Below are 57671 nucleotides of genomic sequence, written 5' to 3'. Positions count from 1 at the left end.
CCACGGGGCATCATTTTTGCAAACATTTTCTCCAGGAATCCTTTTTTTAATGAAACCGGCTCATCCTTCCTTAAGGCATTCAATCCCCAGAATGTATGGAAGATGGTCACTTCATGATCGTAAGCCGCCGCCCCATTTGCAATGATATAAGCAGCCATTGCCTTATCATAATCACCACTAAATAAAACGATCGTCGTTCTTTTCTTTTCAGTCATTATGTTTTCCCCCTGATCGATATTTCCATTCCCTTATACCCTACGGGGTATATATTATGCTAAAAAATATAGTTCGTCAACCTACTTCACTAAAAAAAATGAATGGAATAGGTTTTTCTTTATTTAATTGGTCCATGATTGATGGAAGTCAAACCTTCATTCACTTCGAATATTTTTCCATTAACCTTCTCGATACCAAACCCTTTTAACCGAGCTGTATGCATAGTCAAGTACTTACTTGCGGATGCCTTCGATTCAAACAGATAAATGCCACCAGCTTGCTTTGCCTCATTGTCTTCGGTCCAAATCTTCCAGATCAATCCTTCTTCATCATTAATGCTTTTTGCTAAATCAGTAAATTCTTTTACCATTTCGTGGCCAAATGGTCCCTCCATTTTAAAATCCACTTGTAAAATATAAGTCATGAATAACACTCCTTTTTCTAAAGGTCAGGTCAAATTCCATTACCTGCTTTTTATCAGTAAATTAACCGCTTCCTTGACTAGATGATCTGTGCCTTCGCCTTTCACAACGTTTTCCCGAACGCATTGTTCGAGATTTTCACTTACAATAACACCCATTGTCCTATCGATAGCATTACGTGCAGCCGACAACTGAGTGACGATTTCCCTGCAATCCTTTCCTTGCTCCATCATTCCAAGTACACCCTTGATTTGTCCTTCAATCCGCTTTAAGCGATTAATGACACTTTTATCATACTCCATACTCTGCCCACCCATCTATTTACAAATGCAATTACAAACCTCAACTGATTATCTTATTTCCTTTTCCGATTATGAAGCAAAGCCCTAAGTTCAATTAGACATACTGAATATGCAAAACCTCTTAATCAATATTCTCAACCTAATGAGCCTTTGTGCTTTACTCGTGAATTTGCGTATTTTACTCGTAAGTTCAAGCATTTTTCTCGTGAATTTGCAAACTTAACTTGTGAGTTCATATTATACCTATAGGGGTATATTGTCAAGCCGTTTCATTCAAACTTTTATTAAAAAATAAAAGCCACCATATCCGGCAGCTTTTGCGTTTTTATTTTAATTTTTTGCCAAGATTCGATTGAAAGATCCTGAAACAATTTTCCCTTTATGCATAACCGCAAAGCGACTTGAACGTCTTGCGACTGCTTTCGCTGAACAGCTAGCTTCCGCAAAAACAGCATCCGCTATATCCCCAATGGTCGGCCAAACTCGTTCCCCCTCTGAATTAAGAGGTATTTACTTCTATTAATAAAACCAAAGTCCCGTCTTAAAGACCACTGCACAATCAATCCAAGCGAAACGTTCAGCCATCAGATTAGCTTTGTAAAGCACGTCCCTGTGCCAAATGTGTCCCAATGATCCGTTATGCTGTCATTTACAAGCGAGACATCTATACCTTTTCATGAAGCAATGGGATTGAAATTGTGGAAATATCGATAGGTACAGTAGAGGCAATTGAAATACCCGCTTGAGCTAAAGTTTCCGTCAAGGTAGAACATAAAAATCACCTCGTGAAAGCCAAAAATAAAAACGTGCCTATATATGGGCACGTTTTTATTATGAAGGGAAAATTCATTGGTCCTTCCTGTATCTTAATTCGCATACAAGCGATATTGGTCGCTTAATGTATCCCCATTACCGTAAATATAAGCTTTAGAGCCGGATGTATAGGAAGAATTGTCGTACTTCCATTTAATTCTTAGTCCCATGTTTCCGCCTGCCCCATAGGTTTCATTGCCATACTTCTTAATATATTGCGAGAAGCTATCCCACGTCCGGGGGCCAACCACACCATCCACTTTCAAGTTGTTTTCTTTTTGATATTTCTTTACACCCGCTTCGGTTTTTGGTCCAAAAATTCCATCTACGTCAACCACTGCTGAATCCGTATAAAAACCCATGACATTCAGGATATACTGCATATTCCTGATTTCCACCCCATGAGAGTCCTTCCGCAAAATAGAGTTTTTATCCCAGCTTTCGGGATGGTGAAATCCTCCAGCTGACGCTGAAGCAGTGGAAAAAGATATCCCAAGGGCCATTGCTAATACTACCAAACCAGTAAGTAATTTCTTCATAGCTCCATCTCCCTTTTTTTTGTGCATCCGAACTACCTTACCATTTCCCTTCAGATTTTAAATTTCCCTTCCGACCAATGTCCTGTTTTGGATATTATAAATAGAATTTAAAAAGGATAAGTGCCATTACAACAAGTGCAACAATAATAAATAAGTTGAAAAATAAACGACTTGCGATTTCCATTTTACTTCTCCCAGTTATGACTATTAAGGTTAATTTACTAAAACCTGAATTTCTTTATATGTTCCAAATGGTTTTTAACAATACGCAAGTACATAATTTCTAATAGACAAAGCCAAAATATAGGGAAAGAAATGAAGAAATCGAAATGGTCTTAGGAGGGAATAATTTGAAGGCATCTGATTTGTTTATAAGATGTTTGGAGAATGAAGGGGTTCAGTATATTTTTGGGATACCTGGAGAGGAAAATACGGATCTTATCGATTCTCTAATAAGCTCTAATATTAAATTCATCTTGGTTCATCATGAACAAGCTGCAGCTTTCATGGCAGACATCTATGGCCGGCTAACTGGAAAGCCTGGCGTCTGCTTAGGTACATTGGGACCTGGTGCAACCAATTTATTGACAGGGATAGGAAGCGCTTATCTGGATTATTCCCCTGTTGTCGCGATCACAGGTCAGGCCGGCCTTGATCGAATTCATAAGGAGTCGCATCAATATGTCGACATTATTGGGGTTTTTAAGGAAGTAACGAAATGGAATCAACAAATCAAGGTGCCGCATACGATTCCGGAAATTATCCGTAAAGCATTTAAAACCGCAGTCATAGAAAAGCCGGGAGCTGTTCATATCGAACTCCCCGAAGATGTGGCGATGATGGATACTGAGGGTGAACCTCTTCCGGTTACACCAATGCCTAGATCCCGCCCTGCAGAGGAAGAAATCAAAAAAGCCGTCGAATTAATAAATCGCGCAAAAAAGCCTATTATTCTAGCTGGTAATGGCGTAGTCCGCGATGAAGCTGCTGAGTCATTACGGAAATTTGCAGAAGAGAAGCAAATTCCCGTTGTGAATTCGTTCATGGCCAAAGGAGTTTTACCTTCCAACCATCCATTGACCCTTTTTACAGTAGGGATGCAAGCAAGGGATTATGTTCTTTGCGGGTTTGATTTGGCCGATCTTATTATCACCGTCGGCTATGACTTCGTCGAGTATTTGCCAAAGTATTGGAACGATAAGGCAATGAATCCGATTATTCATATTGATGCTCGACCGGCTGAGATTGATGCTTATTACCCCGTTCAAGCCGAATTGGTCGGGAACGTTACGGAGGGACTTGAAGCCTTGTCAACTGGTGTAGTAGAAAAAGAGCTTTGGCCTGAAGTGAAAAAGCTAAGATCTCAAATCATAGAAAAACTTCATTCTTCGGATGATGTATCAGGAAGCCCTATCATCCCTCAGCGAATTATCGCTGATTTGAAAAGGGCGGAAAAGGGCAATGCCATTGTCATTTCGGATGTGGGAGCCCATAAATTATGGATGGCCCGGATGTATCAGCCGGAAATGCCAAATCACACTATCATTTCTAATGGCTTTGCATCGATGGGAATTGCTATTCCCGGCGCAATTGCAGCCAAACTGGCTAAACCTGATAAACCTGTCATTGCGGTTACAGGGGATGGCGGATTTCTGATGAATGGGGTTGAATTGGCAACTGCAAAACGGCTAGGTCTTGCCTTCGTGATAGTCATTTTCCATGATTCAAAATACGGCCTAATTGAGTGGAAGCAATTGAATAAATTTGACCGTACGAATGCGATTGAATTTACAGACCCAGACTTCTTAGGCTTCGCAAAAAGTTTTGGGGTCAAAGGAGTGAAAGTAACCCACTCCGATGAATTGCTTCATGCATTGGAAGAAGCGGTTTCGAGTCAGGAAATTGTCTTGATTGATGTGGATGTCGATTATTCGGAAAATGTAAAGCTCTCGAAAACACTAGGTGATTATATTTGTAAATTATAAAGGCAGATATTATTGGAGGGATTTCAGATGAAGAAAAAGTGGCAATTGTGGATTGGTGGTAAATGGCGGGAGGCTAAATCATATGAGCCATTATATAATCCCCATTCAAACGAAGAAATTGCACAAATCGGACAGGCTGAACCAGCGGATGCCGTTGAAGCGATTGTCGAAGCAAATGCAGCTTTTCAGAAATACCGAACCTACCCGGCTCATGCACGAGCAGAAATTTTATTTAAAGCTGCCGCAATCATGGAAGAACGCAGTGAAGAACTTGCGAAAACCATTTCTCTAGAGGCTGCGAAAACGATTCGAAATGCTCGTGAAGAAATGAATCGTACGGTTCAGACCTATCGTTTTGCTGCAGAAGCGGCAAAGAATAATTATGGAGAACAAATCCCGATGGATGCTGCAGTGGGTGGGGTAAACCGTTTTGGATTCACGGTTCGCACCCCGATTGGCGTCGTTACCGCGATTACCCCATTTAACTTTCCATTTAACCTGGTCGCCCATAAAGTTGGTCCAGCTATTGCCGCTGGAAATTCGATTGTGTTAAAACCTGCCGAACAAACCCCGTTGAGTGCACTGGTTCTGGCCGATATTTTTAAAGAAGCAGGGTTGCCTGATGGAGTATTGAACATCATACCGGGCAAAGGGGATGTTTTAAGCGAAGCGTTGACGACCCATCCACATGTAAAAAAAGTGACTTTCACAGGCAGTGTAGAGGTCGGACACCTTATCCAGCAGCAGGCAGGCTTCCGTAAGCTTACACTTGAACTCGGATCCAATTCGCCTTTCATCATTGATGAAGGTGTCGACATCGATAAAATCATTCAACGAAGTGTGATGGGTTCATTTACGAATAATGGGCAGGTGTGCATCTCGATTCAACGAATTTATGTCCACAAATCACTATACCAACAATTTTTAGATCGATTCGTCAGTGCAACAAAACAGCTTGTCATCGGTTCCCCTCTGGAGGAAAATACAAATATTACAGCGGTTATTTCAAAAAAATCAATCAAACGGTTACAAAGTTGGATTGACGAAGCAGTACAAGAAGGAGCAAAAATTGAGTGTGGAGGTACAGTGGAAGGCAATGTCCTATTGCCTACCGTCTTAACCAATGTAAATCGTGACTCAAAGGTATTTCGTTTCGAAGTATTTGGTCCAATTGTCTGCATTTTCCCATTCGACACGCTGGATGATGCGATCAATGATGCAAATGATTCGCGTTACGGATTGAACTCAGGAGTGATGACACCGAGTATAGAACGAGCTTTTTATGCGGCGGAACGCTTGGAAACAGGCGGAGTCGTAATCAATGATATTCCAACTTACCGAATTGATAATATGCCTTATGGCGGCTGGAAGGACAGCGGTGTTGGCCGGGAAGGCATCAAATATGCGATGCAAGAAATGATGGAGCAGAAGTTTATCAGCTTTAAAATAAGCGACGAATGAACATAGGGAAATTATAAACCATAGTAAAAGAGACGGCGAAATCTTAAAGATTTCGCCATCTTGTTTTGTAATGTTTATTGTTGCAGCTTCTGTTCTTAATTATTAATGGGCACAATCAGAAACTATAAGTTTCCTTAACGTTGTAAATTCGGTTTTTCCTGACTGTCCCCTATAGGGTTAACTTATTAATTGGCTACATTTCAGCTGTCCGAGAATACATTAGCAGCGTATCCCATCTAATAACATTATTAGATATGAATTGATCACGGAATGGATGCATGAGAAAAAAGCAGTAAAAGTTTTATCCAATTCATGCCTGGTGAGGGAACACAAGGATTTATGTCTGTAATAGATAATCAGGTGAAGAAAAGAATATAGTGCAATTAGGAAGAAATCTACCCCTTTTTGGTTCACCAAATTTAAACCGTCTATTTTAGATAGACGGTTTTGTTATTCCTCGTTTATATTTACTATTTATTATTAGGCATATCAATTTCAACTTTAATACTTATTTCAGATGTTTCTGTAGGTAAATCAGGTTTTTTCTTTTAAAAAAATTCTTACTACTTCTCTTAATTTAAAGGAGGATTTTTCCTTTACGCATCATAAATTGATTCTTACAAATTGGTCATTTATTCACATAAGATGTTTTGTGTGTTCGAATATTATTATGTGTTTTTCTAAAATCTGTCCCATCACAGAAAAGCGCTGATTGCGGTAGATCATTTATTAAATCTTTTACGTGTTAAGCCCTCGAATATTGATAAAATAATAATTTTCCTACACTTCCAAAAAATAGTTTTATTTATCCTTTTTAATACTCTGAAAATATATATGACAATGCGCAACGAAAGCCTTTGAAATTTTTGTAGGGTATAAATAACGATGCTTTAATAAGCCAATAGTACGTGTAAACTTCTCATTTTCAATTTTTAAGTGCTTTATTTTATCATCATAAAGATTAACAGATGTTTCGGGTGTAAACGCTGCCCCTCGTCCATTCTTTACAAGTTGTAAAATCGTTGTTGCTTCTTCTACTTCTACTTGATAAATCGGTGTATATCCTACTGATTTACAAAATTGATCTGTAAATTGACGAAAACTGTACTGATTTGTTAAGCCTATAAATGGCAGGTTATCTAACTCCATCAAGTCAATTGTTCCTGTTTTCATTTCTTTGAATGATTTTGGTACAGTTAAAAATATTTCTTCTTCAAATAATGGCACCCACTCGACATTCGGATGTACCATTTTCTCTGTGGTAATACACACATCATACTTTCCATTTTCAGTAAACTGTTGCAAGTTTTCTTTCGATAACGGAACTTGCCGACATTTCACATATGGGTATTCATTAAAAAATGAATCTATGATATTTGTAAATGTATATGGAAGTGTTGTTACAATCGATAAATCACCACTCCCTTCACCTCGTCTCTCCTCCAATCCACGCTCTAAATGATGTACTTCCGAGAAAATACGCTCTGCTCGTTTAAATAAAAAAGTGCCATTTTCATTTAATGAAATGCGCTTACCACTACGGAAAAATAGATCCATTTCTAGTTCAGCCTCAAGGTTTGCAATCGCCTTACTTAACGCTGGTTGCGAAATCAATAGCTCTTTAGCGGCAAGTGAAACATTTTCCAATTTTGCTGTTGTATAAAAGTATCTTAATTTAATTAGGTCCATAATTAACCTCTCTTCTTTATAACCCGAAGTTATAACAAAATAATTAATTGGTATTTTTCATTATATCAAAATAAGTATAAAATGTAATCGTCACTGAAATGTGAACAAATTGCGAACAAAATATGGGGGGTTCCAAAATGAGATTGAAAGACAAAGTAGCGGTCATTACAGGGGCAGCATCTGGTATGGGGCAAGGGGAAGCTATTCGTTTTGCGAAAGAAGGCGCAAAAGTAGTCGTAGCAGACTTAAATTTAGAAGGTGCACAAGCCGTTGCTGAAGGAATTAAAGCATTTGGCGGAGAAGCCATCGCTGTAGCAGTAAATGTTATGAATACCGAAGATATTATAAATTGCGTCAAAGTAACAGAAAAAACATTCGGTCCAGTTGATGTATTAGTAAATAATGCAGGTGTATTTGATAAATATGAAAAATCATTAGATACGACATTAGACCAATGGAATTTCTTCTTAAATATTAACTTAACAAGTGTATTTGAATTTTCAAATGCTGTATTACCAAGCATGATCGAACGTGGTACTGGTTCAATCGTTAACATTGCTTCTGTTGCAGGTCTAGTTGCAGGTAAAGGCGGAGCTGCTTATACAGCTACTAAACATGGAGTAATTGGATATACCAAGCACTTATCTTCCGAATATGCACGCTATGGTATTAAAATTAACGCAATTTGTCCAGGAACAATCGAAACACCTTTAGTTAAAGATGTTTTAGCTGGTATTCCTAAAGATTTAATACCAACTCGTACATTCGGACAAGTAGAACAAGTGGCTGATTTAGCTGTATTTTTAGCATCGGATGAAGCGAAATTCATAAGTGGTGCAGCTGTACCAATCGATGGTGGATTCACAATCCAATAAAATTTCATAATTTGAGCAGCTTAACTACCAAAAATTACAAAATGGAGGAGCAATAGTACTTGCTTCTCCTTTTTATTACGAGGTGGAAATATGAAAAAGCAAGGTAAAATTCACTATGCTTGGTGGATCATGGTGGCTAGTGCTGCGATTTATGCAGCAAGCGTCGGAATTATCGTTAGCTGTGCTGGTTTACTATACCGTGCAGTAGCAGAAGACTTTAATGTTGGGGTTTCTGAAATTAGCTTATATACATCATTAATGTACTTTACAATCACGATTTTACTACCTTTTGCAGGGAAAGTATTAAATAAGTTTGATATTCGTTATATTTTAACGATTGCTGGTATTATTAACGCGCTAGCATTTGGATTAATGGGTACTTATCATTCTGTTTTCCCATTTTATATTTCTGGGATTGCATTAGGGATTGGTAGTACTTTCTTAATTTACGGTTCAATTCCCTTAATCATGAACAACTGGTTTAAAGTAAAAGTTGGTACTTCTTTAGGTATCGCTATGGCGTTCATGGGGGTTGGTGGCGCGATTTTCGCTCTAATTACAGGCGGTTTGATTGAGTCGATTGGTTGGCGGTCAACATATATGGTATTAGGTGTAATCGTTGCAATTCTAATCTTACCATTCTCTATTTTTGTTATTCGTTCAAAGCCGGAACAACTAAATATGACCGCTTATGGTGCGGATGAAGTAGATACTAATGCTTCTAATGTGCCAAAAACACCTGAAACAGGTATTTTGAAAAGTGCTGCGATGAAAACTTCAGCATTCTATTTGGTTATGTTATTCACAGGGCTTTTCGGTCTGGCTTCAACAGTTAGTTTCCACGTACCAAACTTTGTACAATCAGTAGGGTTCACAGCTACGATGGCTGCTACAGGTGTAACTTGTGTAACGATTGGTCAAACAGGTGGTAAATTCTTACTTGGTGCAATTAATGATAAATTTGGTATTAAAGCAGCTCTATTTGCTGGTATCGGCGGAGGTATGCTTGGTGTAGTCGCATTACTTATTTCTGATTCATTCGGAATTGGTATGCTTTATGCTGGTGCTTTATTATTTGGGATAGGATTCTCTGGATCTACCTTACTTCCACCAGTAGTAATCCGCGAAGTATTTGGCGGACGTGATTACGCATCAATTTATACGACAATTATGTCAGCATCTACCTTAGGTGTAGCATTCGGTACAACATTATTCAGTTACATTTACGATTCAACGGGTTCTTACTTTACCGTATTTATTATTGTAATTGTACTCTTTATTATCACGATTTCTTCTAGTTTAATCTCTTTAAACTGGAAGAAAAAATTAAATTATTAACCAATAAAACAACCTACAAGATTCCTTGAGATCTTGTAGGTTGTTTTATTACTTGGTAGGAATAATATAACTTATAGGATTCACTCTTTATCATTTGGATAATCTACTCGCCAAGAATCGTTACAAGGTAAAGCTTTTTTAGAATATTGACTTTTCAAGTATTTCAACAATATCCAACGTGGGTACTTTTTCTTCTAGTTCTTTTACTTTTGTTCCATCACTAATCATTGTTAAACAATAAGGACAGCCTGTACTGATGATGGTGGGATTTGTTTCGAGTAGTTGTTCCGTTCTCGCTATGTTGATACGGGTTCCTTTATCCTCCTCCATCCACATCAAGCCGCCGCCGGCTCCACAGCACATCGAATTTGCTCGTTTCCGCTCTGGTTCTACAGCCTTTACACCAGGAATGGCTTTTAAAATGGCACGTGGGGCATCGTATACCTCATTGTAGCGTCCTAAATAACATGAATCATGGTACGTAATTACTTCATTTACAGTATTGGCTGGCTTTAATTTTCCTTCTTTTATTAAGTTCGCCAGCAATTCTGTATGGTGGTAGACCTTTCCTTCTAAACCAAATTCAGGATATTCGTTTTTTAAGGTGTTATAAGCGTGAGGATCTATCGTCACAATTTTTTTCACATCATACTTTTTAAAGGTATCAATATTGGCATTCGCTAATTCTTGGAATAAAAATTCATTTCCAAGACGTCTTGGAGTATCGCCGGAGTTCTTCTCTTCGTTCCCGAGGATTGCCATCTTCAATCCCGCATGATGCATCAAGCGTGTAAGAGAGCGGGTAATTTTCTGACTGCGGGTATCATAAGAGCCCATCGAACCAACAAAGAATAGAAAATCAAATTCTACGCCTGATTTTTTCAAGTCTTTGGCTGTTGGAATCATCACATCTTCTACATCACGCCAATTTGCTCGTTCTTTACGATTCATCCCCCAGGGATTTCCTTGACGTTCAATATTCGTCATTGCACGCTGTGCATCTGGATTCAATTTACCTTCTGTTAGTACAAGGTAACGGCGTAAATCAATAATTTTATCGACATGCTCATTCATTACTGGACATTGATCCTCACAGTTACGGCAGGTTGTACAGGCCCAAATCTCGTCTTCTGTCACGACATCTCCTATTAAACGCACATTTTCGTTGGTTGCTGCTACTTCTTGAGAACTACTTCCCGCAAGTGCTAATTGATTCCCACTTTTGTTTTTAAAAGCAATCGAGGGCGCCCAAGGCTGTCTTGAGCTCACCGCTGCTCCTTTCTCTGTCAAATGATCTCGCATCTTAACAATGAGATCCATCGGAGATAACGTTTTTCCGGTTCCCGAAGCTGGGCACATATTTGTGCATCGTCCACATTCTGCACAAGCATACAGATCAATCAACTGAGCTTGAGTAAAATCTTCGATTTTTCCGACACCGAATTCTTCAGCTGTCTCATCCTCAAAATCAATCTTTCTTAATTTCCCCACAGGACCGCTTTTCTTAAAGAAGATATTGACCATGGCAAATAACTCATGAAATTGCTTTGACTGTGGTACAAATACCAAAAATGAGAATACAGTCAACATATGAACCCACCAAAATACATAGAACAACAATGTTCCTGCCGTTGTTCCGATGCCAGAGAACAACAATGCAATGGCACCTGAGAATGGAGCATATTCAAGATTTGGTTCATGACTTAGCATAATTGCTTCGAAGCCCAATGTAAGCAGGATTGAAGAGGTTAAAGTACATAAGGCCATATAGACAAAAGCCGTTTTGCCATCACGCTTCCATTGCAACCGCTTTAACTTTTCCCCATAACGGCGGTAGAATCCATATACGACAGCCAACAGCATAAGGAACGTAGCCCACTCCTGCAGCAGACTGAAATATTTATGCCCTTCACCAAAAGGAAATTCATAGTCTTTAATAAATCCTTTTATGATGAGTTCTAAAAGCCCAATTTGAATGATAAAGAAGGTATAAAATAATATTAAATGCATAAAGCCGCTTTTCTTGTCTTTGAATAATTTTGACTGACCGAAGCCGTTGATTAAAATCAGGTTGAAGCGTTCTTTCAGTTTTGGTTCAAACTCAGCTTTTTTGCCAAGCTTTATGAACAAATACCGAGTATATACTAGATTGACAAACAAATAGACTGCATATCCAGCCACTGCTAGGAAAGCAAGTAAATTCAGCAATGATAACATCCTTTTCCATCCTCTCAATGACGAATATGGGAGGAGTTAACTACTCCCATATAACATTAAACACCGGTACCAATTGTAATTTTTTCAAATTCCTCCGTTAGCATTGGCACTATCTCGAACAGATCACCTATAATTCCGTAATCAGCTACATGGAAAATCTGAGCTTCTGGATCTTTATTAATCGCTACTATTATTTTGGAGTTGGACATACCTGCTACATGTTGAATGGCTCCGGATATTCCGCAGGCAATATAAAGATCAGGCGTTACCACTTTTCCGGTTTGACCAATTTGTAAGGAATAGTCACTGTATCCAGCATCGCAGGCACCACGAGAAGCTCCTACTGCACCGCCTAACACATTTGCCAATGCCATTAATATATTAAATCCTTCTTTGCTCTTCACTCCCCGACCTCCAGAAACAATGATTTTTGCTTCGGATAGATCTACCCCGCCTGCTGTTTTACGAATAACTTCTTTTACAATAGTACGTAAATCTTTTATTTCAACGTTTACTGTTGATACCTCTCCTGCACGCGATTCATCTTTGTCGAGAGAATCAATATTATTCGGACGGATCGTAGCAAAAATCATTCCCTCCTTGATTACTTTTTTCTCAAAAGCTTTACCTGAATAAATCGGACGAGTAAAGACGACCTCATCCCCTTTCATTTCAATATTAACAGCATCAGAAATTAGGCCTGCTTTCAACTTTGCAGCGATTCGTGGTGAAATATCTTTTCCGATGGAAGTATGTCCGAGAATGAAGCCTTCAGGTTTTTCTGATTCCAATACCTGCATAATCGCTTGAGTGTACCCATCTGTTGTATAGTCCCGTAAATCAGGATGTTCAGCAATTAAAATACGATCAGCCCCATATTGAATCATGGTATTGGCAAGACTAGTAACCTCACTACCTAGTAATAAACCAACTACCTCGCCGCCGTCTGCAAATGTTTTTGCTGCAGCAATAGCTTCAAACGAAACTTGACGCAACTCTCCCTTACGTAACTCCCCTAACACTAAAACTTTTTTTGACATATAGCTCACTCCCCCTAATTTGTCCTATTGACAATTCCTATACCAAAGTCCATTAAATGACTTTCGCTTCTGATTGTAATAACGATGCAAGCTCTTTTACTTGTTGTTCCATATCTCCTTCTATAATCTTCCCTGCTCCTTTTACTGGCGGTAAGAAACGTTCTACAACTTTTGTTTTTGATTGGACTTCGTCTTCATCCAAATCTAAATCATCTAATCCAATTCTTTCTAGCGGCTTTTTCTTAGCCTTCATAATACCAGGCAGCGAAGGGTAACGAGGTTCATTTAACCCTTGTTGGCAAGTTACAAGCATCGGAAGCTTTGTTTCATGGATTTCAACATCTCCTTCCATATCACGTTCAATCACAACTTTGTTCCCCTCAATCATAAGGTCCGTAATCGTTATTACAGCAGAAATTCCCAATTCTTCAGCAAGCCTAGGACCAACTTGTCCAGAACCACCATCTACTGTTACGTTTCCTGCTAAAATAATGTCTACTGCTTTATCTCTAAAAAAAGCGCTTAAAATAGCAGCAGTAGAGAATTCATCTCCTTCTTCAACATCTTCATCATCAATTAACACAGCTTTATCTGCACCCATAGCAAGAGCTGTTCTAAGTTCTTTTTCCGCTTCCTCCTCACCCAAGGTGACAACGGTGATTTCCCCGCCATGTTCATCACTTAATTTTAGGGCTTCTTCAATTGCATACTCGTCATAAGGATTAATAATATATTCTGTGCTGTCCTCAATGATTTTTCCTTCCTTAATCGAAATCTTTTCTTCTGTATCAAAAGTACGTTTCAACAAAACATAAATATTCATGTATCTTCCTCCTTTACCAAGCTTCTTATTTTATTTTCCGAAAAGTTCTAATCCTGAGGGAAACTTTGTAATCTTCAAATTCTCTTGTGAACTTGATAGTTAAAAGTTGGTTAGTTTTATCGTTAATAAAGGATTGTCAATTGAATTTAAATGACCCCTTGGAAAAGTATATTTTAAATCCTAATAGATAGAGGCCCAGCAACAATAAGCCTTCGCTCATGTTGCTGGGCCTCCATCTATTAGTTAAGAAAGAATGTTAGGACTTTCCCCATAGATAACCAGCATTTCTTATTTATAAGCGTAAATTGCTGCCTTCGACTCTTTGTATCGATCCCAAGCCGATCTGATAGATTGAATGACAGCGCCTTGTGAAGGTATTAATACACGACTTCGAAGGATATCAATTAAAGGATTTATTCCATTCTTTAAATCATATCCTCTTAAAAGAGTGGTTAAATAATAGTTTGTTAAGTCTGCACTAAATGTAAACTCTGCATCTTCAATAATTTCTGTTTCAACATTTATAACTAACACGACAGTTATTGTTTTATATCTCTCATACAAAGTTGTTTCTTTTGGAAGCTGGGCAAATCCAGTTACTAAAACATTAGTATTTTCAGTCACTTTATATAACCTCCTTGTTATCCATAATGTTATTTTATACCTTTTTAGGTTATTAGTACAACGGTTTTTTAAAAATATTCTGATTTTTCCTGAATTTGAATAGAGAAACAAACTAAAGCAGAGACAACTCATTGGAATCGATCTTAAATGATTTGTGAAGTGAATCGTTTTGAAAATCCAATCCATAGCTGGAGGATCAATGTTCCCATGTATAGCAAAAAAAAGAACAGGTCATGGCTTCTTTAAGAATGCAATATAACAAGTGATCGACTACGCAGGTTTTGTTCAAAAGATATCGTGATAGAAAAGTTAAACTTTTCAGGAAGGGAAAAAGAATTGAGAGAAAGGGGTTTAAATTATGCCCGCATGCTTTCAGGTTTAACGTATTCTTCCTTTCAAAAACCATTCAATGCAAGAGCCAAAAAGTCAAGGGTAATAATAAGGAGAATAAATCCCGCATTCACAAGTCAAATTGGGCTGATGAAATTTATGGCTCGTTACGGGATAAGTTCTTATGGAACAGCAGCTTGAATGATTGCAAGAAGAGGCAATTGTTTTAAAGCGGAGAAGCTAAGATATGATATGGGCCTCTCCATGCTAAAAAAGTTTATCCAATAACTATCCAATTTAAGTAAGTGGCGTACCCTCTCCTACTTTTTAAAAAGGAGTATTCATTTCAGGATAAGATTAAAATATTAAAAGCTGACCGTTAAGTAGCATAAAAAAATTGGAGCAACGCTTCCTATTAAACTTATGGATAGGACCACGTACTCCAATTTGCATTTTTTCACCCCAACATTACTAACAGATATACTGAGATGTGATTTGTTCGTAAAAACAAAATCACATCACCAAAGCGGAAATGATAAAGTCAATTTCTGTTGAAAGAATTAACGTGAAGGTATCTGCCGATAGGAATCTAGGCTTCTCCCTTTGGCCACCTTGCTTGGGAGTTCGCGTCCGAGAATCCTTTCCGCTTCCTGGGTTACCTCTATAAGCTTTTCCAAGTCAATTCCGGTGGTGATACCCAGTTCGTGGCACATGTGAACAAGCTCTTCCGTTGCAATGTTTCCTGCAGCACCCTTGGATCCACCGAATGGGCATCCTCCTAACCCTCCTACTGAGGCATCAAAATGACTGACTCCCATCTTTAATCCAACATAGGCGTTGGCCAATCCCATCCCTCGGGTATCATGCAAATGTAAGACAATGGTTTTTTCTGGCCATCTATTTTGCACTTGACCCACGAGGTACTCGGTGGAAACCGGATTTGCCCATCCAACAGTATCACCAAGGAGGATACGATCTGGATCAATACCCTGTGCGTTTGCTTTTTCTATTGTTCTAGAAATCAATCTAACCACATGTTGCGGATCGACATCCCCTTCATAGTTACAACCAAAAGCTGTCATAACTGCAATTGTGCTGATCGGAACATTAAACTCACGTAGCACGGCAATGCGTTCATCCATTTCATCGAAAGTCTCTTCGATGGACCGATTTGTGTTCTTTCTGGAAAATGTTTCACTTGCAATTATACTAAGAACACCTTCCAAATCAAATTTCCCAGTGGCTTTGGCTCTCTCAATCCCCTTCGAATTCAGGTATATGCATTGGTACTCTGTACCTGGATTCCTTTTAAAGCCTTCAGCAATCAATTCCGCATCTGCCATCTGCGGCACCCATTTCGGACTCACAAATGAAGTAACTTCAATGACAGGAAAATTGCATTCAGAAAGCAAATCAACTATTTTAACCTTATCTTCAGTAGACACTGATGTCTTTTCAATTTGCATGCCTTCCCTAGGCCCTACTTCGCGTATCGTTACCTTCTTCGGAAATGCCAATCTTATCCCTCCAAAATAATCTAGTTATTGACCTTTGCCATACTTTCAACGGAAATTTTGTACAATGAGAGACGCCTGCAGCGTCCCCTCTCCAAAACCCATAATATTGTTTTAATCAATATTAATGTGATATAGTTTACCGTTATCTTCCTGATAAATTATTAGCTATCTAAGTTGACAACAATGTTTCTTGGGTTCCGCGAAGTAATAAATACAATTGGCTCTGTATCACTCATGTTTCTTTCAATATGCGGCAGATTTGGAGGTACATTAACAAAGTCTCCAGGCCCTAGTTCGACGAATTCTTCATAGTTCTCGCCAAAATAAATTCGTGTATGTCCACTGAGTATATACCCTCCGGTCTGGGCTTCCCCATGATGGTGTGCACCCGAATCTTTTCCCGGCGCACCGACAACGCGGCCCATCCATATGTTCGGCGCATTCACTCCCGTCATCCTTGGCAAATTTTCTGTTTGATTCGTAGCCTCATTCAATTCATTCGCTCTTACTACTACGATTTTTTCATCCGTTTTGGAAAAGACAGACGTGTCCTTTTCGTCCAGATTGACAACAATATTCGCCTTGGTTCTAGCGGTAATGAAAACCACCGGTTCCGTCTCGCTCAGTGTTTCCTCAATATGCGGAACAAACGGTGGAACATACAAAAAGTCACCCGGTCCTAAATCAACATACTCCTTATAATTCTCACCAAAGTAGATTCTTGTGCGGCCGCTCAGAATATATCCCGCTGTCTCTGCTTCCCCATGATGATGGGCCCCCGATACCTTGCCTGCTTCTCCTATTACTCGACCCATCCAAAGATCCGGTGAATCAACCCCCGTGGCTCTTGGCAGGTTTTTGGATTGGGCTGTCTCCTTCGAAAGATCAGCCACTTTAACCGCAATGACTTTACCGTTGCTTTTGCTTGTACTTTTCATAACCATAATTGCACCCCATTTTAGAAATTTAATAGATTCATAAGACAGTCAAGCTTCCAGCTTTTTTGTTTCATCAACAGTTACAATCCCATTTTTAATACTGCCAAGCCCAGATATAGATACTTCGACAACATCCCCTGACCCTAAAAATAACGGGGGATTCCGTTTGGAGCCGATACCGCTGGGTGTTCCGGTAAGGATAATATCCCCCGGAAGAAGCGTCATCCCCTTTGAAAGCTCCGAAATAATACGGTTGACAGAAAACATCATTAAATTTGTATGACTGGACTGAACCGTATTTCCGTTTACTTTGCAGGTAATCTCCAAGTTCTGAACATCTTCTATTTCATCCCTTGTGACCAGCCAAGGGCCCACAGGACACGATTTATCCATACTTTTACCCATAAACCATTGACCACCATGAGATTGCTGCACATCCCTTGCAGATATATCATTCGCACACATATATCCGAAAATATAATCGGCTGCTTCTTCTGCAGAAATATTTTTCCCTTTACGTCCAATGACAACAGCCAGCTCTGCTTCATAGTCTAACTTTTTTGTAAAGTTTTCCGGCAAAGGAATCTCCTCATACGGACCAGCTATAGTCCCTGTGGCTTTTGTAAAGACTGTTGGTTTAGTCGGTAGATTAATATCTTGCCGGAAACGTTCGTTAAAATGTTCTAAGTAATTCCATCCCACACACATAACGTTACGTTCTAATTTAGGTATTGGTGGTAATATATGCTCACTTTTTAAGGTTCTTCGTTCAACGCCAGCACTTATGATCCTATTAATTTCATTGATCCCATTTCGTCCTGCTTTTATGATTGATAAGACATCGGGAAATTCATCACTAACATCAATCACTGTATTATCTTGAACTATACCGACACTAATTTGATTTTTATTAAGATAAGAAATTATCTTCATTAAGAAATATCCCTCCTTCATTATCATAAATCTCACATATAACGTAGATCTTCTTAGAAGCTACCAAGGTAGGTTATTTAAACAGTATTATTTTCACTTTTTTATAACCCAATAGTTATCCATGTTTTAACTTTTCGCTACCATAGGTTATCAATACGGCAAAAATTTTTAATTTCTAAATCTTGAACACTAAGGGTAATAACTCCATTATTTCAGTATATGGTCGTTATCAATAATGGCTATTTCGAATAACCCAATTCCTATAAACACTCGTCACTTACCGTCCATTCCATATTGCCTCTCTTTTTTCTAGAAAAGCAGTCATACCTTCCTTTGAATCTTCGGTTTCACCTAAAATAAGTACTTGATCACGTAGGTAATTCAATGATTTTTCATAATCCATTCCTTGAATCATTTGCATAGCCTCTCTGCCTAACGTTAAGGCAGTTGGATTTCGTTTGGCCAGCTGACGGGCAAATTGCGTTACTTCTCCCATTAATTCACTATCCGGATAAACTGCGTTTACAAGCCCCATCTCTTTTGCTTCTAAAGCATTGACTTTTTTTCCTGTATAAAATAATTCATAGGTTTTTTTGGAACCAATCGTTTGAAATAATGGTGCACTTATCATCATCCCCCAGAGACCTACATTAATCTCCGGTGCTCCAAACAAAGCCCTTTCATTGGCAAAGGTGATGTCACATACAGCAGCGAGTCCTAATCCTCCTGCCAAGGCATAGCCATTTACTGCGGCAATAATAGGCTTTTTCAATTGATGAATGGCCAACAAACAACTTTTATACTTCGTGACATGAGCCTTATAGTTTAAAATGTGTTGTTCATTATTTTCACTCATTCCACCAAGGTCGGCTCCAGAACAAAAGGATTTTTCTCCTGCCCCAGTTAATAACAAGACACGAACATCGGAGCTATTATTCATTTCATTAAGAATCGAAACAAAGTCCTCCATCATTTCGCCAGTTAAAGCGTTATGTTTGTCCGGTCTATTTAAAATAATGGTCGCCACATGATCCTTTATCGAAGCTAGAATATGATTCTCCCTCACATAAACACCTTCTTTCTACTTAAAAATGAGTATCGACAATTAAGCCACTCCCTGGTCCCCGTTGCTGCTATTTAATTCACCTTAGTGGTTTTTAAGTAGCTGTCAATGAAATTTGTTGTTGTGTTGCCAGAAATGTATTCCGGATGACTTACTATTCTCTTTAATGTTGGAATATTTGTTTTAATTCCTTCTACTATATATTGATCCAATACTTCACTAATATTTTTTATCGCTTCATTGCGAGTGAGTCCCTTTACAATTAGTTTTGCAATCATCGGATCATAAAATGGAGTTACATCAGATCCTTGTCTTACAGCTAACTCGTGTCGAATATTTTCCCCTTTCGGTATACTTAGACTTGTAATTGTTCCTGGGGAAGGAAAAAACGTATTTGGATCTTCTGCATAAATCCTTACCTCAATCGCATGCCCGTTTAAGTGAACGTCTTCTTGACTGATTGACAGCATTTCACCATTTGCGATCCTAATCTGCTGTTCTACTAAGTCTAAACCAGTAACCTCTTCCGTAACTGGATGTTCAACCTGCAATCGAGTATTGACTTCTAGGAAGTAAAAGTCCTTATTTTCATCCATGATGAATTCTACTGTCCCGGCATTTTCATACCCGATTGCTTTGGCTGCGCGGACAGCTGCTCCGCCCATCTCTTTTCTTGTCGTTTCATCAATAAATGGTGAAGGAGCTTCTTCGACTACTTTTTGATGTCTCCTCTGAATAGAGCATTCTCTTTCCCCTAAATAAATGGTATTTCCCTCTTTATCAGCCAATAATTGAATTTCGATATGGCGCGGATTTAAAATTAGTTTTTCTAGAAACATGGCGCCATCTCCAAAAAAGTCTTTTGCCCGTTTTTGATTCCCTTGAAAAGCCTTTCTCAGCGCTTCTTCATCATCAACCCTTTGCATTCCAATGCCTCCGCCTCCAGCGGAAGCTTTTAACATGATCGGATATCCGATATGATTTGCTTCACGAATCGCCTCTTCCACATCTACTAAAGGTGCATCCGTACCGGGAACAATTGGAATTCCCGCATGGCTCATTAATTTTCTAGCCTCAATTTTGCTCCCCATTTGTGATATGGTTGTAGGTGATGGCCCAATAAATACAATCTTATTTTCAGTGCAACGCTTAGAGAATTCATAATTTTCAGATAGCAAACCATATCCAGGATGAATAGCCTCAACGTTTGCTTTTACTGCAACCTCTAAAATTTTCTCCATATTTAAGTAACTCTCATTAACCCTTGGAGGTCCGATTAAATAACTTTCATCTGCCATTTCTACATGAGGAGAATTTTGATCAGCTTGAGAGTATATCGCGACTGTATTAATCCCCATTTTTTTACACGTTCTAATGATACGGGCTGCAATTTCGCCTCTATTTGCTATTAAGATTTTATTAAACAATTTTTTCTCCTCCTAATTTAGTTATTTCAATTTGATGACCACATCACCGTCATTTACAAAATCTCCTTCGTTAACGATAATTTCATCGACAATACCGCTAACCTCTGAACTAACTGGGATTTCCATCTTCATCGATTCCAAAATCACTACGTCCTGACCTTCACTTACTTGTTCACCTTGCTTCACCGTGATTTTCCATACGTTACCTGCCATATTTGTTAATACTTCCATTTCCATTCACCTCATTTGTTGTTTTAAATTAAAGATTCTACTTTTACTTTTTCACTCTCATAACATTCTTTTAATCTAAATTTTTGTACCTTACCTGTTTGATTCAACGGTAACTCGCCATGCTCAACAAACTTAATATATTTTGGTAATTTAAAGCGTGCCAATCTAGACGCTAAATAATCTAAAATCTCTTCTTTTGGTAAAGATGCACCTGGTTCAAGAACAATCCAAGCCATTCCAACTTCACCCATTACAGGATCTGGTACTCCAATGACGTAGGCCTGGTTTACACTTGAATGACTCGTAATGACATCTTCAATTTCTTTCGGCGCCACATTTTCAGCACCCATTCTATAAATCTCCTTTAAACGCCCCGTTAAAGAAATATAGCCATTTTCATGAATGAATGCTAAATCACCGGTTCTAAACCAACCATCTTCTGTAAACGCTTCTGCCGTTTCTTTCGGTTTATCATAGTAGCCCTTTGTTACCAATGGTCCTCTACAGATGAGCTCTCCTCCTCTATTTGCGCTAAAGCATTCACCTGTTTCTGGATCCCTAATTTTAAATTCAATATTGTTACCATTTAATTCATTTAAGCCAATATGACCACCCGGAATGGTTTTACCAACATAATCGGTTAAATAAGATAATTCATCATTCGGGTCTGTCTGGAGTACTCCCGCTGCTAATTCCGTCATTCCATAACCTGTGATCAGCTCATCTATCTGCAATTCATCCTTCAGTTCATTCCACAATGTTACTGAAACTTCTGAACCTGCACAGTACATGGCCTTCAGTCTTGAAAGATCGCGAGGATTTTTCCGCTGCGCTTCTACTAATTTCAAAGCAATAGTTGGGACACAGTCTACATCATTCACTTTGAATTTTTCAATGAGGAATACAGCCTCATCTCCATTAAATTCCAACTGAGGAATAACTGCCCCTCCTATAAACATCGAAGCTAATACCCCCTCTACAAGTCCAAAAGTGTGATAAAATGGAATCGGTATAAAAGTCCTTCTTCCTTCTTGAAAACCTCTATTCAAGCAGCTGCCATAAGTACTTCGCCATAGCATATCATGAGTGACTAATACACCTTTCGGCAACGATGTCGTCCCTGACGTGTACATGATGTCAGTAATATCATTTACATCAATGTTTCTTTCATGTTGAATTGCAGTAATAAGTGGTAGTGCTTCCTGTTTGTCACTCGATGACATTAATTCATCTAAGTCCAAGGTCCCTTCATATTTTGTTCCATTAGGTGAAAACACAATAATTTTTTTCAAATTTGGAAAGACATCAGAAGGTTTTCCTCTAAATATTTCTGGACTTAATTCTTCAATGGCATCAATGAAATTATAAGAATTCCATTCATCAATGACAATTAGATAAGATGATTTTGATTGATTAATCAAATATTTTAGTTCCTCTTGCTTTAGTTTATAATTTAACGGAACTGTAACTGCACCAATCGCGGAACAAGCCAGCTTTGAAATAATGAATTCTGGGAAATTAGGAAAAATAAGAGCTACATGATCGTTTTTCTTTATTCCAAGTTCATATAAACTTAAGGCTAATTTCAGCACTTCATCATGAGTTTCTCGATAACTCCATGTTTTTCTTTCTGTTACAATATAATCACTGCTTTGATATCGATCTGCCATCGCAAAGAAGAACTGATGAATAGGCTTTGGAGTCCAATCAACACTTTTTTGAACGAATGATTGTCTCCGTTCATTTAATACATCCATTTTTACCTTCCTCCTATAGACGGTTATTATCCTCTTCTAACAACTGTTTTCTTATGTGCAATACCCTCTAAAATGTCCCTGTTTTGGCTGTATAAACCAAACCTTTGAATCAGATCCTTACGTAAGCGGTCGCCCGGTACAACATCATCAATATAAAGCTCTGATGCAGGACTCCATACATTAATGTCATCATTGTATTTGTCACGCTGTTCTTGAATGAATTTTTGACGTTCAGCAGGATCCTCAATTGATTGAATCTTATTAAAATACATGGCATTGACAGCAGCCTCAGGACCCATAATAGCAGGCTGTGCTTGCGGTAAAGCGATACACGCATCCGGCTGCATGGACGCACCTGACATGACAACATAGCCAGCACCATAAGCCTTTCGAACAATTAATGCAATTCTTGGAACAGTCGCGTTTGCAACGGTTGAAAGCATTCTTGCACCTCTTCTAATAATGGCTTCCTTTTCAACCTTACTTCCCACCATAAAGCCAGGTAAATCGACAAGGAACAGTAATGGAATATTATAAGCATCGCAAAGCGAGATAAAATGCGCTGCTTTTTCGGCAGATTCTGGAAAAATAACACCACCTTTAACCTTTGATTGATTCGCTACGATTCCAATTGATCTGCCTCCAATTCTACAAAAACCTGTTATCATTTCTTTGGCATACAGCTTTTTGAATTCGAAAAAGGAATCCATATCAATAATTCTCTCAATGACTGGATACATATCCATCGGAATACGTTGATTTTCTGGTACTAATTCTTCGATTTTTTTACCTTCAATCGGAAGTTTTACTTCGATAATGGCTGGGGTTTCCAACCAATTTTGTGGAAGATAGCTTAAGTATTTTTTAGCAGCCTCAAGTGCTTCATTCTCATTTTCTACTAACATATCACCTAATCCGCTTACTGTATTATGCATACGGGCTCCGCCCATTTCTTCCATTGAAACCTTTTCCCCTGTAGCCATCTCCGCCATTCTTGGAGAACCTAAGTAAACGCTGGCATTTTTATTAACCATCACGACAAAATCACAAAGTGCAGGTAAATAAGCACTTCCAGCAGGAGATGGTCCAAATACCAAAGCGATTTGCGGTATTAAACCTGACATTCTTGCCGTATTATAAAAAATCTTTCCTGCATGGCTGCGGTCTGTAAAGGTTTCAAATTGTTCATTAAGCCTTGAACCAGCTGAATCAATCATATAAATGAGCGGGATCTTTCTTTTTTCAGCAAGCTCTTGCATCCGAATGATTTTTTCAATCGTTTTCTTTCCCCATGTCCCAGCTTTAATCGTCAAATCATTCGCGATGATCGCCACTTGTTTGCCATTTATTTTTGCCACTAACGTAACAACAGCATCACCTGGAAGAAAGTCTTCATCCCTACAGCGGGCGAAAAGGCCATCTTCAACTTCAAAACTATCTTCATCTACCAAGTACTTAATCTTATCCCGAACAAACATCTTGCCAATATCCTTCATTTTGACGTAATACGGACGATTTGATGATGTTTTTATTTCATGAATCTTTTCATATACTGTTTTATCAATGCCCTTTTCTTTCGTTAAAGTACTATTGATTTCTTCCATCACAGTAACCTCCTAATATAGTTCACTTATTGTTTATATTTAACATAGTAGATAGCAGAGTCTGTACCTACTATGATATTGCTTTCGTCTATTATTGATTTCAGAATTCAGTTCTCCCCAAAGGTGATCTGTTTTACTTTCACCTTATCCACTCCTAGGTTGTGTTCATACTACAGTTAATTAGGGTGCCATTTTTCTAATACTGGAAATGCCTCTTCCCATGCTTTCGAATACTGTCCTGGTCCCGTCAATTCAATCCCTAATTCTATAGCAGCTTTGAGTGGCCAATAAGGGTTACGTAATAATTCTCTGGCGATAAAAATTAGATCTGCCCGATTATTTTTTAATATTTCTTCTGCATGAAGAGGGCTGGTTATTAAACCCACAGCACCTGTTGCAATCCCAGCTTCTTGCCTGATTTTTTCGGCAAGAGGAACCTGATATCCAGGAAAAACATCAATTCGTGCAGGTACAATCGCTCCAGAACTACAATCGATCAGAGCTACCCCCTGCTCTTTTAACCTTCTGGAAAAATAGACAATGTCATCAAGGCTATTTCCCTCAGGATGGTATTCATTTACGGATAAACGTACTAACAACGGTCCATCCCAAACCTCATTTATTTCATCAATCATCTCCTTTAGAAAACGGTATCGATTTTCTATTGTCCCCCCATACTTGTCATTTCTATAGTTCGATAATGGAGATAAAAATTCATTAATTAAATAGCCATGTGCTCCATGAAGCTCGATCACATCAAATCCTGCCGTTTTTGCTCTTCTGGCTGCTTCCTTAAATTGACCAATCGTTTCCTCTACTTGGGATATGGATAACTCTAATGGTATCTTTTGATCATTTCGATATGGTACAGGGGATGGAGCGTAAGTTTCTCCTTCAATATCTGCCTTCCTTCCAGCATGTGAAAGCTGAATTCCTGCCTTACTACCGTATCTATGAATCTCTTGGACAAGTTCACTTAACCCTTCAATATGATGTCCATCCCAAATCCCCAAGTCTTTCATGGATATTCTTCCCTGCGGATGAACGGCTGTTGATTCAAGCATAATCAATCCAACTTGACCAATTGCCCTACTAACATAATGCATATGATGAAATTTGCTTACTTGCCCATCTCTTTTAAATGAAGAATACATACACATGGGTGACATGACGATTCTATTTTTTAACACTACTTCTTTTACCGAAAATGGAGAAAATAATTTAACCATTTATCTTCCCCTCCCTTCTCAGTTATATCAATACTAAAAACCCAGAGACTAGATTTAGATTAAAAATCAGGACTGTTATTCCAGAGGGTTTGACCACCAGAGCATAGTTGACATTTCTCCCTCTTGACAAAGCTTCCCATCTGAATTTAGAACTCTGTAAACCATAGTAACAACGCAACGGTCAGGCTTAGATGTGGATCGTTTAACGTTGCCCACTTCCATTACACAGTGTATTGTATCTCCAACCAATACAGGAGCTAAATATTTCCATTTAGTGTCAAGTGCTGCCACTGCAGTCCCATCCATCTTTTGAGTTCTGCAAAACAGTCCTACTGCTACAGATGAAACCAACATACCATGAGCAATCCTACTACCAAATTGATTTTTTTTTCCGAATTCTTCATCTGTATGCAGGGGATTATTATCCCCAGTCATCCCAGCAAACAACATTACATCACCCTCAGTAATCGTTCGTGACGGTGTTAAAAATTTGGTACCGACAACATACTCCTCACCATACATTCCCATGTTTAACAACCCCTAATATTAAACTATCTTTTAATTAATGCATTATAACTTCGGGATATCGAGCTAGGTAAATGGAAGAATCTCTTTCATACATAAATACATTCAACTTACTTCTGCCTGAATTATTCATACTAAAAAACCCAGAGACTAGATCCATAAAAACATATACATCGGATCTACCGCTGAGCTATATCCACTAATTAAGAATTAAAAGTATGAGTTTTATTTCCCAATAGATATTCAGCATATGATCGTTCACTTTCTATAGTGAAACGCTTTCATTAATAACGATTTCAATAATTTATCATTAAGATGAACGATTTATAAATCCATCTCTTTAGCAATAATTTCTTTTTGAACTTCGTCAGTACCCCCGCCGATTCTCATTAAACGGGCATCACGCCATTCTCTGGAGATTGGATATTCATCCATATATCCATAACCACCGTGAATTTGCAGAGCTCTATCCGCCACTTCATAATAAACTTTAGAAGCAAACAGTTTTGTCATTGATATTTCTTTTACCAGCACTTCTCCTTGATTATATTGAGCTGCCGTATTATATAAAAGAGCACGAGCCGATTCAACTTCGGTTTGCATTTCAGCCAAGTAATGTCTGATAACCTGGTTTTTTGACAGGGACAGGCCAAATTGTTCACGTTCTCTGGCATATTGTACAGCCAAATCCAAACATCTTTGGGCACCCGCAACACAGGCAGTAGCTTGAATCAAACGCTCTCCGTTCAATTGCCACATGAGCTGCTTAAATCCTTCTCCTTCTTTACCCAACAAGGCATCATCCGGAACGAAGACATTTTCCAGGAAGATTTCTGCAGTATCTGATGCGTGCATGCCTATCTTTTCTAACTTACGGCCTACCGTATAACCTTCTAAATTACTATCCACTAAAAAGATACTAAATAATTGCCTGCCATTTTTTTCTCCCGTCTTCGCTATTAAAATTTGATAATCAGCCCTTATCCCATTTGTAATAAAAACCTTGGATCCATTGATAATCCATCCGCCATCTGTTTTTTTAGCCGTAGTACGTAGTCCTGCCACATCTGATCCGGCAGAAGGCTCGGTAATACCAAGAGCAGCAATTTTTTCTCCAGCTATTGAAGGCACAAGATAGTTTTGTTTCTGTTCTTCTGTACCGAATTTTAAAATCGGGTTTGTTGCCATTAAAGCCTGCACATTAAATGCCATCCCTAAGCCTGCACAGCCTGATGAAGCTATTTCCTCTGTTACAGTCATGGCTGCAAAGTAATCCAAGTTACTGCCGCCATATTCTTCTGGATAGCGTACTCCAAATAACCCCATTTGCCCCATTTTTCTAAAAATCTCATTTGGAAATCCATTCTTTTCCCATTCTTCAATATTAGGAACAATTTCTTTTTGTACAAATTTACGAACTGTTTTTCTTAACTCCTGATGAATCTCCATTACTTCATATTTCATTTGTATTCCCATCCTTTACCTTTTCATAATTTTGCTAGATTATGATTCATTTTCATTGACTAATACTCAATTGAAATTAACCACCTTTTATCTTTCACAAAATAAAAAACCCAGCAAAAAATAGCATATCGCTTTTTTTTGCTGGGCTTATTTACGAATAAAGATTGGCTTTTTTGAAAACACAATCCAAATAAATAACAGCTTTTATTTAATTATTAGTCCTTATTTTATAAATTAAGTAATTTATTGTCAAGTACAAATATTCGGAAAATATTAAAAATGATTTATTTTATACAAATAGAAAATACATGCTTAATTGTTTGTTGAATGATTGGCTTATTTAAAATAAAGATACACTCTTATGATTCCAAAATCAAAATTTATCAACAAACTAATAAATTATAACGCGTGTTTCTTCTTATAATCATTTCTTTTTTCTAATCTATTAATCTTCTGTATGTTATTGACATCCGCTTTTATTTATCATAAGATTCTGATATCTTAATAAAAATGTAAGCGCTGTTATTTACAGGGGTAAACAAAAATTTATCTCTTTTAGTGAATAAGTCCAGCATAAAGTTCTCTATTTACTTTATGCTGGACTTATTTTTTTGGTAGTAAGAACAATTGTTCCATCCCCTGTTGGGATGTCACAATATAAAGCGTTTGTCCAAGGAATGGACACATGCAGGAATTTACTGATTAAAGGAGGAGATTTGCAAGTTTCTATTAATGAAAAACATATTTTTAAAAAGGGGTTGGGCTATAGTGTCAAAAAAGGGTGAAAAACTACACTATGCATGGTGGATAGCAATTGCCTGCTGTGCTATTTATGCAGGCAGCGTCGGAATTATTGTTAGTTGTGCCGGATTATTTTATAAATCTGTGAGTACTGAATTGGGAGTCGGTACAGCTGATATTGTTTTTTATACAACACTTATGTATTTAGTGATAACCATTACCCTTCCTTTTGCAGGAAAAATCTTTTCGAAATTTAATATTCGCCTAATATTATCTGTCGCTGCACTAACAGATGCCCTTGCATTTGGATTAATGGGCACATATACATCTGTTTACCAATTTTACGTTTCTGGAGTGTTACTTGGTATCAGCAACTCCTTCTTAATTTATGCAGCAGTACCATTGATTATTAACAACTGGTTTAAGGTTAAAATGGGAACTGTTCTTGGGCTATCCATGACATTTATGGGTATAGGTGGGGCTATATTTGCTCCCATTTCCGGATATCTAATTGAAACGATTGGATGGAGAAGCTCATATATGGTACTTGGCGTGCTCGTTGCTGTCTTAACACTTCCTTTTACGATCTTTGTCATCCGAAAGGATCCAAAAGAAAAAAACATGACTGCTTATGGATCGGAAATTGCTGAAGAATCTACCAAAAAGGTTGTTGATGAAACAGGTACTCCTCTAAAACAGGCAATTAGATCAGTTTCCTTTTACGCTGTATTTATTTTTACAGGACTTTTAGGTCTAGTGGTAACGGTAAGTTTTCATATTCCGAATCATCTTTTGTCTGAAGGATTCTCTACTACATTAGCTGCAAGTGTCGTTACGTGTGTCATGATTGGGCAAACATCCGGGAAATTCCTTTTAGGCTGGTTAAACGATAAAGCAGGAATAAATATTACGAATTTCGTTGGAATCGGTTCAGGTATGACAGGAATCCTGCTTATTTTATTTAGTGGAAGTATAGGGGTTATTTCTCTATATATTGGAGGACTTGCTTTTGGTATTGGTTATTCCTGTAGTACTCTGTTACCGCCATTCATGATCAAAGCTGTTTTTGGAAACAGAGATTATGCAGCCATCTATACCATTGTCATGTCATCGGCTACTTTAGCGATTGCCGTTGGAACAACTATTTTTGGATTTGTTTATGATATAACCGGATCCTATTATGCTGTATTCCTCGGCGTATTAGCTATCCAAGTTTTCGCCATACTTTTAGGTCTCATTACGCTAAGAAGAAAAGCTATAGAAGCCAATAAAAACACCGTTTTGGCTGTTAATGAGAATTAATCGATTTTGGAATTAAGATAATAGAATCACAAGTTTTTTCGATTAGACTATGAAGAGGATGATTTTATATGTTATTAAAAGATAAAGTTGCAGTAATAACAGGCGGAGCTTCCGGGATGGGGAAAGCCGAGGCTCTAGCCTTTGCAGAAAAGGGTGCAAAGGTTGTAATTGCTGATATTAACTATGAAGGCGCACAAAAAGTGGTCAATGAAATCATCGTAAACGGTGGATCGGCATTAGCTTTACAGGTCAATATGACCAATTCAGCTAAGATTAATGATATGGTACAGGTTATATTAAGTGAATTGGGCCAAATTGATATTTTAGTAAATAATGCAGGAGTCTTCGACAAATATAAAACAAGTTTAGAGACAAGTGAAGAAGATTGGGATTTTATTTTTAACATTAATCTTAAAAGCATTTTTCTTCTATCAAATTCAGCCCTTCCGGGCATGATTAGTCGAGGAAATGGGACCATTATCAATATTTCCTCTGTAGCTGGTCTGGTTGCAGGTAAAGGCGGAGCAGCCTATACAGCGTCAAAGCATGGATTAATCGGTTATACAAAACATTTAGCTTCTGTTTATGCTTCTCAAGGAATTAAAGTCAATGCAATCTGCCCTGGTACAATCGTAACACCTTTGACGAAAGATATTCTAGATAATATTCCAGTTGATAACATTCCTGCACGAAGATTTGGTCACCAAGAAGAAGTAGCAGAACTGGCTGTCTTCCTTGCATCAGACCAGGCAAAATTTATGAACGGAACGGCGATTCCAATTGACGGTGGATTTACGATCCAGTAGTATAAAATGTTTTGATAGTTGATTTATATAATGTAAAAAGTCATCCATTACAATATGAATAAAAATTTTAACTTGTTAAACGACTTCTCATAGGATCATTTCCAAAAAAGCTCTAGTATATCTGCTAGAGCTTTTTTGATAAAGTCAGTTAAAAACAGTATTTTAAATGGGGATGATTGATTTGGTAAAAACGATGATTTTAATTGGTGCTAACACAGGACAAAGCAGTGAAGATTTCAAGTCAGCTTATCTTGATTCACATTCAAAAAAATTGGCTGCTAATAATTATGTGCAGGAATATGTAACAAATGGCATCACGGAACCAACGCTAGAAATGATGGATGCAGGCTGGGGCCGATGATTCCGGCATTTTAGTTATTGATGAGGTCTGGACAGATGGAATTGACGTTTTATCTCTTTATAGAGACGTGAACGTCATCGGCGCATATGAATGCAAACAAGTAATCTTGCGCCCTTGTTATCCAAAATGGACAATTGAAGAAAAATCCCATTGGATTAAAAGTTGGGGGTTTATTAAAATGCTTTGACGAGCAACGTCCAGAGGATTTTTTTGCCTATTGGGAACATATCCATGGCCCTAAAGCATTGTTACATCATATCGGTGCAGGAATTTACATACAAAATCATTTTGTAAAAACAATTAAATCTGCTACAACCGAATGGAATGGATCGTGTCGCTTTGTTACTGGAATGTTGATGCTTCTAAATATGGACATTTCAGCAGACCGAATTCTATGGATGTGATTAAAGAAGATGGCTCTCATTTCATGGATGTTTTCAAATCGCTCTATACAGAAGAATATGTAATAAAAAAATAATTTAAAAAACAAAGGTGTAGTCACTAATTTTGCAAAACGCTCAATTTATTTTAAAGTAATGTATAATAGGTCTATATTTATATTATTCGGTTTATAAAAGGAGTTCAAAATGGAGCTTTTACATTTAAAATATTTTCAAGTGGCAGCTAAGTATGAACATATGACAAAGGCAGCAACTGAGCTTAATATCTCCCAACCAGCCTTAAGTAAGACAATAGCACGTTTAGAAGCTGACCTAGGTGCACCTTTATTTCATAGACAAGGAAAACAGATATATTTAAATGAGTTTGGTAAAGCCTTCCTAGAACGGGTGAATCGCATATTCATTGAAATAAATGAAGGCAAACTTCAAGTACAAGATATGAATAGTCCTGAAAAAGGAATTATATCAATAGCGATGACTCTTCCTCATATCATGGCCAAATTTATTGGCGATTTTCTGAAAGATCATCCGCATGTCACAATCAAACATAAACAAGCTTCTTCTTCTGAAATGAAGTGTCTATTAGAAAATGCTCAAATTGACATATGTATCTCTACTAGTCCAATAATAGGAGAAGATATTGAGTGGGTTCCCTTAATGGAAGAAGAAATATTTTTATCTGTTCCCCATACCCACCGATTAGCTGAGCGTAAAATGATAAATCTTAATGAAGTTTCAGATGAAACTTTTATTGGATTACCTCAAGGTTATGGATTCAGGGAAATTACAGATAAATTTTGTAAGGAGGCCGGATTTACACCTAATACAGCTATTGAATTGGAAGAATCTTGGACTATTCAACAATTAGTTGAATTAGGTTATGGAATTTCCTTTATCCCTACTCTCTCAATACTTCAAGATTCAACACCTAATACTGTGCGAATTAAGATTAATGATCCAGTTTGTAAAAGAACGATAGGTATTGCTTGGCATAAAAATCATTATCTATCAAAAGCCGCTATAGAATTCCGTCAATTCTCAATTGATTTTTTTAAACATAGAGTTAAAAGTTATTATTTATAACAATACCCCATTTTTTTAAGTTTTTGTGTAAGAAATGTTAGTTAGAATATAGAGTTAACAGTTTTTTCTTTAATCATATGCATCGCTTCTATATGACTTTGCTGTGTGAAAGGACTTTAATCCAAGCATTGAACGAACTCACTAATAAACCGATGATCTTGTTCTATTCCGTTATAAAGATCATTCACTCGCCTAACTTGGATGCCTACGGGCATCTTTTTTTCTTTCTTCAACTCATCATTCGCTATAAGATAAGCAGGATTCTTATCGACTGTTATAACGCGAGGCGTTGAAACATGAAAAGACCCCAAAGCTTTCTTAAAGAATCGCTTTGCAGTCTTATGCTCTCTTGTTTTACTATATATTTCCTTTTGAATCATCTGCTCCGCACAAGTGATCCATTATCTTTAATTTTAATATACGTCTCATCTACATCATCATTTCTATCATAAGCGATTTTTTCATAGCTAAAATCTTTTCTTTTTCTCTTTCAAAATACCTCTCAGTTATATACTGATGTATTCTAGTAAAAAAAAAAATAAAAAGCCACCATAACGGCAGCTTTCACCAATTACTTCAATTCTTCAATTATTTCAGCACCATAAGAGTTGTCGATTATACAGCGCCATGTACCGGTGGAATCCTTTTTAAATACATATGTCGCGGTTCTTTCCATAGAGAATTCGGAATCTTCCTTTTGATTGGCACTTAGCTGGGCTTTTGCCACAACCAATGCCGTATCACCCGTTTCGATTATTGCCATCTTATCTTGATTGACGATTAAGCTGTGATTAAAGTATTCAGCGATAGCAATGAATGCCCGACGAATTTCCGCTTTCCCTTTTGCAAATGTTCCAGGTTTTACAACTAAAGTTGCATCCTCTGAATAAAACTCCATTAAATGATCGAAATCCTCATTGTTTATTGCCCTGTCCGCATTTTTTATGACTTGTTCCAGCTCATGATTCTGCATAATCACCCTCCTATTCAACTTCTCTTCATACTAATTGGTGTTCGACTGCAGTGATGGGGATTCCTGCTCATTAAGAGAAAAGAGTATGTTTAAATCATTTAAATAAAAGTTGAATGCACATAAGATTTTTAGAAAATGAATTACCATGGTTCATTCTCATTACGGTATGTTTCATGCAACTTTCAACTTAATGCAAAGTGAAATGAATACAGAACGTAAATACCAAAAGGTTTATTTGCATATATCAGGCAATATGGAGTACACAGCTTCTCACCTTTACAAAAGTTAAATAAGAACAACTTCATAAAAAGGGAATGGTAAATCCATTCCCTTTTTGACTGTGTGCAAAGACCTTTTAGTGTAATTTAACCCTTAACGCCAGAAGGCCGCCAATCGGCTGCCTTCTGGCGTTCAAATAACCTTTTAACAATTTCCGTATTCCCTCTTTTATCCAGTCCGTCATTCGTGCAAAAATGCCCAGGCATATTGAGCGTAAAGTTCTGCACCAGTAGCAAGCGCATCTTCGTCGATGTTGAATTTCCCGTGATGATGGGCCCATTCCGTATCCTTTTCAGGGTTTCCAGATCCAACTAAAGCGAAGCTTCCAGGTACTTCATCTAAATAGAAACTAAAATCTTCTCCACCCATTGTTGGCTTTTCATTATATACTGCGTCTTCGCCAAACGCATTTGAAGCAACTTTTTGCACTAATTTTGCACTGTATTCATCATTAATGACAGCTTGCGTTCCACGGTAGTACTCAACCTGTGCGGTCGCACCGTAAATATTGGCAACATTTTCAGCATAAATCTGGAGCTGTTTTTCAATATGGTCACGTGTTTTAGGATCAAAACAACGGACAGTCCCTTCAATAACGGCATTTTCTGCAATGACATTAAATCGTGTGCCCACGACCATTTTTCCAATTGTCAAAACTGCGGGATTTTGTGGGTCGACCTTTCTTGATACGACAGATTGTACATTCATGACAAATGAAGAGGCCACAATAGTTGCATCGATACAATCCTGTGGCATTGCACCATGTCCCCCTCTTCCTTTAAACGTTACTGTAAAGATATCTGCTGAAGCGAATGAAGGTCCTTGAGAACAAGCAACCTTGTTTGTTGGCATTTGCGACCAAATATGTATGCCAAAAACATTATCAACACCTTTGACAGCTCCTTGTTTAACCATTTCCTTTGCACCTGTTGCTACTTCTTCAGCTGGTTGAAAGATTAATCGCACATTCCCAGGTAATTCTTCTTTTATTTCGTTTAGTGCCTTCGCTGCAATTAATAACATGGATGTATGTGCATCATGACCACATGCATGCATTTTTCCTTCTTCTTTTGAAGCATACGGCAAGTCTTTATTTAATTCTTCAACAGAAAGGGCGTCCATATCCGCTCTTAATGCTACCGTCTTTCCTGCCTTACCGCCTTTAATTTCTCCAATGACACCTGTTGGTTCTGCTTTGCGATAAGGTATTCCTAATTTTTCAAGGTATTCACAAATAAAGGCCGTTGTATTTTCCTCTTCCCATGATAACTCAGGTTCGCTATGAAGTTTTCTACGTATTTCTATTAATTCATCACTATAATTTTGAATCGCTTCTTTTATCGTTTGATTAATCATCCTCATTCTACCTCCGTTAAACATTTAGCCACTTCGTAAAATATTTGCACTCCATTTGCTATATGACGTGCATCAGACCATTCTTCTGGACAATGACTTAGTCCTGATTTACTTGGAACAAAGAGCATGCCAACATCAGTTACATCGGAAAAAACCATCGCATCATGACCTGCTCCACTATTAATGGAACAGTATGGAATTTCCAAATCAGAACTTTTATCTTTTAATAAAGCTTTTATTTCATCACTCAATACCTTTGGCGGCATATATAACACCTGTTCCGCAGTTGTATGGATTCCCTGTTCATGATAGGATTCGATTAATTCTTTCATCCGCTTGATAACATTGTTAATATGTTCTTCCTTGCTAGATCGGATATCTATCGAAAATTCAACCTTATTTGGGATGACGTTAGCTCCATTTGGTAAAACATGTAGTCGTCCTGTCGTGATAACCGTTCCTTCACCTTCCTCAATTGCAAGGCTCGGTAATTGAGAAATAATCTGAGCGGCTGCAACCAAGGCATCCGTACGGCGATCCATCGGGGTTGTGCCTGCATGTCCTGCCTTTCCTTCAATGGTCACTTCAAATTGAGTTAAACCAACAATCGCTTCTACAATACCAATGGGGATATTCTTCTCTTCAAGGATTGGCCCTTGTTCTATATGCAATTCGAGAAATTCTTTAATGCTTTTAGGATTTCTCCTTTTTGGAAGTGATGAGTCCAGACCAATTTTTGACATCGCTTCAATTGTCGTGATACCTTCTTTATCCCTTAAATTTTTAAAACTTTCCTCACTAAGTGTTCCCACTATTCCTCTCGACCCCATTAGTCCTCCGCCAAAACGAGCACCCTCTTCTTCAATCAAGGCAACGATTTCAAATGGATATTTAGGTGTTAATTGATTTTCTGCAAATAGGGCAGCCACTTCAAGAGCGGCAATTACACCGGCTGGCCCGTCATACGCACCACCATTTGGTACGGAATCAAAATGTGAACCGATCAAAACGCTTGGTGCATCTTTTAAAGTACCTTCAAGCTTTCCAAAAATATTTCCAAGTCCATCTTCCTTTACTGTTAGACCGGTTTCCATCATTTTATTTTTAATATAATTGCGTGTAAGTAAGTCTTCCTTGCTATACGTAAGCCGGGTTGTCCCTTTTCCGGGTGTTGATGTAAATTCGCTCAAATCATTTATTTGCTTTTTTATACGTTCGATAAGACTCACTTGGAATTCCTCCTTTTTTACAAGAATTGTACAAATATTCCTGCCAAAATAACCGACACGATTGTAACCGATATAAATCCACCAACAAGCATCGGCGGCAGCATATGGCTTAGCAATACTTCTTTTTCATTTTCATCTTTTGTTAATGAATTGACGACTTCATTGGTGATAATGTAATCGGCTGGAAATCCGTATAATGCTGTTAAAGATACAGCAAAGGCCATTTCTTTGCTGACATTTAACAATTTCCCTGCAATGAATGAGAATATATACATGCCAATAACAGCTAGGAAAATGCAAACAATAAGTGGGTAAAGGATCTCCACCATCATACTTGGTGTTGCATTTTTTAATCCGTCAAAGACGAAAAGCATAAGGGCCATGATGGCAAATCCAAATCCATTTGCTTTTTGCAGTGTCTGCTTTTCCAAGAAACCTATACTTTTTCCGACAACCCCGAATAGTAAGCAAAGAACAAAAGCATTTATTGATATAATCGGCTCTAATCCAGTCGAAACAAGGTAAGCGAGAAAAGCAACAACCGCAAGTCTGAAAAATTTAAAATATTCAGTATTATATTTTTCAGGAAGTTTTTTAAACAGCTTAAGTTCCGTCATACCTTCTGAAGCGGCTGCAGTATCACTTTTTTTTACCGTTAATTGCCCATTGCGATATTGCCCCAATAGCTTCTTCCCTTCTTTCTTCAACACAATTGAAGTTAAAGGATATCCAGCAAAGCCTTGCATTACATAAATAACAATGGCAAAAACGGACAAACTCGTTAGTCCTGCGTCTGCCGCTCCTTCTGACATGATTAATGAAGATACCATACCGCCCACTAAAGGTGGAATCGCCACAAGGACAGTTTGCAGATCAAATATGAATATGCCAATTCCGAATATAAGTGCAACAATACCAAGAATGCCAGATAAGGAGATGACAATCGTTTTCCATTGATTTACCAATTCTCTTATTGAAAGCAATGTTCCCATATTCGTGATCAATAGGTACATCATCATGGTTGCCACTACCGGTGGAACACCTGCTATTGAAACGATGTCTTGCGGGAAGAATGTCCAATAACCACATAGAAATAGGATTGCGGAAACGAAAACGGAAGGTACCCAGGCTTTTGTCCGAACCGCCACAATGTCTCCTACAAATAAAATCAGAATAACAATAACTAAAGCCAACATCTGTGACATATGAGTTCCCTCACCTTCCGATTTAATAGTTTGAATATTCTAAAATAATAACACTAAATCGTTTTAATTTAAAGATAATTCAATATTTTCAGGTAATTATACACAGATAATAGGATATGTAAGTGTTTTAATTCTGGTTTCACATACCGAGTATTACAAAATGTGGATATATCAAAATAATTTTAATTATAAAATTATCTTTATAGACTTTTTATCAATACCAACTAATCTGTACCATTTATTTTAAATATAAGGCTGTTTTCGCATACTTTGTTGTTATACCAAGTTAAGCGGTGTGGTTGATTTCCCCTCCAGATGCTCGCACTTGCGCTCCAATCAACCTTATATCGTTTCGCTTTAAAAACAACAACAATCTTTACGAAAAGAGCCAAAAACAAAAAGCCGTCTAAGGACAGCTCTGATTAATTAATATTTAATATCCTGTTTACTTTTTACTGTATATAATCTGAATAAAGTAAACTCATATCTTGGAAGTATATGGAACTATTAATCTAAAAAAGGTACGTGATGTCAACCATTAGCAGTGAACGCGCTGACGTCAAACCTCATCATTGGGTCGCAATCAATTTATATATGAGAAGGATGCATGCTTTGGCAACCCAAACTTCCATCAATAAAAAATACTTACCTTAATAATTGTTGAAGATACGTGATCTTCGTAATTTGATAACTTTATGTTATTGCAGAAATGATCCATGTTCAAGATTACCAAGTCACCTTGCCCTAAAACAATAGACTCTTTTTCATCGATACTCATTCTACTTTTTCCTTTGAAACAATAATAGGCGTCGGTTCTTTTCGAAGATTCCCCATTATCCAACACTTCAGAATGGGTTCCATCAGTCAAATGAATGGTGCTAAGGTCTCCTTCGCATCCTTCTGCTAACATCAAATTAAAGTCCGTAACCCTTCCAATACTTCGGGTTGTCCAGCCTCCATCAAACCGATCCTGTTCAAATGGCTGTAAATGCACACGGTGCTTTCCCTTATGTTCCAGCAGCATTTCACCATCAAGGATCATAATGATTCTCCGAATGCCTGGAAGGTGAGTAAATAAGGATTCGTCCACCTCGACATCTGCGGTGCTAATCCGCCATTTGAAATCACGCTTCGAATAATCTCCATCTTCAGGGTAAATGGCAAGTTGAGTTGTTTTACCACCTGACCAAAGACTGGTTATTTGTTCACTTTTTCTTATTATCTTTAGTGAATAGGACAACTATTTTCTCCCCTTTTATTATTACTTTACTTTAAGTTGAAAACAATTTCGACCAGAGTGAAGATCAAAAAAAATTGTTTAAACAAAGAGGCATAACTGGCTTAGGTGTACTGGACTCTCATCGTAGCATAATTTCATTCTTACTTGATCGTGCTATACACACAAGGTCGTTCATACCTACTTGAAATCGATGGGGTTCCGTTACATTAATAATTAGACAGAAACCAATGTGAACTACTGCATGGGGAATTTAGAAAAAAAGACAATACCGAATGTTTTTGATACAACTAAAAACATTCGGTATCAGCACTATATCTAACTATACTTTGACCATATCAGGCTTTGCATAAAAACTATTAATGTTGAAATTCATTCCAGCATTATCATTTTAATAGATTAATACTTACAATGATAATTGGCATGGCAAAAACGTCAATAAGAAATGCACCCACTATCGGAACGATTAAATACGCTTTACTTGAAGGTCCATATTTAGCAGTGATCGTCGACATATTGGCCATAGCATTTGGTGTAGCCCCTATACCATGTCCGATAAACCCTCCAACCATAACTGCCGCATCGTAGTTTTTGCCAAGAAAGCGAAACATGATGAATATACTTAAAAGTATAATGAAGATTACTTGTATCACCACAATCAAAATAATAGGTAAAGCGAGGTCAGCAACTTCCCACAGTTTTATACTCATTAATGCCATTGATAAGAAAATACCTAAAGTAATATCTCCAATAAAATTTATACTAGGCATTTCGATGATTTTTCCATTTATTTTATCCAAAATATTCCGAACTATTACAGCCACTATCATTGCTCCAACATAGTTCGGTAAAACATAACCTGTCTTCGCCGAAAATAACTCTCCTAAGTATGAACCTAAAGCCATACAAAATGTCAGTATTAATACTTGTTTCATAAATGAAGCTGCATTCAATTCTATTTTGTCTTCCATTTCTTTCTTTTCCTGAATTTCAATATCCTTTTTACTTGGTGTCAATTTGTGTTTATTAATTAGATATTTTACAGTCGGACCACCAACTAAGCCACCAAATACTAATCCTAAAGTAGCTGCCGCTATTCCAATTGCTTGGGCAGATTGAATTCCCAGCGATTCAATGGTACCTCCAAATGCCGTAGCTGCACCTATGCCACCTTCCATGGATATTGCTCCTGCCATCATACCAATCAATGGATCGATCCCAAAAACCGGTGCTAAAGAAATGCCAATTAAATTTTGAGCTAATGCCAGAAAACCGCATAACAACCAATATATTAATAATAATTTACCGCCGACTTTTACTAATTGAAAACTGGCACCCAATCCAACAGTCGTAAAAAACGTTAACATAAATAATCCCTGGAGTGTCGTATCTAATGAAATGGTTACGTTTAGAAAGGTTTTAAGACTTGTCGCGACTATTGCAAACAGTAATCCCCCTACAACAGGTGCAGGGATACAAAAGTGTTTAAATATTTTGACATTCTTAACGATAATCCCGCCTAGTGCTAAAAGCAGTACCGCTAAAAAAATAGTGATCGTTTGATTGATCTCGATGCTCATGTTGCCTATCTCCTCTCCACACACAAAAATACTTCATTTATTAGGTTTGCAGCAAGTTTTACAGTGCGATTATCATGATCCAATGACGGATTTACTTCACAGATATCAAATGAAATGGTTTTCGGATGTGAAGTAATTTTACGAATTAACTGCCTAACCATTTTTCCAGAAAGACCAAATGAGGAAGGTGCACTAACACCTGGTGCTTCAGAAGCATTAATAACATCCATACAAAGCGTTAAAATAATATGATCATGTTGATTCATAAAATTCAGAATTTCATTTTCATTTTCCTCGGAAATTCCATCTGCCAATTCCTCTTCCAATATCCAGGAACAACCAAGTGAAGTTGCAGTGTCAAATAATTTTTTTGTATTTCCATAACGTTGAATACCAATTGGCAAATAACTAACTTGATGATCATGATCTAATATTTGTTTAAACATCGTTCCAGAAGAAGTTATTTCTTCATATGAGCGTAAGTCAAAATGAGCATCAATGTTAAGGATGCCTATCTTAGCCTGGGGTCCTACACTTGACCTGATCCCTAGATAATGACCATAAAAGGTTTCATGTCCGCCCCCCAATATAACAGGAAACATATTTTTAGTTACTATTTTCTCTACGTGACTTCCTAATTCAGCTTGTGCTGCTTCTAACTGTTGACCTTCACAAATGATATTTCCGAAATCAACTAGACTATCCTCTGCTTGACCATGCCAAGATAAAGAAGATAAGGATTTACGTATTTCATCGGGAGCTTCTTTGCTTCCAAGTCTTCCTTTATTCCTGCGTACGCCCTCATCACAAGAGAACCCTATTATTCCACATGCATGATTTATTGAAGTTATTTGATTATCTTTAACTATTTGATGAATTCTATATTCATCTTTATCTACTAGACTATCTGTTCTGCCTTTCCATAAATCCATATTCGGTAATGCATACATTTATTTTTCCTCCCCATTAATAAAAATACTTCATATGTGCAATCGCCAATCATTCGGGTTGTACAATAATAAAAGATCTTGTGCAATGGCTTTTCCTTTTAGTTTTCGTTAAACGTTGATAGGATTTTGACTTATACAACTTGATGCATTTTGCACATCCCGCTTCCACTGCACTGTAACTCCCAGTCCAGCACCGTAAACCATTATGGTGTAATATCTGCATTCCCTCCATTCTGCTTAATGGTTGTACTGCAATATTAATTAAGCAAGTTTCATGCCAGGTTCATCGCCTTAAAAACAGTGGATAATAAAGATATATTCAAAATAAAAAGTAGGCGAAAATTGCCGCTCGGCAATTTCCGCCTACTTTTCTTCCCGATATTTCTTCAACTTATCTCGCAATGTCCTCTCCCCGATGCCAATTGTTTGCGCCGTCCTTCTTTGATGACCGTTAAAAGCGGCAAGGTTATGAAGAATCACTCTTTTTTCGATTTCTTCAAGCGGTTCGCCGACATAGACAGGGATTAAAGTGTTGCCGAAAAATGCGCGCGAGCTTTTCTGGATATCGGAAGGTAAATCAGCTTTCTGTATATAAGATTCATTCGTAAGCGCAATGGCCCTTTCAATCACGTTCTGGAGTTCCCGAATATTTCCTGGGAAGTCATATTGCTGTAAAAGCTGCAGCGCTTCATGGGAAATTCCTTCTACAGGCTTTCCCATTCTATCACCGATTTTGGCAATGAAAAATTCCAACAACAATGGAATGTCTTCTTTTCGTTCACGTAAAGCAGGAAGGTGAATCGGAATCACATTTAATCTGTAATATAAATCTTCACGAAATCGATTTTCTTTTACTTCTTTGACCAAGTCTCTGTTTGTTGCAGCAATGATACGGACATCGATGCTGACTTCTTCCATCCCTCCAACGGGCATTACCTTTCTCTCTTGTAGAACGCGCAAAATTTTCCCTTGCAGCGCCAAATCCATCTCACCGATTTCGTCAAGAAAGATTGTTCCTCCTTCCGCCAACACAAAAAGTCCATATTTCCGCTGTGTCGCCCCTGTAAATGCTCCCTTTTCGTATCCAAATAATTCTGATTCCAACAGATGAGTCGGAATGGCGGCACAATTAATAGCCTGAAACTTTTTGTTTCTGCGCTTGCTTTGATTATGGATCGTTCTGGCGACGACTTCTTTGCCGGTTCCACTTTCCCCTTCTATGAGAATGTTAGAATCGATATCCTTCACTTTCTCGATTAGGGAGAATATTTTGCGCATTGACAAACTTTCACCGATAAGGCCGTTCACTCCTGCCACCTTATCCAATTCTTCACTCAGCCATTTCACTTTGGACTGAAGCGTATACACTTCTTCTGCTTTTTGCATCAGCACTTCCAATTCATCAATATGAAGAGGCTTTGTTGCATATGAAAACGCCCCCTTACGCATTGCTTCCACGGAAGATGGAATGGTACCATAGGCCGTCATCATGATGACGACTGTCGAGGGGGAGAGGCGCTTGATTTCTTCTAACACTTCCATCCCATTGTATTCCCCGATTTTCAAATCCAGCAAAATGATGGCGATTTCCGCTCTTTCGAGAAGTGGAAGCGCTTCACGTGGGTCTGTAAACGAATAAACATGATACTGGTCTTCCAATGCAAACGTTAGTGACTGACAAATGGTTGGTTCATCATCAATAATCATGATATCGTACATCGTCTTCACCCTTTCTGTATTAATGCCGTAAACAAATGGTCACTACTGTACCCTTTCCTGCTTCACTTCTTGTCTCAATAGTACCATCGTTTTCTTTGACAAGCTGATATGAAATAGAAAGACCAAGCCCGACTCCGTTCGGTTTCCTGGTGTAAAACGGTTCAAAGATCTTATCAATGTCTTCTTCCGAAATGCCGATGCCTTCATCCTCGATTTCAACGACAGTGAACATTTCCCGATAATATGCCCGGAAAATAAGGGTTCCCCCTATATTGGACGCCTGAATGGCATTGAGAATGACGTTCACCAGTACTTGTTTGATCTGCTGTGTATCTGCAGTTGCCTGAATGTCCCTAGCGAACTCACGAACAATACGCAGGTTTTTTTCTTTGATTTTCGGCTTTAGCAATAGCTCAATCCCTTCCATGGTCTCATTCAGCGAAAACGTGACAGGTTCTGATTTTTTAGGGCGGGAATAATCGAGCAAATCGTTAATTAATGTATTAAGTCTGGTAATTTCACTAGTGACCTGTTCGGAAAAGAATGTACGGAAATCTGCGCTTGCAAATTTTTTCGGCAGTAATTGTGTATAGGTAAGGATTGATGTTAACGGGTTTCTTATCTCATGTGCGATACCCGCCACAAGTTGTCCCAATGAACGCAAGCGATCATCCTGAGCCACTTTTCTCTCCAGCTGTTTTTGTTCCGTAATATCGAAAAAATTCAACACCGCACCTACATTTTCTCCCCCAATAGTCTGAATTGGGTACACGCTGTAAGTAATATACCTTTTTTTGCCCGCATTCGGAGACCACAGCGTTTCCTTTTGCAAGAAAACTCTCTTTCTCTCTAACGCAGCCTTAATCTCCTTTTCCGGGATGAAACTGGTAATGGGCAGATCCTGAAAAGGTTTTCTAACAACATTACCGTCCAACTCCAAATAATCCATAGCCCTGACATTGATCATTGATACAAGACCTTGCTGATTCAGTGTAATAAGCGAACTGTAGGCACTGTTTAATACTTGCTGCTGAAAATGAATGTTTTCCTCAAGTAGCAGCATCTTCTCTTCCAAGTCTTTATTCACATGCTCAATTTGCTCGGTTCGCTTAGCTACTTCTCGTTTAAGGCTGAGATTCCACCATAAGATGAGAGAAATTACAATGAAGGTAATAAAAAGACCAATTTCCAAATACAACAGCGTTTTGCGTAGTCGTTGAGTATTCGGCAGGATATATTCCCCGAACCACTTTTTCTCTATCTTTTCATACGTCCCATCTTTCTTGATTTGGGAAATTGCCTGATTGAATAGTGTCAGCAACTCTTTATTTTTTGGCATCACAGCTACAGCATAATTTGTGGTGTCAAGTGATTCACCGACAATCTTAATGAGTGATTGCTGCTCATTTTTCTGTAGAAAATATTGACCCGTAATCCGATTTCCAATGAAAGCATCCACTTTTCCGTCGATCAACGACTGAACGGCTTCTTGTTGATTATTAGTTTCCACCAATTGCAATCGATCTACTTTACTTAATAGACCGCTTGCAACATCACCTTTTTGTACAGCTACCTTCCGGCCTTTGAGATCTTCTATTTTTCGGATATACATGTTATCCTTCAACACAAAAATCCCTTGTGAACTTGTGAAATACGGAGCTGAAAAATCATAAATCTCTTCACGTTCCTGATTGTACTTCATGCCTTGAATTGCATCCACTCTACCAGAGCGCATAGCTTGTACTGCCTCGTTCCACGGCATTGGATAGTATTCGAACCTAATTCCAGTCTCGATGGAAATGGCGTTCATTATATCTACATTAAAACCGGTATAAACGCCCGAATCGCTCAAGTATTCGAAAGGTGGAAAGTTATTATCCCCTGCAACCCGTATCACTTTTTGGGCTTCCGAATGCACCGCAAAAGGAAAGAAACAGCCAAAGAAGAAAAGGAAGACGGTTATAACGGCACAGATAATATGTAACTTTCTCATCGCCTCACCCCTTTTTTCCATATATACAGTTTTGTTTCATTAATGTGTATATTTACAATGTACAAAGACTCTATTATGATAACTTTTTAAAGTATATAAGAAAAGCTAAAGTGCATTTCATAACACCATACATGGCAGAAAGTCGAATTACAATATATTTTTTTGAATAGCAAATGGATGGTAGATAATGTTCATTTATTCGAGGAATAAAGGGAATCCTATTAACTTTTTGATTTCAAGAATTTTATTCCGGTCAGAACTTGCGTAAAAGCAATTGTGTTTTCGCCGTTCGCAAACTGTTTTCTCGCTGAAACAAACATTGAAACTGACTTTTTTACAAAGAAATCGCAACGTTCGTTTAAGCGTACTTTTACGAACGGTGCGAGTATTTTCCCTATGCCCTTCGATTTAAAGGGAAATCCATATCCATTGGGGTGTAAGGGCATTTAAACTTCAATGAATATTCTTACTTTTTTGAAGCTCTCCTGGGACGAGTAAGATCACCCTTTTAGCAAACATGGCTTCGGGAAAAAAACACGAGCCCCTAAAAAAGGATATTTTTAAAGTGTAACCCTTGATACTTTTTGAATTTTATTATATTTAACATGATCTTTTATCCAAATTAAAGAGCCAATCGATAACCGATTGACTCTTTATATATTTGGAATATATTTATTGATTACCTTTTTTGACCCATTCCGCAACTGTAACTGTACGTTTAGCTTGATGTTTTACAGCATCTTTAACATCCTCAATCATCTTACCATCTTGTCCGACTGTTACACTTGTTCCATATGGATTTCCGCCTGCACCAAATAGTACCGGATCCGAATAACCAGGAGTAGCAATGATAGCACCCCAGTGCATCATAGAAGTGTATAAGGATAACAATGTAGCTTCTTGACCGCCATGTGGGTTTTGTGCAGAAGTCATCGCACTTACTACTTTATTCACTGTCTTACCGCTTGCCCAAAGCCCACCTTGGATATCGAGGAATTGTTTCATTTGTGATGGCATATTCCCAAAACGTGTTGGGACACTGAAGATAATAGCATCTGCCCATTCAAGGTCAGCTGATGTTGCGACTGGAACGTCTTTTGTTGCTTCGACAGTTGCTTTCCATACTTCATTTCCTTGTATAACAGATTCAGGAGCTAATTCTTGTACTTTTAATACTTTCACTTCAGCACCTGCTTCTTTTGCTCCTTCTTCAGCCCATTTTGCTAATTGATAATTCGTTCCACCCATACTGTAAAATACCACTGCTAATTTAACGTTTGACATATTTTCCATCTCCTTTGATTTACCAAATAATTTGTTTAAAAACCCCATAAATTACACCTTCTTTTTTAATGCAGATATCTTCTTTTTATCTGATAGTATTCCTCAGCATAGGCATAAATATTATTTGCTAGATTTTCAAAATGGATTCTTACCTTAAATAGTTTTCCACTTTTCTTCGTAAATATCTGTTTCGTTTAATATTTTCCTTTTATTCTTTGATGAATTCCTTTGTACTTCTCACTGTTTCAATTGGACGAACTAATTTTTCAATTTCTGTACGTTTAGGCTCTAAAAATGGAGGTAAAGATAATTTTTCACCAAGGGTTTCATAAGGTTCATCTCCCATGAAACCAGGACCATCTGTAGCAAACTCAAATAAAATTTGCGGTGCAACTCTTGCGTATAATGACTCAAAAAAGTGACGGTTTACATAACCGGATGTATGGAACCCAAAACTATTCATCCGTTCAATCCACTCTTCTAATACAGAGCGATCCTCTACACGTAATGCCGCATGGTGAACCGTACCAAAACCTTGCCGGGCTTCAGGAAGAATGACATTATATTCTACAATGACCGAGGCACCATTCCCGCCTTCCCCTACTTCAAATAAATGAAATGGCCCTTCTTTATCTGTCTCTTTAAATAATAGGACTTTTTCCATCATTTCTTTAAAGTAATCAAAGTCCGCAATACGGACAAAAATGGGTCCTAAACCAGTAATTGCATATTCCAGTGGAATTGGACCTTTTTGCCATGGTGTTCCAGATTCCACCCCTTTGTTGAATTCATCTGAAATCAATTGATATTGCTGATCATCAAAATCAATGAAAGAGAGGGTTTTCTTGCCAAATTGCTCTTTGATGCCAGTATGTTTGACTTCTAAACGATCAAAACGTTTTACCCAATAGTTTAATGATTCATCACTCGGTACACGGAAAGATGTTTTTGAAATCTCATTTGTACCATGTACGCCTTTAGGAATGCCGGGGAAATCAAAGAAAGTCATGTCTGTGCCTGCGCTGCCTTTATCATCTGCGAAGAATAAATGATAGGTTTGAATATCATCTTGATTTACCGTTTTTTTAACTAAACGCATACCTAAAACAAAAGTGAAAAATTCATAGTTCTTTTCTGCACTACTTGTAATAGCTGTTACATGGTGGATTCCTTTTAGACCGTTCATTATATATTCCTCCAAGATTTAATTTAAGATTAAAGGTCGCAATTTTTCTTCGATCTCTTTGCGATTTGGCTCCAAAAATGGTGGAAGTGATAGTTTTTCCCCCATTGTTTCCATTGGTTCATCTGTCGCAAATCCTGGTGTATCCGTTGACAATTCAAATAATATACCATTGGGTTCCCTGAAATATAATGCCTTGAAGTAATACCGTTCCACTTTCCCTGAATTCGATAAGCTGTATTCTTTCAAACGCTCTGCCCATTGATCATATTCTTCCTCATTCGGAACACGGAAGGCAACATGGTGAACACCTCCACGACCTAAGCGGACTCTTGGCAAATCTGGTCTTGTTTCAATATGAACCTCCGTTCCGCTGCCGCCTTCACCCGTTGCATAAATCAATATATCTGGATAATCCCCTTCAAGTGAAGGATAAGAACCGATAAATCGAAAACCCATAACTTCTGTTAAAACACCAATCGTTGGTTCTGCAATTGCGACTGTAAGGGTAACAGGTCCTAAACCAATAATGGCGTGTTCCATTGGAACGTCATCCTTTTTCCAAGGAATACCCGCTCTCACACCTTTTTCATCGTTATCGGCTACCAATATTAAGCGAGTCCCCTCGAAATCTCTGAAAGCCAATGTTTCACGATTTGCTCTTTTTTGAATATCATCATGTTCAACCCCAAATTGTTTAAAACGTTCTTTCCAAAATAACAATGATTCTGACCTTCTAACCCTTAGTGATACAGTAGAAATATCTGAAGTTCCCCTGTATGTTTGCCCAAGATGAGGAATGTCAAAGAACGTAACTTCAGTTCCTGGGGTTCCTTCCGCGTCAGCATAGAATAGGTGATAGGATTCTGTATTATCTTGGTTAACCGTTTTCTTTACCAATCTCATTCCTAAAATTTTTGTATAAAATTCATAATTTTTTTCCGCTTTTCCTGTTAATATCGATACATGATGTAGTCCTAAGAGTTCCATCTCATTTCACTCCTTTCACAATATTTGTATACCACTCAGCTGCGGTTTCAACCTCTTCAATGGTCAATTGATGTTCCCTATTTTCCCAAGGAACCTAATAAAGATTGCATTTCAACTGATTTCAATGGTGATATTAATGGATCGTTTGTTCCAGTTAACCTAGCTACCTTATTTTGCCCATTTAAAATGGCTAACACATGTCGAATATTTTATTTTAAATTTAAATAATCTTTACTTTGAGGTATTTTAGAATAAAAATGAATCCAAAGCATATTGACCCGGGCCAATCAAGGCTATACCTATAGCAACTGCAAGCAACGTTAAGTTGTATTCATATCCATTAGCTGTTGTCCATAATCCATTTGGAGCATGCACTTTTACGATAGCCATTATCATAGTTCCCGCAATCATAATTCCTGCAAGTGGCGTTAATAGACCTAAAGCAAACAAAAGTCCCCCAATAAGTTCTGCTAACCCTGCGAAAAGAGCCATGGTTACTCCTGGTTTCATGCCAATGGATTCAAACCATCCACCTGTTCCTTTCAATCCATAGCCACCGAACCAACCAAACAACTTTTGAGCACCATGCCCAATGAACAATAAACCAATTACCAAACGAATTATTAATAAACCTATATTTATCATAGTAAAATCCCCCTATTATTTTTATCTCGAATTCGAGATATCATTTCAAGAAAAACACTTTAAACTTTATTCCTTACTTTTTTCAAAAGGTTCACAAATGTCTCTGCCTCATCAGAATTTAATGAATCAAACATATCATCAACTAACTCACGATATTTCGGCATGATCTCATTCATCAGTTCATTTCCATCATCAGTTAATCTTACATGTATCATACGGCGGTCATCTGGACAGGCATTTCTGCTTAATACACCTCTTTGTTCTAGCTTATCTATAACATAGGTCATCGAACCACTTGAAATCAGTATGCAATTTCCAATTTGTTGAATTGTTTGTTTCCCTTTTTGATAAAGTACCTCTAAAACAGAAAATTCCGTAATACCAAGCTTGTTTTTTGCCATTTCTTCCTTTATTCGATCATGAATTGCTTTGGATGTTTGCATTAATATCAGAAAGTACAAATTGTTGCATTTCCTCTCCATTTACTTCACCCCCATAAAATCTCGAATTAAATTATCTTGAATATGAGATAATAATAATGCTTATATTTTTTTTTGTCAATAACCTTTTTACTTTATTGAACTAAACTTCCTGGTTCCGGTCAGGTAATTCATTCAGAAAACTGTTTAAAAGCGTCGACTATCCCACACCCAACCATATCGGCCAACTCCAATGGTCCCATTGGACGATTTTTTCCCAAAGGAAAAAAAGGAAGGTGAAAATCCTTCCTTTTTCTTTATTTATAAGAGAGTTTGGTGCGACGATTTTTATGAATACGTCAACATTTATTCGTTCAATACTTCAATTAAACTGACAGACAATATGATCTACCAGTCTAATGGCCAAAGCAGTGTGAGATATTATCCGCTGCATACAAAACTTGAACACCATGTATTTGACCTTGATGATTTGTTGCTGAAGTTGCGGGGGCATCACCCATTCTGCATGTGCTGGATTCTTGCATGTCAGCACATTTTTCTAACTTAAATGATATGTTTGACTGTGTATAGTATACTTATTGATTTTTTCACTGCTTGGTTCATAGCCGATTCCTGGCAATTCCGGAACATTGATTATTCCTTTTTCCACTGTAACTTCTGGATCAATGATATCTTCTGCCCAGTAAAGGGAGGAAGCTGCGGTATCTCCCGGAAGAGTAAAGTTTGGCAGTGAAGTGATGGCAATATTATGCGCTCTTCCAATGCCTGATTCCAGCATACCCCCACACCATAGCGGAATTTCATGTTCAAGACATAAATCATGGATTTTCTTGGATTCAGTCAAACCTCCGACACGGCCAATCTTAATATTAATGATTTTACAGCTGCCCAATTTAATAGCTTTCCTTGCATCCTCTAAGGAGTGAATGCTTTCGTCCAGGCAAATAGGTGTTTTTAACCTTGACTGTAAATCTGCATGGTCAATGATATCGTTATAGGCAAGCGGCTGTTCAATCATCATTAATTTATAGTCATCCAAGGCGGATAGCCGGTCTATATCTTGTAAGGTATAAGCTGAATTTGCATCTGCCATGAGCGGGATTTCCGGATATACCTTTCGGACCTTGTCTATTAATTCAACATCCCAGCCCGGTTTGATTTTTAGTTTAAAGCGTTTATAGCCTTCACCGAGACGTGCTTCAATCATATCCAGGGTCGAATCGATCGAGTCCTTTATTCCGATGCTTACCCCCACTTCAATTTTCTTTTTTGTTCCACCTAACACACGTGAGAGGGAAGCACCTTGTTTTTTCGCATACAGATCCCAAACAGCACCCTCTATAGCTGCTTTTGCCATATAATTACCGCGTATATGGGAGAAATATTTTTCAGAGAGTTCATCCGGATGCTTGATTTCATTTTTAAGGATAATTGGAATTAGATAATCCTCGAGTATATGCCAGTTTGTTTTTAGGGTCTCTTCATTATACAGAGGGTCGAGCATCGCAACCGATTCTGCCCAACCAGAAATTCCATCATCGCTTTTTGCTTCTACAAGGATGAAATCCCTATTGTATTCCGTCCCAAAGCTAGTTGTAAAAGGTTCAAGCAAGTCTAGTTTCAGATGCCTTAGAATAACTTGTTTAATTTTCACTTGGAAATTCTCCTTTTGTGATAAAACTGTTAAAAGACACAGTCTTACCAATTTTTTATTAAATAGGCTGACAGCAGCCTGAAACTACGTTATTAAAATCCTCCTGCTTATTTCCTTGTCAGCACATAAAACTGAACGGGAATTTCCGTCATGGAATTCTTTATAAAATCTGTTACCTCCCATCCTTGCTGAAATAAATCGGTAAATGTGTCCCTGGTTTTCATCCGCCATTCAGTGGCTGCTTGACTATTTGTGACCCTTATTGTTCTGAAGTCCTTTGGAATGGCCACAAAAGCAGTATCCCCATTTTGTTCAGGCAGCGGAAGAGTGAAGGATGGATCAGGCAATCCCTTTTCATTGGTCTCCCATTGAATAAGCGAGTTTTCTATCGCAAAGTCCAGCGGAATTCCCCGTCCACTAGAATCCGTTGTCTCCTTTTTACCAATATGCCATTCGACAAGAAAGCGGTCAGATGGAATTCCACTGTTTAAAAGATCTTCCATTTCACCATAGCAGTTTGCGATATATGTGGAACAGGCCCCACCAAGCTTGGCTATATTCAAATACCCATTAATACTTTCCAAAGGATCGTAAGTCCAGGTAATAAGGGAAAAGCCGAGCTTTAACGCTTCCTCACGTTGGGCTAACTTTAACTTTTCCCCTATTCCTTTGTTGCGAAATTGCTCATCTATTCCTAGAATATGTGAACAAAGATAGGCTGTTTGCCCATTGAATCCCGGAAAGCTATACTGAAATCCAATAAGCTTCTCCTCGCAATATGCTCCTAGAACCAAGCCACCGTTTTTTACAGCTGTGATGGTTTGGTGTGTGGGGATTGAGTCGTTTTCTCCCCAAATGTCGGATTCTAGCTTTCTTACGTCCTCTAGCTCTTCAATTCGATGAAGAGAGCGAATTGCAATTTCCTGTGTTTTCGTCATGTCCAGCCTCCTAGGAAAAGCTCAAGTGCCTTGATCACCGCAACATAAGATGAACAAATAATTTCCACTGCCGACGGCTTGTCGTTACTAGGCACTGGAGCTATCATTTATGTTTTAACAATATATTTCTACTTTTTTGACAAAAGAAATTATTCCACTTTGCTGAAATCAGCCTCTTGCATTGAAATCATTTTTGTACGCTTTACGATTTTATAACCTAGAAAAGCCAGGAAAAATAAAGGAAGCCCGATATAAGAAATTAAAATTCCATACCAGTCGATCTCAGGGCCGAAAAAAGCAGAGTAATTTTGTCCCAGGATAGCTGTAACACATAAAAATGTCGCTAATATTGGACCGAATGGGTACCATTTTGATACATAAGGCAAATCTTTCAAATCTCTTCCTTGTGCAATGTATGCCTTCCGGAATCGATAATGTGTAATCGAAATTCCTAACCAGGATAAAAAGCCGGATAATCCTGCAGCATTCAATAACCAAGTATAAATCGAGCCTTCTCCGAAAAAAGAGGTCAGGAAAGCTGCCATCCCAACGATGGTAGAAAAGTACACAGCGTTAACTGGAATGCCGCCTGAATTCACTTTTTTTAGAAACGAAGGGGCTTTGCCTTCTTTCGCCAGCACCCAAAGGACGCGAGAAGCCCCATACATGGCGGAATTGCCTGCAGAAAGAACAGAAGTAAGAATGACCACATTCATAACCGATGCAGCGATCGCAAGTCCTGCGTTTTGAAAAACTAAAGTGAAGGGACTTACCGCAATATCTTCTATATCCGAGCTTAACAAACGCGGATCATTATAGCTGATTAAAAATCCAATCACGATGATCGCCAATACATAGAACAAGAGCAGTCTCCAGAAGATTTGCTTAATGGCCTTGGGTATATTTTTTCTCGGATTTTCACTCTCGCCGGCCGCAATTCCTACTAACTCGGTGCCTTGGAAGGCAAATCCAACCACCATAAAGACACTTATAACGGATAAAAAGCCTCCTTTAAACGGTGCCTCTCCTTTGGTGATATTTTCAAAACCTACGGCATCCCCTCCCATGATTCCTACAATCATTAATAACCCCACTACTATAAAAATGATAATCGTCAAAACCTTTATAATGGCAAACCAGAATTCGGATTCTCCATATCCTTTTACCGATAAAATATTCAGGCCAAATATGAGGGCAAGAAATAATGCGCTCCAAATGATGCCTGGAACAGAAGGCAGCCAATATTTCATGATCAGGGAGGAAGCTGCCAATTCCAACGCGACTACGATTGCGTTGTTATACCAATAGTTCCATCCGATCGCAAATCCTAAAGCTGGATCGACAAACCTTGATGTATAGGTACTAAAAGAGCCTGTAATTGGAATCAGGGCGGCCATTTCGGCTAAGCTTGTCATCAGGAAGTAAACCATGATTCCGGCAATTATATAGGCAGCTACAGCTCCTCCGGGACCCGCAGTATGTATAATGGAACCGCTTGCTAAAAATAGCCCCGTTCCAATGGTTCCGCCAATTGCAATCATGGAAAGATGCCTTGGTTTGAGTTTGCGCTCCAGTTGTTTTCCATCAGTAGCTGTTTGGTCCTCGTTTTGTGATGTTTGTGCGGTATTTTCCATAAAACACCCCTTCATTAATTTTTTTAGTAAAAAATTTTATTCTCCTGCCGCCAACATTACTGTGTTAATTAAAATTTTCGTTCCATAAATTAGTGCTTGCAAATTAAACTTCATATCCGGATGATGCAGACCAGGCGTTAAATCGCAGCCTAACCCTATCATGGTTGCTGTTATATCAGGATTTTCGACTGTATAAAAATGAAAATCTTCTCCTCCTTGAGAAATGCAGACTGGAGCGACATTTTCCCTCCCAAGGATATCTCCAATGGCGGCCTCAGCCAGCTTGATGGCTTTTTCATGCAAACTCGCAGCTGGGACGAATTCTTCCGCAGACCAGGAGATGGATGTTTCAGTTTGTTGCATTGTCTGGTCAAAAGCTTTCTCTGATAAGCGGTTTAGTTCATTCATTACATCATTTGATTGAGCTCTGGCATCAATTGCAAAGACAGCTGTTTCCGGGATAACGTTTGATGCATTGTTGTTTGTTTGAAATTGAGTCATTTTGATGGAATAAGGAGTTTCGGTAACTAGATTAATCTGCTGTAATTTTTGGATAAGCAAAGCTGCTGCCTCGATGACATTTATTCCATCTTGCGGTCGGGATGCATGGGCTTGTAAACCTTTGATTGTTCCCCTTATCGTTTCGGCAGAGCCATGGACAATGACGGGGGAAGCTTTCATATAAGGAACCTCCGTACTGGGTCTTACATGTACCCCGAATAAATATGTAACATCCTCCAATGCTCCATCATTGATCATTTGAAGAGCGCCTTCTCCTTTTTCTTCCGCAGGTTGAAATATGAATCGGAGAGTGTGTTTAGGCCGGCTTCCACTGGAGGCAATGGCCAATGCTGTATATAAAACCATTGTGCTATGTGCGTCATGTCCACATGAATGATTGGCCTTCACAACTCCATCTACTTCCTGAACAAGCGCATCCATATCAGCCCTTAATGCCACAACTTTTTTTGAGATGCCTGGAATCTCGGCAATGATTCCATGATGGCTCTGAAATGTTTTTGTGGTCATTCCCGCTTTCCTAAGAGATTTTAATATATAGCAAGACGTTTTCTCCTCCTGCCAGCTTGGCTCAGCCAAAGAATGCAGGTCATGGTAGGACTTTATCAATGATTCTTGATGCTGATCAATATATTGAATCGGGTTCATAATGATGCCCCCCCTCCTTTACATGAATTTTAACTTTATTAAAGACTCATTCATTAAACACTTCATAACTTGAATATAACCTTTCTAATTTTTGCTGATGGGTATGGATCCGTTTTTCGTCTTTTTGATGTATGCCTGCAATAACCAAGTCCAATAAGCTAATGACGGAAGCGATTGAATTGGTTCCGGTTTCTGCGTTTTCTTCAGTAGTCAATGCAATATCAGCGATGCGGCCAACGGGTGACAGAAGGCGGTCTGTAACTGAAATTAAACAAACTCCTTGTTCTTTGGCACACTCAGCAACTTTTAATGTTTCATTCGCATACCTCGGAAAGGAAAAAACGACTATCACAGACTTGTCAGTGAGGTTACAAAACTTTTCATAGAAGTCACCTGTTGGTGAACATAAACTTACATTTTCCCTTAATGAACTTAGCGTATAGGAGAACCAATAGGCGGCGGCATGGGAAATGCGATGCCCTGCAATTAATATTTGGTCAGCCTGGATCAAGACATTGACTGCTTTCCATATATCCTGAACGTTCGTATGATCTAATAGATGTCTTAAAATATGAACTTCGTTTTCTATCACTTTGGTAAATGGATCTTGCTTGTCATCAAAGCGGAGAATGGAATCCTTGTTGGAAATGTCTATATGATTTTGGTGCAGCAGCTGTTTTTGAATTCTTGCCTGCATTTTACTAAACCCTTCAAATCCTAATGAATAGGAAAACCGGATGACCGTCGTTTCACTAACTTCCGCTTCCCGACCAATTTGAAATGCCGTTTTAAAGGCGGCTTCATCCAAATTTTCAATCAGGTAAGCGGCAACTTTTTTTTGACCTGCCGATAATTGGTCAAATTTTTCCTTTACTAATAATTTAAAAGGAAGATGTTCCAAAATATTACCCCTTTCCGACGAATTAAATACTTCTTATTATTAAAATAATGAAGGAAATCCTTCTTTTATTTATACACTATCACAATTTAATCAGAAAAAGAATAATATTTTTGATTTTTCCGATAATTAATTTCAATCAGATAATAGGCCATTGAGATAATAAGCAAAGGCTGTTTTCTCATACTTTGTTACTATTTACCAAGTAAAGCGGCGTGGTTGATTTCCCTCCAGATGCTCGCTTTCCGCGGGGCGGGCGGTGAGCCGCCTCGGCGTAAACGCCTGTGGGGTCTCACCTGTCCCGCTGCTCTCGCAGGAGTCTCGCACTTGCGCTCCAATCAACCTTAAATCGTTTAGTTTTTAAAAACAACAATCTTTACGAAAAGAGCTTAAGCAAAAAAACTATTAGTAGGTAGGCAAATTCGATGAAAAGCCATTTTGCCTAAAGTTTTTCTAAAAAACATTCCAGTTAATTTCAGATATCCGCTCTCTTCTTCGTATTTTTTTACTTTATTTGTAAACTCAACAACTTCATTGACATTTAACATCAAGATGTATGTTAGAATATTCTGTAGTTTCAACTTATTCAAGGGGGGGTAATTTAATGGGGAAATCACTTAAAGGGCATGAACTTTTACAAGTTTTAACAGAGGGGAAACAACCTCCGAATTGTGATCTAACATTACAGATTGAAGCAAATTATGCCCAGGATGGAATTGCGAGAGGTGTATGGAAAGTAGATGAAAAGTTTATTAACGGAATTGGCGTAGCAATGGGTGGATTTGTCACTTCTGCAGCAGATATCATGATGGCTTATGCGATATCCTCTAAATTAAATATCGGACAATCCTTCGCATCCATTGATTTACATACTACCTTTCATCGACCAGTGAGATTAGGAGACGTACAGGTTGAAGCAAAAGTAGACCGAATCGGCAAAAAAACGGCTTATGTACTCGCAGATTTATTTCAAAATGATAAAAAAGTGGCAAGCGTTGTGTCATCAGTTATGATCCTTTAAACTAGATAAAAAAGCATGTTGCACAAAAAGTCCTTCGTAACATGCTTTTTTCATTTAGACAATTCGATAAAATCAAGAACGTCCACAAGATTCACCGCTTCGCCAAATCACCTCATTGTAAATTACCATTTTGAATTTTATTAGGATAGCCCCATCATCAAACAAACCATCGCAGCACAGGGCTTTTGAGATCCATGGTGAATAGACCGTAATCAATGACGACCATTTCATCATTCTCGTTATATCCGACATTCTCTAAACGCAAATCTATTGGTATAATACCGTGCCTCAGTAATTTTAATTCCACCTTGATCAGTTTCGTATATTCCTTGATTACAAACGGCACTTTCGTGTCCACCTTTTTCATGATAATCCAGCCCGTCCCATGCTCCTTAACCGGACATAAATACTTTTTGACTTCCTCATTACAGTTATTATATATATAAGCTTCATTTGCATTGCTTATTAATCCTACTTCTGACAATGCAATTTTTAAAATATAGCCATTATTTAAATCATAGACGACCCGGTTTAAACCATGCCCAATCATTTTATACTTGAACTTTAGCGTTTTTCTGGCGGTAGATACTTTTTGGCCAGCGGTTTTATAAATTTGGAATATCCCTATTTGAGATATCCAGGACTCAATGGCTTTCATCTCTTGCTTGGACAGTATTGTACTTTTATTCGGCTGATGTATCCTTTCCTTACCATTTTTAATTGGCCACATTCCCTAAACGTCTCCTTTTTTAAAAATTTGTTACTAGGGAGATGGGTTTACTTGGATGAAAAAACAATAGAAGAATAAATGCTTGTTCTAAGTTTTTCAAGATTTCCCCCTCGTTATACGATATGCCTTTACTATAAAACGGCTTGTACTGTAGCTGAGGATATAAAAAAAAACTACAAATATTTCAATGAATGGGCGGAAAGAGATAAACCTGCTTATTTTTGAGTCTTCTTAAATAAGGCCAAAAACCCCGGGATTGGTTTTCAAGGCCAAATCCCAGGGTTTTTTCTTTCCATATTGTTTTCGTTTTTGACAGGTATACGTCACCTTTTCATCTACTATGCTAATAAGTCAACATCTTTTGGTTGCTCCATATGATGATTCTTTTTAATGGACAGCGCAGCAATTATTGAAATGGCGGAACAAGCGATCAAGAACCAAAATGCCCCATTATAGGATCCTGTAAGGGTGATGATAAAGCCCATGACAAGAGGTGATATGAAACCTGCG

The 57671-nt window shown here is 38.1% G+C and carries 51 protein-coding genes and 1 pseudogene (2 of these 52 cut by a window edge); 9 read left to right on the top strand and 43 right to left on the bottom strand.

Going from position 1 to position 57671, the window contains the following annotated elements; genetic code table 11:
• The 4 genes from ACFRAK_RS13315 to ACFRAK_RS13300 form a co-directional block, all read right to left on the bottom strand.
• A protein-coding gene (locus ACFRAK_RS13315) for a DsrE/DsrF/DrsH-like family protein (protein WP_353871877.1) crosses the window boundary here: on the bottom strand, positions 1-215 show its start. It extends 265 nt beyond the left edge of the window; 215 of the gene's 480 nt are visible here — the first part of the coding sequence; it begins with the start codon at positions 213-215; the stop codon falls past the left edge of the window.
• A 119-nt stretch (positions 216-334) separates the two neighbouring features.
• Positions 335-640, bottom strand: a complete 306-nt coding sequence (locus ACFRAK_RS13310) for a monooxygenase (protein WP_369619062.1) — start codon at positions 638-640, stop codon at positions 335-337.
• 39 nt (positions 641-679) lie between these two features.
• Positions 680-940 (bottom strand): metal-sensitive transcriptional regulator, encoded by a 261-nt coding sequence (locus tag ACFRAK_RS13305; RefSeq protein ID WP_098373111.1) that lies wholly within the window; start codon positions 938-940, stop codon positions 680-682.
• Positions 941-1806: 866 nt separating this feature from the next.
• Positions 1807-2292 (bottom strand): peptidoglycan-binding domain-containing protein, encoded by a 486-nt coding sequence (locus ACFRAK_RS13300; protein ID WP_260288855.1) that lies wholly within the window; start codon positions 2290-2292, stop codon positions 1807-1809.
• A 350-nt stretch (positions 2293-2642) separates the two neighbouring features.
• On the opposite strand from ACFRAK_RS13300, the gene ACFRAK_RS13295 reads away from it, so the two are divergent.
• Both ACFRAK_RS13295 and ACFRAK_RS13290 read left to right on the top strand, forming a co-directional pair.
• On the top strand, positions 2643-4277 hold the full coding sequence (locus ACFRAK_RS13295) for an acetolactate synthase large subunit (protein ID WP_394571854.1): 1635 nt from the start codon (positions 2643-2645) through the stop codon (positions 4275-4277).
• Positions 4278-4304: 27 nt separating this feature from the next.
• Complete coding sequence (locus ACFRAK_RS13290; RefSeq protein ID WP_394571853.1) at positions 4305-5738, top strand: aldehyde dehydrogenase family protein; 1434 nt, start codon at positions 4305-4307, stop codon at positions 5736-5738.
• An 801-nt stretch (positions 5739-6539) separates the two neighbouring features.
• Here the strand turns inward: ACFRAK_RS13290 and ACFRAK_RS13285 are convergent.
• On the bottom strand, positions 6540-7427 hold the full coding sequence (locus ACFRAK_RS13285; RefSeq protein WP_387595566.1) for a LysR family transcriptional regulator: 888 nt from the start codon (positions 7425-7427) through the stop codon (positions 6540-6542).
• 137 nt (positions 7428-7564) lie between these two features.
• On the opposite strand from ACFRAK_RS13285, the gene ACFRAK_RS13280 reads away from it, so the two are divergent.
• Together ACFRAK_RS13280 and ACFRAK_RS13275 are read left to right on the top strand one after the other, a co-directional pair.
• Entirely contained in the window at positions 7565-8302 is a 738-nt protein-coding gene (locus ACFRAK_RS13280; RefSeq protein ID WP_387595563.1) for an SDR family NAD(P)-dependent oxidoreductase, read from the top strand.
• A 90-nt stretch (positions 8303-8392) separates the two neighbouring features.
• The gene (locus ACFRAK_RS13275; protein ID WP_394571852.1) at positions 8393-9640 is read left to right on the top strand and encodes an MFS transporter; all 1248 of its coding nucleotides are present in this window, start codon (positions 8393-8395) and stop codon (positions 9638-9640) included.
• Positions 9641-9778: 138 nt separating this feature from the next.
• On the opposite strand, the gene ACFRAK_RS13270 is transcribed toward ACFRAK_RS13275, so the two are convergent.
• From ACFRAK_RS13270 to ACFRAK_RS13200, 15 genes are all read right to left on the bottom strand, one after another.
• Positions 9779-11857: a (Fe-S)-binding protein gene (locus ACFRAK_RS13270; protein ID WP_394571851.1), complete on the bottom strand. Its 2079-nt coding sequence runs from the start codon at positions 11855-11857 to the stop codon at positions 9779-9781.
• Positions 11858-11913: 56 nt separating this feature from the next.
• The gene (locus ACFRAK_RS13265) at positions 11914-12897 is read right to left on the bottom strand and encodes an electron transfer flavoprotein subunit alpha/FixB family protein (protein ID WP_394571850.1); all 984 of its coding nucleotides are present in this window, start codon (positions 12895-12897) and stop codon (positions 11914-11916) included.
• A 52-nt stretch (positions 12898-12949) separates the two neighbouring features.
• The gene (locus tag ACFRAK_RS13260; protein ID WP_387595551.1) at positions 12950-13720 is read right to left on the bottom strand and encodes an electron transfer flavoprotein subunit beta/FixA family protein; all 771 of its coding nucleotides are present in this window, start codon (positions 13718-13720) and stop codon (positions 12950-12952) included.
• A gap of 288 nt (positions 13721-14008) precedes the next feature.
• Positions 14009-14344: a DUF3870 domain-containing protein gene (locus tag ACFRAK_RS13255; protein ID WP_394571849.1), complete on the bottom strand. Its 336-nt coding sequence runs from the start codon at positions 14342-14344 to the stop codon at positions 14009-14011.
• An 890-nt stretch (positions 14345-15234) separates the two neighbouring features.
• Positions 15235-16191 (bottom strand): hydroxymethylglutaryl-CoA lyase, encoded by a 957-nt coding sequence (locus ACFRAK_RS13250; protein ID WP_387595545.1) that lies wholly within the window; start codon positions 16189-16191, stop codon positions 15235-15237.
• Between the two features lie 161 nt (positions 16192-16352).
• The gene (locus ACFRAK_RS13245; RefSeq protein WP_387595542.1) at positions 16353-17135 is read right to left on the bottom strand and encodes a cupin domain-containing protein; all 783 of its coding nucleotides are present in this window, start codon (positions 17133-17135) and stop codon (positions 16353-16355) included.
• Positions 17136-17177: 42 nt separating this feature from the next.
• Positions 17178-18062, bottom strand: coding sequence for a fumarylacetoacetate hydrolase family protein (locus ACFRAK_RS13240; RefSeq protein WP_394571848.1), 885 nt, complete (start codon positions 18060-18062; stop codon positions 17178-17180).
• Positions 18063-18339: 277 nt separating this feature from the next.
• A complete protein-coding gene (locus ACFRAK_RS13235) occupies positions 18340-19089 on the bottom strand; it encodes an enoyl-CoA hydratase/isomerase family protein (RefSeq protein WP_394571847.1) in 750 nt (249 codons plus the stop codon).
• Between the two features lie 110 nt (positions 19090-19199).
• Entirely contained in the window at positions 19200-20552 is a 1353-nt protein-coding gene (locus tag ACFRAK_RS13230) for an acetyl-CoA carboxylase biotin carboxylase subunit (protein WP_387595533.1), read from the bottom strand.
• A 21-nt stretch (positions 20553-20573) separates the two neighbouring features.
• Positions 20574-20783: an acetyl-CoA carboxylase biotin carboxyl carrier protein subunit gene (locus ACFRAK_RS13225; protein ID WP_349729382.1), complete on the bottom strand. Its 210-nt coding sequence runs from the start codon at positions 20781-20783 to the stop codon at positions 20574-20576.
• A gap of 23 nt (positions 20784-20806) precedes the next feature.
• Entirely contained in the window at positions 20807-22540 is a 1734-nt protein-coding gene (locus ACFRAK_RS13220; protein WP_394571846.1) for a class I adenylate-forming enzyme family protein, read from the bottom strand.
• Positions 22541-22566: 26 nt separating this feature from the next.
• Positions 22567-24144 (bottom strand): acyl-CoA carboxylase subunit beta, encoded by a 1578-nt coding sequence (locus tag ACFRAK_RS13215; protein WP_387595527.1) that lies wholly within the window; start codon positions 24142-24144, stop codon positions 22567-22569.
• 176 nt (positions 24145-24320) lie between these two features.
• The gene (namA, locus tag ACFRAK_RS13210; protein ID WP_387595524.1) at positions 24321-25373 is read right to left on the bottom strand and encodes an NADPH dehydrogenase NamA; all 1053 of its coding nucleotides are present in this window, start codon (positions 25371-25373) and stop codon (positions 24321-24323) included.
• A 75-nt stretch (positions 25374-25448) separates the two neighbouring features.
• Entirely contained in the window at positions 25449-25901 is a 453-nt protein-coding gene (locus ACFRAK_RS13205; protein WP_387595522.1) for a MaoC/PaaZ C-terminal domain-containing protein, read from the bottom strand.
• A gap of 321 nt (positions 25902-26222) precedes the next feature.
• Positions 26223-27362: an acyl-CoA dehydrogenase family protein gene (locus ACFRAK_RS13200; protein WP_387595519.1), complete on the bottom strand. Its 1140-nt coding sequence runs from the start codon at positions 27360-27362 to the stop codon at positions 26223-26225.
• 732 nt (positions 27363-28094) lie between these two features.
• On the opposite strand from ACFRAK_RS13200, the gene ACFRAK_RS13195 reads away from it, so the two are divergent.
• The 4 genes from ACFRAK_RS13195 to ACFRAK_RS13180 all read left to right on the top strand — a co-directional run bounded on the left by ACFRAK_RS13195 (position 28095) and on the right by ACFRAK_RS13180 (position 32056).
• Entirely contained in the window at positions 28095-29405 is a 1311-nt protein-coding gene (locus ACFRAK_RS13195; protein ID WP_394571845.1) for an MFS transporter, read from the top strand.
• A 68-nt stretch (positions 29406-29473) separates the two neighbouring features.
• Positions 29474-30211: an SDR family NAD(P)-dependent oxidoreductase gene (locus ACFRAK_RS13190; protein WP_387595513.1), complete on the top strand. Its 738-nt coding sequence runs from the start codon at positions 29474-29476 to the stop codon at positions 30209-30211.
• A gap of 181 nt (positions 30212-30392) precedes the next feature.
• Entirely contained in the window at positions 30393-30572 is a 180-nt protein-coding gene (locus ACFRAK_RS13185) for a hypothetical protein (protein ID WP_387595510.1), read from the top strand.
• A gap of 587 nt (positions 30573-31159) precedes the next feature.
• The gene (locus tag ACFRAK_RS13180; RefSeq protein WP_387595508.1) at positions 31160-32056 is read left to right on the top strand and encodes a LysR family transcriptional regulator; all 897 of its coding nucleotides are present in this window, start codon (positions 31160-31162) and stop codon (positions 32054-32056) included.
• Between the two features lie 53 nt (positions 32057-32109).
• Here the strand turns inward: ACFRAK_RS13180 and ACFRAK_RS13175 are convergent.
• The 21 genes and pseudogenes from ACFRAK_RS13175 to ACFRAK_RS13075 form a co-directional block, all read right to left on the bottom strand.
• Positions 32110-32489: pseudogene (locus tag ACFRAK_RS13175) on the bottom strand (DDE-type integrase/transposase/recombinase); the annotation flags it as partial.
• Positions 32490-32627: 138 nt separating this feature from the next.
• On the bottom strand, positions 32628-33029 hold the full coding sequence (locus ACFRAK_RS13170; protein WP_387595506.1) for a YybH family protein: 402 nt from the start codon (positions 33027-33029) through the stop codon (positions 32628-32630).
• A gap of 459 nt (positions 33030-33488) precedes the next feature.
• A complete protein-coding gene (locus ACFRAK_RS13165; RefSeq protein ID WP_394571844.1) occupies positions 33489-34664 on the bottom strand; it encodes a M20 family metallopeptidase in 1176 nt (391 codons plus the stop codon).
• Positions 34665-34666: 2 nt separating this feature from the next.
• A complete protein-coding gene (locus ACFRAK_RS13160) occupies positions 34667-35893 on the bottom strand; it encodes a Zn-dependent hydrolase (RefSeq protein WP_394571843.1) in 1227 nt (408 codons plus the stop codon).
• A 17-nt stretch (positions 35894-35910) separates the two neighbouring features.
• Positions 35911-37098, bottom strand: coding sequence for a hypothetical protein (locus ACFRAK_RS13155; protein WP_387595498.1), 1188 nt, complete (start codon positions 37096-37098; stop codon positions 35911-35913).
• Positions 37099-37729: 631 nt separating this feature from the next.
• Positions 37730-38338 (bottom strand): HutD/Ves family protein, encoded by a 609-nt coding sequence (locus ACFRAK_RS13150; protein WP_387595495.1) that lies wholly within the window; start codon positions 38336-38338, stop codon positions 37730-37732.
• A 383-nt stretch (positions 38339-38721) separates the two neighbouring features.
• Entirely contained in the window at positions 38722-39915 is a 1194-nt protein-coding gene (gene gltS, locus ACFRAK_RS13145; RefSeq protein ID WP_387595493.1) for a sodium/glutamate symporter, read from the bottom strand.
• Positions 39916-39920: 5 nt separating this feature from the next.
• On the bottom strand, positions 39921-40865 hold the full coding sequence (gene hutG, locus ACFRAK_RS13140) for a formimidoylglutamase (protein WP_394571842.1): 945 nt from the start codon (positions 40863-40865) through the stop codon (positions 39921-39923).
• A 363-nt stretch (positions 40866-41228) separates the two neighbouring features.
• Complete coding sequence (locus ACFRAK_RS13135; protein ID WP_387595488.1) at positions 41229-42584, bottom strand: sigma-54-dependent transcriptional regulator; 1356 nt, start codon at positions 42582-42584, stop codon at positions 41229-41231.
• 19 nt (positions 42585-42603) lie between these two features.
• The gene (locus tag ACFRAK_RS13130) at positions 42604-44577 is read right to left on the bottom strand and encodes a transporter substrate-binding domain-containing protein (protein WP_394571841.1); all 1974 of its coding nucleotides are present in this window, start codon (positions 44575-44577) and stop codon (positions 42604-42606) included.
• Positions 44578-45249: 672 nt separating this feature from the next.
• On the bottom strand, positions 45250-45861 hold the full coding sequence (gene wrbA, locus ACFRAK_RS13125) for an NAD(P)H:quinone oxidoreductase (protein ID WP_387595483.1): 612 nt from the start codon (positions 45859-45861) through the stop codon (positions 45250-45252).
• A 208-nt stretch (positions 45862-46069) separates the two neighbouring features.
• The gene (locus ACFRAK_RS13120; protein WP_394571840.1) at positions 46070-47047 is read right to left on the bottom strand and encodes a ring-cleaving dioxygenase; all 978 of its coding nucleotides are present in this window, start codon (positions 47045-47047) and stop codon (positions 46070-46072) included.
• Between the two features lie 18 nt (positions 47048-47065).
• Positions 47066-48034 (bottom strand): ring-cleaving dioxygenase, encoded by a 969-nt coding sequence (locus ACFRAK_RS13115; RefSeq protein WP_394571839.1) that lies wholly within the window; start codon positions 48032-48034, stop codon positions 47066-47068.
• Positions 48035-48280: 246 nt separating this feature from the next.
• Positions 48281-48679: a DoxX family protein gene (locus ACFRAK_RS13110; RefSeq protein ID WP_387595476.1), complete on the bottom strand. Its 399-nt coding sequence runs from the start codon at positions 48677-48679 to the stop codon at positions 48281-48283.
• Positions 48680-48738: 59 nt separating this feature from the next.
• Entirely contained in the window at positions 48739-49161 is a 423-nt protein-coding gene (locus tag ACFRAK_RS13105; protein ID WP_394571838.1) for a MarR family winged helix-turn-helix transcriptional regulator, read from the bottom strand.
• A 353-nt stretch (positions 49162-49514) separates the two neighbouring features.
• On the bottom strand, positions 49515-49619 hold the full coding sequence (locus ACFRAK_RS13100) for a hypothetical protein (protein WP_387596054.1): 105 nt from the start codon (positions 49617-49619) through the stop codon (positions 49515-49517).
• A 38-nt stretch (positions 49620-49657) separates the two neighbouring features.
• Positions 49658-50773 (bottom strand): o-succinylbenzoate synthase, encoded by a 1116-nt coding sequence (gene menC, locus ACFRAK_RS13095; RefSeq protein ID WP_387595470.1) that lies wholly within the window; start codon positions 50771-50773, stop codon positions 49658-49660.
• A 107-nt stretch (positions 50774-50880) separates the two neighbouring features.
• Positions 50881-51711, bottom strand: a complete 831-nt coding sequence (locus ACFRAK_RS13090; protein ID WP_387595467.1) for a GNAT family N-acetyltransferase — start codon at positions 51709-51711, stop codon at positions 50881-50883.
• Between the two features lie 149 nt (positions 51712-51860).
• Positions 51861-53345, bottom strand: a complete 1485-nt coding sequence (locus tag ACFRAK_RS13085) for an amino acid permease (protein WP_387595464.1) — start codon at positions 53343-53345, stop codon at positions 51861-51863.
• A 36-nt stretch (positions 53346-53381) separates the two neighbouring features.
• On the bottom strand, positions 53382-54512 hold the full coding sequence (locus tag ACFRAK_RS13080; RefSeq protein WP_394571837.1) for an amidohydrolase: 1131 nt from the start codon (positions 54510-54512) through the stop codon (positions 53382-53384).
• Between the two features lie 46 nt (positions 54513-54558).
• Positions 54559-55413 (bottom strand): MurR/RpiR family transcriptional regulator, encoded by an 855-nt coding sequence (locus ACFRAK_RS13075; RefSeq protein ID WP_387595459.1) that lies wholly within the window; start codon positions 55411-55413, stop codon positions 54559-54561.
• Between the two features lie 601 nt (positions 55414-56014).
• Here ACFRAK_RS13075 and ACFRAK_RS13070 point away from each other — a divergent pair.
• Positions 56015-56431 carry a PaaI family thioesterase gene (locus ACFRAK_RS13070; RefSeq protein WP_394571836.1) on the top strand — a complete coding sequence of 139 codons (417 nt, stop codon included), beginning with the start codon at positions 56015-56017 and terminating at the stop codon, positions 56429-56431.
• 157 nt (positions 56432-56588) lie between these two features.
• On the opposite strand, the gene ACFRAK_RS13065 is transcribed toward ACFRAK_RS13070, so the two are convergent.
• Positions 56589-57161 (bottom strand): hypothetical protein, encoded by a 573-nt coding sequence (locus tag ACFRAK_RS13065; RefSeq protein ID WP_387707638.1) that lies wholly within the window; start codon positions 57159-57161, stop codon positions 56589-56591.
• A gap of 338 nt (positions 57162-57499) precedes the next feature.
• Positions 57500-57671: the 3' end of an MFS transporter gene (locus tag ACFRAK_RS13060; protein WP_260287467.1), read on the bottom strand. The gene runs 1049 nt beyond the window's last position; only the last 172 of its 1221 coding nucleotides appear in the window; its start codon lies off the right edge, out of view — the gene reads right to left on this strand; the stop codon is at positions 57500-57502.

The organism is Peribacillus sp. NPDC056705 (assembly GCF_043656335.1).
This window is presented reverse-complemented; position numbering and strand designations above follow the sequence as displayed.

Excerpts from the sequence above, each read along its gene's own strand:
- ACFRAK_RS13300 (WP_260288855.1), bottom strand. The coding sequence starts at position 2,292 with ATGAAGAAATTACTTACTGGTTTGGTAGTATTAGCAATGGCCCTTGGG.
- ACFRAK_RS13310 (WP_369619062.1), bottom strand. The coding sequence starts at position 640 with ATGACTTATATTTTACAAGTGGATTTTAAAATGGAGGGACCATTTGGC.
- ACFRAK_RS13265 (WP_394571850.1), bottom strand. The coding sequence starts at position 12,897 with ATGTCAAAAAAAGTTTTAGTGTTAGGGGAGTTACGTAAGGGAGAGTTG.
- ACFRAK_RS13135 (WP_387595488.1), bottom strand. The coding sequence starts at position 42,584 with ATGTACGATATCATGATTATTGATGATGAACCAACCATTTGTCAGTCA.
- ACFRAK_RS13285 (WP_387595566.1), bottom strand. The coding sequence starts at position 7,427 with ATGGACCTAATTAAATTAAGATACTTTTATACAACAGCAAAATTGGAA.
- ACFRAK_RS13065 (WP_387707638.1), bottom strand. The coding sequence starts at position 57,161 with ATGTGGCCAATTAAAAATGGTAAGGAAAGGATACATCAGCCGAATAAA.
- ACFRAK_RS13165 (WP_394571844.1), bottom strand. The coding sequence starts at position 34,664 with ATGATTAATCAAACGATAAAAGAAGCGATTCAAAATTATAGTGATGAA.
- ACFRAK_RS13305 (WP_098373111.1), bottom strand. The coding sequence starts at position 940 with ATGGAGTATGATAAAAGTGTCATTAATCGCTTAAAGCGGATTGAAGGA.
- ACFRAK_RS13100 (WP_387596054.1), bottom strand. The coding sequence starts at position 49,619 with ATGGGTGATGCCCCCGCAACTTCAGCAACAAATCATCAAGGTCAAATA.
- ACFRAK_RS13260 (WP_387595551.1), bottom strand. The coding sequence starts at position 13,720 with ATGAATATTTATGTTTTGTTGAAACGTACTTTTGATACAGAAGAAAAG.
- ACFRAK_RS13090 (WP_387595467.1), bottom strand. The coding sequence starts at position 51,711 with ATGACGAAAACACAGGAAATTGCAATTCGCTCTCTTCATCGAATTGAA.
- ACFRAK_RS13275 (WP_394571852.1), top strand. The coding sequence starts at position 8,393 with ATGAAAAAGCAAGGTAAAATTCACTATGCTTGGTGGATCATGGTGGCT.
- ACFRAK_RS13245 (WP_387595542.1), bottom strand. The coding sequence starts at position 17,135 with ATGGTTATGAAAAGTACAAGCAAAAGCAACGGTAAAGTCATTGCGGTT.
- ACFRAK_RS13155 (WP_387595498.1), bottom strand. The coding sequence starts at position 37,098 with ATGTCACAGATGTTGGCTTTAGTTATTGTTATTCTGATTTTATTTGTA.
- ACFRAK_RS13070 (WP_394571836.1), top strand. The coding sequence starts at position 56,015 with ATGGGGAAATCACTTAAAGGGCATGAACTTTTACAAGTTTTAACAGAG.
- ACFRAK_RS13225 (WP_349729382.1), bottom strand. The coding sequence starts at position 20,783 with ATGGAAGTATTAACAAATATGGCAGGTAACGTATGGAAAATCACGGTG.
- ACFRAK_RS13130 (WP_394571841.1), bottom strand. The coding sequence starts at position 44,577 with ATGAGAAAGTTACATATTATCTGTGCCGTTATAACCGTCTTCCTTTTC.
- ACFRAK_RS13085 (WP_387595464.1), bottom strand. The coding sequence starts at position 53,345 with ATGGAAAATACCGCACAAACATCACAAAACGAGGACCAAACAGCTACT.
- ACFRAK_RS13205 (WP_387595522.1), bottom strand. The coding sequence starts at position 25,901 with ATGGGAATGTATGGTGAGGAGTATGTTGTCGGTACCAAATTTTTAACA.
- hutG (WP_394571842.1), bottom strand. The coding sequence starts at position 40,865 with ATGTATGCATTACCGAATATGGATTTATGGAAAGGCAGAACAGATAGT.
- ACFRAK_RS13170 (WP_387595506.1), bottom strand. The coding sequence starts at position 33,029 with ATGCAGAATCATGAGCTGGAACAAGTCATAAAAAATGCGGACAGGGCA.
- ACFRAK_RS13120 (WP_394571840.1), bottom strand. The coding sequence starts at position 47,047 with ATGAACGGTCTAAAAGGAATCCACCATGTAACAGCTATTACAAGTAGT.
- wrbA (WP_387595483.1), bottom strand. The coding sequence starts at position 45,861 with ATGTCAAACGTTAAATTAGCAGTGGTATTTTACAGTATGGGTGGAACG.
- ACFRAK_RS13115 (WP_394571839.1), bottom strand. The coding sequence starts at position 48,034 with ATGGAACTCTTAGGACTACATCATGTATCGATATTAACAGGAAAAGCG.
- ACFRAK_RS13180 (WP_387595508.1), top strand. The coding sequence starts at position 31,160 with ATGGAGCTTTTACATTTAAAATATTTTCAAGTGGCAGCTAAGTATGAA.
- namA (WP_387595524.1), bottom strand. The coding sequence starts at position 25,373 with ATGGTTAAATTATTTTCTCCATTTTCGGTAAAAGAAGTAGTGTTAAAA.
- ACFRAK_RS13110 (WP_387595476.1), bottom strand. The coding sequence starts at position 48,679 with ATGATAAATATAGGTTTATTAATAATTCGTTTGGTAATTGGTTTATTG.
- ACFRAK_RS13105 (WP_394571838.1), bottom strand. The coding sequence starts at position 49,161 with ATGGAGAGGAAATGCAACAATTTGTACTTTCTGATATTAATGCAAACA.
- ACFRAK_RS13195 (WP_394571845.1), top strand. The coding sequence starts at position 28,095 with ATGAAAAACATATTTTTAAAAAGGGGTTGGGCTATAGTGTCAAAAAAG.
- ACFRAK_RS13080 (WP_394571837.1), bottom strand. The coding sequence starts at position 54,512 with ATGAACCCGATTCAATATATTGATCAGCATCAAGAATCATTGATAAAG.
- ACFRAK_RS13290 (WP_394571853.1), top strand. The coding sequence starts at position 4,305 with ATGAAGAAAAAGTGGCAATTGTGGATTGGTGGTAAATGGCGGGAGGCT.
- ACFRAK_RS13200 (WP_387595519.1), bottom strand. The coding sequence starts at position 27,362 with ATGAAATATGAAGTAATGGAGATTCATCAGGAGTTAAGAAAAACAGTT.
- ACFRAK_RS13280 (WP_387595563.1), top strand. The coding sequence starts at position 7,565 with ATGAGATTGAAAGACAAAGTAGCGGTCATTACAGGGGCAGCATCTGGT.
- ACFRAK_RS13240 (WP_394571848.1), bottom strand. The coding sequence starts at position 18,062 with ATGAAGATAATTTCTTATCTTAATAAAAATCAAATTAGTGTCGGTATA.
- gltS (WP_387595493.1), bottom strand. The coding sequence starts at position 39,915 with ATGAGCATCGAGATCAATCAAACGATCACTATTTTTTTAGCGGTACTG.
- ACFRAK_RS13190 (WP_387595513.1), top strand. The coding sequence starts at position 29,474 with ATGTTATTAAAAGATAAAGTTGCAGTAATAACAGGCGGAGCTTCCGGG.
- ACFRAK_RS13220 (WP_394571846.1), bottom strand. The coding sequence starts at position 22,540 with ATGGATGTATTAAATGAACGGAGACAATCATTCGTTCAAAAAAGTGTT.
- ACFRAK_RS13215 (WP_387595527.1), bottom strand. The coding sequence starts at position 24,144 with ATGGAAGAAATCAATAGTACTTTAACGAAAGAAAAGGGCATTGATAAA.
- ACFRAK_RS13270 (WP_394571851.1), bottom strand. The coding sequence starts at position 11,857 with ATGTTATCATTGCTGAATTTACTTGCTTTCCTAGCAGTGGCTGGATAT.